We start from the raw sequence: 54,785 nt of genomic DNA, 5'->3' as shown, positions 1-54,785 counted from the left end.
GATGCGACGCGGCCGCCAGTCGCCGACGCGGACGCGGTTCTCGGCACCTTCGTTTGTGGACTCTTCGAAGACCCGGCCGCTGTCGTCGACGATTGGTGTGACCTCGTCGGGTCGGGTGGGCGGGTCGCGTTGATGGACGCGACGGCGACCGGGACCCCCCTCGCCCGGCCGCTGAATCCGTTGTTCAGAGCGTTCGTCGCGGCGGGTGCGCCGGGGTCGACGCCCGGTGACGTACTCCGTGCACCGTTCGGTCAGTTCGACGGGCCGCTGTCGCGTCGCGTCGAGGCCTCCCGGGCGGCGCTTGCCGCACGCACCGACGACCGCCGCTACGAGACGTTCGCGGCCGGGTTCGTCGGACTGCTGTCGGGACGAGTCCGCTAGCGCGTCGAGTCGGCACCGTTTTCCCCCAATCGGGCGACGAGACGGTATGGAACGACGGGTTCTCGTGGGTGGGCTCACGACGCTTTCGCGGTGGTGGGGGTGGTTCTCGGCAGTTTCCTCCTCGGGCGAGACCTCGTCGCGGCGGTGCTGTTCGCGGCGCTGCCGGGCGGAATCGTCGCCGGCCTGTTATCCCGTGAGTCCGGCCACGTCGGGTCGGGTGCCCGGGCGGGCGCCTACGGGGGGATTGTGGCTTTCCTCGGGTTCGTCGCTATCGGAGCGGTCCAGACGGTTCTCGGCGGTGACCTCTCGGTTCTGTTCCTCGGGGTGCAGACGGTGTTGGTCGCGCTGCTCGTGGTGCCGATTCACGCAGCGGTCGGGGGGCCTCGGCGCCGCTGTCGGCGTCAGAATACGGCGCGCGATGGGTCGGGAGACGGCGCTGTAGCGGCTACGGCGCCTCGCCGTCGGGAGTCGGCAGCGCTCGCAACTCCCGTGGCGGGACGAGGAAGTTCCCCCGGCGCTTGACGAAGATGTATCGGAGAATCCCGTTGTTGACGCGCTGGCGGATGGCCGGCGTCTCTTTGGTGATGTCGGCGCCGTTCATCGCCTCCCGAACCGCCTCGAACGTCGAGATACCCCGTTGGAGACTCGGGAAGTGGAGACTTGCCACGCCGTCGTCGGTCGATTCGACGTGGCGTCGCAGCGTCAGGACGTTGCCCTCCTCGTCGCGGTTGGCGCGGGCCATCTTCTGGGCGTGGCCGACGGCACCGTGTTCCCTCGCCTGTTCGACGAGCGCTTCGAGGTCCTCGGCGACGACGCCGCTGTGGTCGCCGACGTTGTTGCCGACGCCCTCGACGTCGCCGACCTGGTGGGTCCCGAACAGTTTCTTCACCATGCTGTCGTGGTCGTTGTCGCCGTACCAGCGGTCGAGTCGCTGGTGGAGCCGGGAGACGTGTTTCGTCGTGCCGCCCTCGAAGGGGCCGTCGTCGATGGTGATGAACGCCTCGGAGGCCTGATTGCCGGCGAAGCCGGCGTTGAACCCCATGAACAGCTTCGACGCCTCTGGCACCTGCGTCCCCTCGGGAATCCCGTCGACTTCGTCCTGTTTCTCGGCGGGCATGCCGGGTTCGATAAAGCCTGTCCGGCGGGAGTCGACCGTGCCGGGGAACGCCACGGCGTCGACGCCGTTGGCTGTCTCGCGGTCGCCGAACAGCGCCTCGTCGGCCTCCATCACCACGTCGGCGCGGTCGGAGGCGAGATGGATGTGGACGTCCTGGGTGTCGAAATCGGGTTGTTCGAAGTCCGACAGCGCCCGCGGTTGGGGGAGGTCGACGCCCTCCGGGGCGGACCCGTAGCGCTGGAAGTACGACGGCGAGTAGCCGACGGAGAAAATCAGCCCTGCGGGCGAGCGCTCGTAGGCGCGGTCGAGCACCGAAAGGGCGTCGGCGACCTGCTGGCGGTCCGAATCGGTCGGTTCACCGTCCACGTCGAGGTTGACATACAGGAAAATGTGGTGTTTCGGCAGGGCGTGGTTGCCGTGTTCGTCGGTCTCCAGAACGTCGTTCCAGGCGTGTTGGCGGCGCGGAAGCGTCGAGGGGTCTTCGACGCCGGCCGGAACCGGCACCTCGCCGGCGAAATCCAGACACGCAGAGAGGCCCGCCGTGCCGCCAACGGCGACGGCGGCCTTCAGGAAGTGCCGGCGTGTCGGCGCGTAGCGCTGGGTCATTGGTCGGTTTAGTGACCCGATGCCAAAGCGGGTTTTGGTTCGAACGACGAACGGCCGAGACCGACGAGTCAGCCGTACTGTTCGGCGTGGCCCTCACAGAAGGCGGACCCGCGCAGTTGGGCGTTGAGGAGGGCAGGCTGGCGGTGGGCGTCGTACAGGCGGCAGTCGGGGTCGGCACAGAACGCCTCGCCGGTTTCGAGGTAGTGGTACGCCGCCAGCACGTACCCTTTCAGCACGTCGGTCGTCCGGGGGTCGTCGGCGACGAGAAACTCGCCGTCGACCTCGTTTTCGAGTACCTCCCGCGGCGGTGTATCCCCGGAAACGAGGGCGTGTTTCTGTTTGGCCTCGTAGTAGGCCTCGGGTTTCGCGGGCGCCTCGTACAGTCCCGGCACCGAGAGCACGGCCGGCTGTCCGAGGACGGCCACGCGCTTGTGCCAGCGGCCGTCGTGGTCGCCCCACGTCCCGAGAACACGGTCGAGAAGGGGGACGTGGAGGTGGTCGAGACCACCTTCCCCGGGCAGTCGCTTCCGGAGGGCGTCCTGTATCGCCAGCCCGTCGTAGATGACGCCGCCGGCGCGCTCGGGGTGTTCGAGGGCGCGCTGTTCGTACCGGACGATGCCGAGCATGTCGGTGCCCGTCTCGCGGTCGTACGGCGAGAGGACTCGCGCGGCCGCGAACTCGCGGGCCAGTTCCTCCCCGGCCGCGTCGCCGAGCAGGCGGTCCTCGACGGTCACGTCGGCGTCGATTCGCTCCTCGAGCCACGCCGCGATTGTGTCGGCGTCGGCTTCCGTCGTCGGGGCGCGATACAGTGTGACCCGGTCGACCATCCCTCAGTCGTCGGCGGGTTCCGGCGACCGACTCGTCAACTCGACCTCGGGGGCGTCGACTTCGAGTTCGTCGAGTGCGACCTGTGCGGCGCGTTTCCCGGAGAGCAACATGGCGCCGAAGGTCGGGCCCATCCGCGGGAGGCCGTACGTCGTCGCCGTCGCCATCCCGGTGACGACGAGGCCGTCGTGGGCGAGACCGGTGTGTTCGACGACGGCGTCCTCGCTCTCGCCGACCCACATCGAGTCGTGGCCGGGCGAATCGTGACCGGGGGCGCCGTAGCTGTCGTCGCCCGTGTCGTCCATGCCGGTGTTGTGTTCTTCGGCGTGTTCGATGCCGGGGGCGTTGAGGACGCCGCGTTCCTGCAGTTTCGAGACGGCGACGGCGTCGTGACCCGTCGCGTCGATGACCAAATCCGCCTCGACGGCGATGGGGTCGACACAGGTGATTTCCCGTGGCAGGGCATGCACTGGCGTCCAGTTCATGACGATGCCACCGACGCGGTGGTCTTCGCGGATGACAATGTCGGTGAACTCCGTCATGTTCTGCATCTTCGCACCCGCATCGCAGGCGGCTTTGATGAGTCCCGAACACGCTTCGGGGCCGTTGGCGACGAACAGCCCTTCGCTGTCCTGGGAGCGCTTGAAGTCCACGTCGAGGTCCTCGAGGACGTTCTGTGCGGGGTCCCGGACCGTGACTTTGTTCATCAGGAAGCCGCCGAGCCAGAAGCCGCCACCGAGGTAGTTGTTCTTCTCGACGACCATCGTCTGGACGCCGCGCTCGGAGAGTTCCTTCGCCGCCATCAACCCGGAGGGGCCGCCCCCGACGATGATGACGTCCGAATCCGAGAAGTCCATGAACTCCTCGGTCCACTCCTGTCCGATTGCTCGTGTCACTTCCGCCTCTCCCACGTCGGAGAATTTGCCGAACTCGCTCATACAACTGAGTAGTATTCTCTGGTTATACTAAGCCGTTGTGGTCGGCGGCGTTCTCGGTAGCAGGGCGCTCACAGGACGAGGAAGGCCTGCGAGAGAAGCGCGACGGCGCTGCCCGCAGACAGCAGCGCCGCGTTCGCTCGGGGGGTTCGCCGCCGGCGTGAGGTCGAAACTGTGGTGCCACCCTGACAGCGGAGCGAACGGGCGGACGCCCATCGGCGTGATGCTGTCGGCCAGCAGGTGCGAACCGAGCGAAACCGCGACCGCAGTTCCGAGGACGACCCCGAACGCGAGCGTTCGACCGAAGCCGCTCCCGACAGCGACGCCGACGGCGACGCCGACTGCCGAACACACGAGGAGGAACCAGACCGTGTGGGTCGGCCCGCGGTGGTCGATGGGAAGCAGTTCGTCCGCGTCGGGCAGCGTCGCGGTGGCGATGGCGACGGCGAAGCCGACGGCGGCGAGTGTGGGGTCGCCGCGTACCGTCAGTACGGCTCCGAGGGGCGCGTACGCCAACAGCGCCGCACCGACGTGACCCCAGCGGTACATGCTCGGACCCCAGCACCGAGCGAATGAATCCCTTCCGGGAACGCTTCGTAAGGATTACGACGGGAACCCGCGAAGACCGGGGTATGAGCGACAACGGCGACGAGGAGGCCGAGGAAGCCGAACCGGCGGTCGAACTCGGCGAGGGTGACAGCGTCGAGGGCGCACCGCTCGCGCGGGTGGCCTCCCGGCTCCACTACGCCATCGAGAAGAGCGAAGTCGACCGACGCGAGGGGGAGACGACCATCCGGACGCCCGACGGTCCCCGCGAGTTGGGCGAGATACTCGCCGAGAGCGACGAGGTGTACTTCGACACCCGACAGTCCTTCGAGACGGCCGTCCGCGATGTCATCGGAACCGGGCCGATTCCGACCGCCGACGGCGGCAGCGACGCGGGGACGGACCCCGACGCCGACGCCGACGCGGACCCCGACGAGGAAGACGGCGGCTTCGAGTTCTCCGAAGAGGAGTAGCCCGACGCGAACCCTTCTGCTCGCAGACGACACAGTAACTTCGTCACCGGCCGCTCCGTCGGAATTGCCCCGGACGACGAGGCGTGGGCGGGCATCGTCGCCGATACCGGCGAACTCGTCGCGGAGTTCTTCGAGCGGTTGTAGCGGTCGCGACGGAAACAACGACGCTTTGTGAACGCGGCCGCAGGGCCGAGTATGCGCGAGTCCCATCCGATAGAGGCCACCGTCGGCATCGCATACTACGTCTCCGAGGCCGACGGCGTCGGCGGCCACCTCCGTGACCGCCCCGAGGACTTCCGCGTACGAGAGCGGGAGGCCTTCGGCGCGGATGTCCACCCGCTCGACGCCGAAACGGGGTCGTACCCACATCTCGTCTTCCGGGCGACGCTTCGGGGCTGGGACACCAACGACTTCGCCTCGGCGCTGTCGAACGAACTCGGAATCAGCCGCGAGCGGGTGTCGTGGGCCGGTACGAAGGACAAACACGCGGTCACGACCCAGCTGTTTTCGGTGAAACGGCCCGAGGGGAACGATTTGCCGACGTTCGACGGCGTCGACATCGAAGTGTTGGGACGGGCCGGCCGACCCGTACTGTTCGGCGACCTCGTGGGCAACGAGTTCGAACTCGTCGTGCGGGACGCCGAGCGACCGAAGAACGCCGAGGCAATCGCCGCGGAACTGCGAGCCTTTGCGGCAGACGGCGAGGACGACGCCGAGTCGGTCGCCGTCCCGAACGTCTTCGGCCAACAGCGCTTCGGGTCGAAACGCCCCATCACCCACCGGGTCGGCCTCGACATCGTCCGCGGCGACTGGGAGTCCGCCGCGGTCCGGTACGTCTGTGAGGCCGGCGACCGCGAACCCGAATCGACACAGGAGGCGCGGGAGTACGTCGGCGAGACACGCGATTGGGAGGCGGCGCTGGACAGACTTCCGAGGCGACTCCGCTTCGAACGCGCCATCGCCGCACGGCTGGCCGAAGGCGCCGACGCGCCAGTGGACTACCGGGAGGCCCTCGAACGCCTGCCGACGAACCTCCAGCGGATGTTCGTCAATGCAGCCCAGTCCTATGCGTTCAACCGCATCTGTTCGGAGCGCCTGCGTCGAGGGCTGCCGTTCGGACGCCCGGTTACCGGCGACGTGGTGTGTTTCTCCGACGACGACGGACTGCCGGACCCCGGACGGACACAACTCGTCGACGAGCGCCGCGTCGAGACGGTGCGGCGACACTGCGAGCGCGGCCGCGCGTTCGTCACCGCGCCGCTTCTCGGCACCGAAACGGAGTTCGGAAGCGGCGAACCGGCGGCAATCGCCCGGTCGGTCTTCGAGGACATCGGCATCGAACCCGCGGACTTCTCGTTGCCCGGGGAGTTCGATTCCTCGGGCACTCGTCGGGCGATTCGCGTCGAGACGACGCTCGACGTCGACACCGACCCGCTGACGCTTCGGTTCTCGCTACCGAAGGGAAGCTACGCGACGGCGGTGGCCCGGGAGTTCCTGAAGACCGACCCCGAGGACCTCGCCTGAGAGGCAGATTCGTGCTTAGCGGCGCCCAAACGAACAGTGGGCCGAGCGAGGGAGTCAAGTGGGAGGGGGATTATGTGAACCGTATGTCGAATCGGCCCATCAACCGACCGAACGTCCCCGTACGTGACATCGAGGGGTCGTGGGTCGTGGTCGCCATCGGGCTGTGTCTGTCGCTCTTCGGGGGGTGGCACGTCCTCGCATCCGGGATGCCGGGAAGCGTCCTCGAGTCCGGCTCGACGCTCTTCATCAACGTCGGCCTGCCGGTGGTGGCGGTCGGCGTCATGCTGTATGCGGTGCGAAAGGCCCCCACCCGAGAGTGGACCGTCGCACGCTGGATGTTCGGTAGCATCCTCGCGCTCGGAGCGCTCGCGGCGTGGGCCAGCGCCGAATCCCTCATCGCTGGAGAGTTCATGGCCGCCCGGGGGACGCTGTTGTTGGGTGCGAACCTCGGCATCCTCTTCGGCGTCGTCACCGGTGTCAACCGCGCTCGGGCGAAACAGAACGCCGAACTCGCCGAACGCGAGCGCGCCCAGCGGGAGGGGATGGCGTTCCTCAATCACCTGTTGCGTCACCACGTCCTCAACGGAATGACCATCATCAACGGTTACACGGACGAACTCCGCGAGGAGGACGTCTCCTCGGAACACATCGAAGTCATCGAGCGACAGAGCGAGCGCATCGTCACGCTCGTCGAGAACGTCCAGACGCTCGTCCAGTCGCTGTCCGGAGAGCCGGAGGCGAAACCGGTCGACATCGCCGACGTGGCCGACCGTGCCGTCGCCGACGCCCGCGAGACGTATCCGAACGCGAGTTTCGAACTCGAGGCCGACTCGGCGACCGTCCGGGCCGACGACTTCCTCCGGTCGGTCCTCGACAACCTCCTCTCGAACGCCGTCGAACACCACGACGGTGAACCGTCGGTCCGCGTCACCGTCGAGACCGGCGACCCGACGGTCCTGCGGGTCGAAGACGACGGCCCCGGAATCCCCGAGGAGATTCGGCAGTCCTTCACCGAGAAAGACGACATGGCGACCGGCGTCGCCGGCGACGGCCTCGGCCTGTATCTCGTCCACACGCTGGTGACGAACTACGGCGGCGAGGTACACATCGCCGACAACGACCCCCGCGGGACCGTCGTCACGGTCGAACTGCCGCGGGCCTGAGGGAGTTCCGAACCGCCCCGCTTATCGGCGTTCGTTGCCTTCCGTCCCACATGGAGTGTCGGTGCTGTGGAACGCCGCTGGAACGCCCCGGCGACTACTGTCTTGTCTGCCGGAGCGAGAACGCCGACACCGTCGTCATCGACTGCGAACGCGAGCGTGCGACCGTCACCGCGCTGTTGGACGACGACATCGTCTCCCAGCGAACCGTCACGACGCGCCCCGAAAACGACCAGCGGTGGGCGCCGACGGAACTCCGCAACTACGCGGGTCGCATCGCCGACGAGATACGGCGCAAGCGCCCCGAGGAGGTGTACGCCACCGGCGACCGCGAAGTCGTCCGGGCGGTTCGCAGCGAAGTTCACTACCCCTTCTATCGCGTCGCCGACGACGACCCAATCGAGGCCGTCCGGCGCAAGCGCGGCGAACCGAGCCTAGAGGTCGTCGAGGCCTCCACCGAGGAGAAACTCGGCGGCAGCCACTCGACGCTCATCGGCGGCCGCGACGGACGGAAGGTAATCGATACCGTCGCGGGTCACCCGCACGTCAAGAAGATTATTCCCGGTCCCATCGATGCAGGCGGGTCGGGCTCGCGGACCGGCGTCCGTGCGAAGGCGACCCGCGCCGACGACACCGGCAACGTCCGACTCCTCATCCGTGACGGCTCCAGCGTCCAGGAGAACCGCGTCGTCACGACCGCGAGCGAGCGCGAGACCGGCGAGTACGTTCGGGCCGACCTCAACGACGCCCTCGTCGAAGCCGAACTGAAGGATTAACTCGGTCCGGCCTCGCTCTGGACGAGCCAGCCGCCCTCGATGTCGCAGGCCTCACGGACTTCGTATTCGATGTCGGTGTCCTCGCCGACCACCGAACCGCCCTCGACGGCCTCGATGCGGAGCGGCACGTCGAGGTTGCTGCCACAGCAGCCGACGCCGACGAACTCCTCGAGAACGTCGCCCACTGCGACGCGGTCGTTGGTCTTCCGTAAGTACGCACGGAACGACGGCTTCTCGACCTGGAATCGGCCCCACTCGCTGAGGTCGGCCGGATACGACACCACGAGGCGGTCGGCCGTCTCGGTTTCTCCCATACTCGATTTCGGGGACGGACGTAAAAACCGCTGTCGCCGGCTACCGCGAAACGTGAGACTTATCCGTTCGCTGGGTGGACAGTATGATACTATGGCCAAGAAGGGTACGACCGGGAGCGCCGGCCGCTTCGGCGCCCGCTACGGGCGCGTCGCACGGCGCCGCGTCGCCGACATCGAAGGCGAGATGGAGAACTCACAGGTCGACGGCGACGACGTCAAACGCGTCGGGACGGGCATCTGGGTGAACGAGGAGACCGGCGAGAAGTTCACTGGCGGCGCCTACAAACCGCAGACCCCCGCCGGCAAGACCGTCCGCCGCTCCATCCGCGCGGCGCTCGGCGAAGACGAGGAGTAGGCTCATGAGCTACAAGTGCTCCCGCTGTAAACGCGACGTCGAACTCGACGAGTACGGCGGCGTCCGCTGTCCGTACTGCGGCCACCGCGTCCTGCTGAAGGAGCGGAGCCGCGACATCAAAGAAGTCGACGTACAGTAAGCGGCCGTGCACGACGCGGAACTGGTTTTCGACTACGACACGCCCGAAGCGGCCGCGCTAATCGCCGACAGCGTCGGCCAGGAAATCGGCGAAATCGAGGGCGACCGCACGACCGCCGCCGTCAGTCGGGACGGCAGCCGACTCCGCATCGACATCGACGCCGACGACCTCGTCGCGCTGCGAGCCGGATTGAACACCTGGGCAACGCTCGTCGAGGTAGCCGAGCGGAGTATGAAGGCCGGTCGTTGAACGCGCGAAAACCGAAAGCGTGGCTTTTTCAGTATTCATCCCGACGGTCGGTGTATGCAGGGTAATCTACCGCCTGAGGCACAGGAGAAAATCGAGGAGCTCCAGGACCTTCAGGAGACCGCACAGCAGGTCGCACAGCAGAAACAGCAGGCCGAAACGCAACTGCAGGAGTCGAAGACGGCGCTGGAGACCCTCGACGACATCGAGGGTGACACGAAGATGTACCGAGAGGTCGGCGAACTGCTCGTCGAGACGGGCTACGACGAGGCCTACGAGGACCTCGAGGAGAAGGTCGACAGCCTCGAAGTCCGCACCCAGACTCTCCAGAAGCAGGAGGACCGCGTCCAAGAGCAGTTCGAGTCCCTCCAAGAGGAACTCCAGCAGATGCTGCAGGGCGGCGCAGGCGGCGGCCCGATGGGCCCCGGTGGCCCGGGCGCCGGCGGCGCGTAACGACGTGACCGACGAATCGAGCGGCGAGCCGAGCGACGAGGAGGTCGTCGAAGCCGCCTCCGACGCCGCCGAGGGGGTCGTCCTCTCGCGGTACAAGCAATCGGCGGTAACCGACCTCGACGTGACCGTGCGGTTCGAGGACGGCGTCCTCGAAGTCGACGTGTACCTCAACGCGCCCGAGGACCCCGACCCCGAAGACGTGGTGCAGGAGGCCATCGAGGCCGCAGAGGCGGCCGTCGACGAACTGTTCGAGGACGCCTAACCTCTCTTCGGGTTTTGCGGTCGCTACGTATTCAGCGGCGGCGCTATCCGTCGCGGCAACAGCGTTTTGTATAACAGTGTAGTACATTGTGTACATGCCCTCGATAAGCGCCCGAGTCCCCGACGACGAAAAAGAGGCGATAGAGGAGGTCGCAGCGCTGTTGGAAGAGGACAGAAGCACCACGATTCGGAAGGCACTCCGTGAGGGGTTGACGGAACTCCGGATTCGCGTGGCGGTCGAGCAGTACCAGTCCGGGGAGGTGTCGGTCAACGAGGCGGCGCGCCTCGCCGGTGTGAGTCTCGCCGAGTGGCTGGAAATCGCCAGAGAGCGAAACCTCACGTCGCAGTTGACGCCGTCCGACCTCGAAGCGGACGCTGACGCGGCGCGGGACCTGTAGATGCACATCTACGTGGACGCGAGCACGCTCATCGCGCTCGGAACGGTCGGGGAACTGGACCGACTCACCGTTTTCGACGGTCGTCTCGTCGTCCCCGAACGGGTTCGGACGGAGGTGACGTCCCAGCCGGCCGCGGAGAACCTCCGACGGTTCATCGAGACGCTCGAAGACGGCGGCCACGATGTCGTCCCCGACGGGATAGACGCCGCTACAGGGAAGCGTGCCCGAACCGTACTCGGTGAACCCGAACACAACGGCGACACCGAAATCGTCGCTGCCGTCCTCTCGAAGACCGACCGGGACGAGCCGATAGCGGTCGTTTCCGACGACAAGCGCGTCCGGACGGTTGCGGACGGATTGGGCGCGACGGTCACCGGAACAATCGGCGTCGTCGTGCGAAACGTGGCCGAGGGCGAACTCACCGCCGACGAAGCGAAGGCGCTCGTGCGCCGGCTCGACGCTCACGGGCTCCACATGACCGGTGAACTCCGGGAGGCGGCCGACGACCTCATCGACGAGACGCGTTAGCCGGCCAGCAGGAACACCAGGAGACTCACCGCCATCGACCCGCCGAGTACCGCAAGCAGCAGCGCCCCGCCCATCTGTATCATCGCGTTGGCCGTTGAAGCGAGTGTCTCGGTGCGGTCGTTGCCGAACACCGTCACCTCGGCGTGTTCGACGGCCATCCCCGCCTCGACGGGTTCGCAGTCGTCGACGGCCTCCGAAACGAGGTCCTCGACGAGGGAAACGAGGTCGTCAGTGTCGATGGCGCCGCCGACCTGATTGTCCGCTTCCATCGTGTTGACGATGTGTGTGTCCGTCGTCATCACCTCCGCAGTGTCGGCCTCGACCGCCGCGAGCAGTTCCTCGCGTAGGCCGGGTTCCATGTTGTTGCCGTCGACGAGGACGTAGGCGGTCCGCGTTCGGTCGTCGCCGTTGCCGACCTCGAAGACAGCCACGCGGACGCCGAGCGGTCCGATGCCGTCTTTCGGCTCCCAGTCGGTTTCGTCCCACGCGACGCCGACGCTGAGGGGTCGGCGCTCGGCGTTCGAGAGACGCTCGCCGAGCCGGCCCGCCGCTTCCATCATGTCGAAGGAGCGCCTCGACCCGGGGACGACGTGGCCGAGGTCATCGCCAGCGAGGCCGTCGTTGCAGTTGTGGGCGTCGACGAGCATGACGTTTCGAATCCCCGAGACGCGGGCCTCGGCGGCCGTCGAGAGGCCGACGGAGAAGTCCACGTCGTCGGCGAACGCCGGGGCGTGAGTACCGACGACGAGGGCGTCCTCGCCGATTGCCTGTCCGAGCAGTTTCGAGTCCCCTTCCTGCTCGCGGAGTCCGGGTGTGGCCTCGCTGGCGTAGTCGATACGGTCGTGGGCCGTCTCGGCGGCCTCGAGGAGGGTGTCGACCTCCCGTTCGGTGACGAGGTTGAAATCGTGGCCGGCGGTGGCGTGCGGCGGGAAGGCGAGGCCGTCGGTCGAGCGGGCGACGCGCTCGGGGAGGTTGCCGCCACCGATTTCGCCCATCGGTCCCGGGTGTATCATCGGCAGAACGAACCGGGCCTTCTCGGTGCCGTCGGCGCGTCGAACTCCGAGGACGGTAACGGGGACGACGGCGTCCTCGCCCAACTGGCCGAAGAACTCCTCCAACTCCCGGGAGCCCTCGGCGATGTGGCCGATGAAGCCGCCGACGAAGTCCAACACGGACACGCCGAGGTTGCGCCGCCACGGCCGGTCGATGGTAATCAAGAAGAGCTGGACTGCGAGGGCGTACACCACACAAATCGCGCCGAGGACGGCGAAGTCGGCCGGTCGAACGACGAGCAGTTCCGGCGGCGCGACCGCCGAGCGGGCGAGGTAGGTGTCCACGAGCGGGCCGCCAACGTCGAGATAGCGCGCGGCGCCGCTGTAGACGAACACGAGGACGGCGGCGACGAGCGTCTGGATGCTCGCGGGAACGGTGGCGACGAGAAGCGACCGTCGGGAGACGGCCATGACGACGAACAACCGGACGCCGAAGACGACGCCGAGCGCCATGATGAGCGCATCGACGATGAACGCCTGTCCGAAGCCGGCGACGACCGCCACGAGCGCCGCGAGGACCACGATGACGACGACGAGCACCTCACAGGCGAGTGCGAGCAGCGCCGAGCGGTTGTAGGTCAACCGCCCGCCGAGTCGGCGGTCGACCCACGGGGTCGTGAAGGCGGCGACGACCGTCGGCACGCCGATGTACACCATCCCCTGATAGGCGTCGTTGAGGGCGAACTGCGAATCGAAGGCGGCCAATCCGGCGACGGCCGCGACGAGCAGGGAGAGAAAGAGGCTGGCCGACCAGTCGGGCGCGCGGAAGACGAACCGCGACAGCGAGGCCAAATCGCCCTGCGTCCGTGTCATTATCCCGACAGGGGGTCGCAGCGCGGTTAAAACGCTCGGAGGTGACTACGCCGACTCACAGACCGCGATGAAGTTCTCGAACACCTCTTCGCCGCGTTCGGTGTGGGCGACTTCGGGGTGCCACTGGACACCGTAGAGGTTCCGGTCGGTGTCGCTCATCGCCTCGACGCCGCAGACATCGCTTTTCGCGGTGCGGACGAATCCCTCGGGCACTTCTTTCACCTCGTCGGCGTGACTGGCCCACACCCGTGTTTCGGGTGCGAGCGACCCGACGAGGGGGTCGTCGTCGTCGGTAATCTCGACGGTCACGTCGGCGTAGCCGCCGTATTCGCCGGATTCGACGCGGCCGCCCAACTCGTCGGCTATCAACTGCATCCCGAGACAGATGCCGAGCACCGGTACGTCGCCGCCGAGGTAGTCGGTGGAGTGGCCGATGCGGTCCATCGAGGGGCCGCCGGAGAGGACGATGCCGTCGGCGTCTACGTCTTCGGGTGGCGTCTCGTTGTCAACGATTTCGGTATCGATGCCAAGGTCGCGGAGCGCGCGGTGTTCGAGGTGGGTGAACTGCCCGTGGTTGTCGACCACGACGATTCGCGTCATTGAGTGTGCGTATCGCGTCGGCGCGTAAAAAGGGTCTGAAAGGCGTGCTATCGTCGCTCGGACATGGTCGGGGCGGTAAAAATCAGTATCCGCGAGGCGCGAAGCGCCGAGCGGTTCGCGGCGATGAGGTGCCCGGAGGGCACCGAATCGCCGTAGCGACGAGCGACTACCGCGCGGCGAAGCCGCGCGACAGGAGCGAGTCGCGCATATTTTCCCCAAGTTTTTGCCGAGTGGGTTGCGGGCCGCTGGCCCGCAACCTTATTACGTGGCGGCGAAGCCGCCACGCAACCGGTGTCGCGCGCCGAACGGCGCGCGACCCGTGTTCTCGTGCAAAAAGTGGGTGTTAGTCGTCAGCCAACACCGGCGTCTCCTCGTCGGCGAGCAGTCGGTCGAGGGCGTCGACCATCGCTCGCACGGAGGCCGTCGTGATGTCGGAATCCGAAGCGGCGACGGTGACCGTCCGGTCGCCACGGGACATTTCCACCTCGACGGTGACGACGGCGTCGGTGCCGCCGGTGATGGCGTCGACGTGGTATGATTCCAGTTGGGCGTTTGCGGCCGCACCCAGCGCCGAGCGGACGGCGGCAATGGCCGCATCGACGGGCCCGGAACCGGTCCCCGAGGCGACCCGTTCCTCACCGTCGACGGTCAGTCGAACCGAAGCGGTCGGCGTTCCACTACCGGAAGCAGCGGTGAGGTCGACCAACTCGACGCGGCGGTCGTACTCCCGGCCCTGGACTTCCTCGGCGATAGTCAGGAGGTCGGCGTCGGTGATGCGCTTGCCGCGGTCGCCGAGCGCCTTCACGCGGGAGACGACCTCCGCGAGTTCGTCGTCGGTGACCTCGATGTCGTGTTCGGAGAGGGCCGCCTCGACGCCGGCGCGGCCGGCGTGTTTCCCGAGGACGAGGCGGCGTTCGCGGCCCACTTTTTCGGGTGGGTACGGTTCGTACATCGCATCGTCTTTCAGCGTGCCGTCGGTGTGGATGCCGGACTCGTGGGTGAAGGCGTTCTCGCCGACGACGGCCTTGTTCGGCGCCAGCGGCACGCCGGTCGACGAGGAGACGAGTTGCCCGAGGTCGTACAGTTTCTCGGTGTCGAGCGTCTCGACGCCGTAGCCGTGGTCTAAGGCGATGGCGACCTCCTCGATGGCGACGTTGCCGGCGCGCTCGCCGATGCCGTTGATGGTGCCGTGGACGAGGTCGGCGCCCGCGGCGACCGCGACGAGGGTGTTCGTCACCGCCAACCCGAGGTCGTCGTGGGTGTGTGTCGACGTGGGGCCGAGTTCCGAAAGCCGGCTGTAAATGTCCAACATCCGGTCGGGCGTGGCGTGGCCGACGGTGTCGGGCGCACAGATGCGGTCGGCGCCGGCGTCCATCGCCGCGCCCATCAACTCCTCGAGGAACTCGATATCGGCGCGAGAGCCGTCCTCGCCGAGGACCTCGACCCACAGGCCGTGGTCCTTGGCGTACTCCACGAGGTCGACGGTCTTCTCGACGACGCTCTCGTGGGTGGTGTCGAGTTTCTCCTCGACGTGGCGGTCGCTGGCGGGCACGACGAGGTTGACGCCGTCGACATCGCAGTCGAGCGCGAGGTCGATGTCGTTTTTGACGCCTCGGGCGAAACTCGTCACGCGGGCGTCGAGCCCGAGGTCGGTGACCCGCGAGATGGTTTCGCGTTCGCCCGCGCCGGTGCAGGCGCTGCCGGCCTCGATGACGGCCACGTTGGCGTCGTCGAGCGCCAGTGCGATGTCTGCCTTCTCGTCGGGCGACAGCGAGATGCCCGGTGCCTGTTCGCCGTCGCGTAGCGTGGTGTCTAGGAACTGTACCTCGCAGTCTTCGAGGGGAGCAGTCGCTGGGTGGTCCCCGAATAACGTTGTCACGGTAGAATCCTCTGTGTTAGATAAGCGGTCGAATTTCTCGACCAGCCGCCGCGTGGCGACTTACTCTATCCTCTGCCGTATCGGTGTTCGGCATGGGTACAGGAGACACATTGGCGTCGGGGTTGATTAAGTTGCGGGTTCGCGCACGATTTCGGGCGACCGACGAAACCCCGCTTACAAGCCCTCAACGCGGATGGTATCGCCCGCTTCGACGCCGTCGGCCGCACCGGCCGGCAACTCGACGACGGTATCGGCTGCGGCCCGACCGCGGCCCGTCCACGCCGAGAGCCGCTTTACTGCCCGTACCTCTTCCTCGACGACCCAGACGGCATCGATGTCGAAGGGGACACACAGCATGTGGAGGCCGCGTTTGGTGGTCCGCCCGAACGGAAACACGAGCGCGTAGTCGTCCGGTATGGACCGCCGGAACATCAACCCGAGTCCCTGCGAGAGGAGGCCGTCGGCTACATCGACATCGGTTGCGAGGACCCGTTTGGTCTTGTCGGTTTCGTGGACGACGCGCACGGCGTCGGCTGCGTCGGCCCCCGATAAAAAGTCACGCCCGGTTTCGCGATTCGACGCCGGGTCAGCGACCGACGACGCGTTCGACGTTCGCCCGGACCTCGAAGTGCTTCCCGCCGCGAGCGATGTCGAATCCCATGAAGACGAACACCGCTGCGCTGACACAGGAGACGGCGAACAGCGCGGTTTCGCTCGTCGTCGCAGTGCCGGCAACGACGTGGGGAAGGTAGGTGGCGGGCAACAGTGCCGCGAACAGCAGATAGGTGGCGGCCGCAAACCCTCGCCACGAGATAGTGATCGGGCCGAGGGATAGCTCTGCGAGACTTCCCGCGAGCAGGGCGGTGACGCCCGCGAGCACCATCAGGGCGATTGGCGTCGACCCGAGCGCGCCGACGCCGAAGGCCGCGAGGAAGGCGGCCACTATCACGAGGTCGAAGGCCCCGAGATAGCGGAAGGAGGACTGTTTCATGTCCGTCAGTTTCGGCAGCGACCGTGTTAGACCTTTGCCGGCCCCCGGCGACGACTGCGACGGCCCTCGCGACTAGACGGTTACACCAGACAGCATATGTCTACAAGTCACGGAGAATCCGGTGTGAAGAGCAATCGATTCGTTGGAATCGGCCTCGGATTGCTGGTGGTCCTCGCTGCCGGGTCGTTCGTCGTCGCCCCTGGCGGGGCGCGACCGCCGCCGGTCGATTTCGACGACACCGTCAAAGTGGGATTGTCGTTGGAGGAGCGACAATCGATTGGGGAGCGGGTCATTCCACGGGTCCAAGTGAGTTACTCTCAGTATCCCTACGTCGTCGGCTACCGGGGACTCGGTCAAGCGGCGGAAGCGGTCGACGACCCACTGATTCACCAGCAGTTCGGCTATCCGCGTGTCGTCTACGTGGAAGTGGCACCCGCCGATGTCGAAGTCGACGACGCGGGACTGCTCGTCGGCGACCGGACGAACACGTGGCTCCCCGCCGAGGATGTCGCATACGTCGTCGGGTCGAACGCGACCATCGCCGACACCACGGTGACGGTCCCGTTCGAACGGGAAGCGGATGCATCGGCGTTCGCCGACGAATACGGCGGCCAAGTCGTCGAGTGGAGCGACCGGACCCGCTTCGAGGCGCCGGCCGGAAACGGAACGACCGCTCGAAGCCGCATCGACGCCCACCACGACCGAGCGGACACGACGGTCGCCGAACGGCACCGCCTTCTCGAACGCGAGACGTCCGTCGTGGTCGGTGCCAACGAACCCACGGTAGAGGCGGCCATCGAGGCCGCGCCGCCGAACACGACCGTTCTGCTCCCGCCGGGCACCTACGAGGGGCCAATCGTCGTCGACAAGTCGGTGACGCTCCGTGGCGACAACGCGACGATTGCTGGCACCGGCAACGGCTCGGTCCTCACCGTCCGGGCCTCCGATGCCGCAATTACGGGGCTCTCCATCACCGGTGTTGGCGGCGAACAGGAGAAAGAGAACGTCTCCGTCGAGGGGTGGGATTCCCACACCGTCGAGGCGTACGGCTACGCCGACTCGGGCATCGTCGTCGACGATGCCGACCGCGTCCTCGTCTTCCGGACCGACATCGCGACGCGAACCGCGGGAATCACCGTCCGGAACAGCGAGGAAACGGTGGTCGACACCGTCTCCGTCAGTGGTGCGGAGACGTGGGAAGACGGATTCATGGGCGTGACGACGATTCGGTCGCCAATCGTCCTCCAGAATTCGACGTTCGTCGACGGCCGTGACGGCGTGTACATGCACCGCTCGCCGGGCATCACGGTGCGAGAGAACCGCTTCGTCGGCGGTCGCTACGGGGGACATTTCATGTACACCTCCGACGGGTTGTTCGCCGACAACTGTGCTACGGGCCAACAGTACGCCGGCGTCGTCGTCATGACCAGTCCAACCGGCACCGCAATCAGCGGCAACACGGTCATCGAGTCGGGGCAGGGCATCGTCCCCAGCGGGTCCGACAGTTACGTGGGCGAGAACACCGTGGTCGGAACCCGACAGGGAATCTCGACGAACGCACGCAATTCGCTGTACACGAGAAACACCGTCGTCGGAAACGATGTCGGCTTCCGTTCGGCCTCGATTATCCCGACGAGTCGGGTGGTCGGAAACGATATCGTCGACAACCACCGGCCCGTCAACGTGGGGACGGGGCCGCTTCGAATCTGGAGCCACGACGGCGCCGGGAACTACTGGGGTGCCGAAGTGGACACCGACAGGGAGTTCGTCCCGAGCGACTCCGTCGACGGTCGACTCCACCGAGACCCGGCCGCGCGGACGCTCGCCGCCTCGCCGGTCGTTCGCGGCATCCGCGAGTTACGCACCACCGCGCCAGGGATGCGACCAGCCACCGTCGTCGATGCCCATCCGCGTTCTACCCCCGTAAACGAAACGCGCCTCGAACGTGGCCGAGCGCTCGCGAACGGAACCGCACCGACCGACGAACTGGGGTGTCCGGCGTGACCGACCGGCCGATTCTCGAAGTCGACGACGTCTCGGTTTCCTTCGGGCCCGTCGAGGTCCTATCCGAGTTGTCCCTGTCGATTCCGGAGGGGAAGGTCATCGCCGTCGTCGGCCCCAACGGCTCCGGCAAGACGACGCTCATCCGGACGGTCGTCGGCGACGTCCGGCCCGACGTCGGTGTCGGGTCGGTCACGTACCAGGGTCCCTCGGTTCCCCGCCCCATCGGCTACCTGCCACAGGACGCGACGTTCCGGTCCGGCTTCACCGCCGAGGAGACGCTCGCGTTCTACGGGTCGTTCGTCGACGGCGCCGAACCGACCGAGTTGCTCGAACGCGTCGGCCTCGAAGACGCGGCCGACCGACGAGTCGAAGCACTCTCCGGCGGGATGCGCCAGCTACTCGCCGTCGCACAGGCGACCGTCGGAGACCCACCGCTCGTCGTCCTCGACGAACCGGCGAGTGGTCTGGACCCGATGATGAGTACGCACGTCTTCGAAACGGTCGCGGCGATGGCCGAACGCGGTGCGACCGTCCTCGTCAGCTCACACGAAATCGACCTCGTCGAGGAGTACGCCGACGACGTGGCCGTAATCGCCTCCGGCGAAATCGTCGAGCGGGGGTCACCGAGGGCGCTTCGTCAGCAAGCCGACGCACCGACGCTGCGGGAGGCGCTGATGACACTCTCCGATAGCTCACGTCGGGTGACGGTCGTGGGGGAGACATGAGCCGAGCAGCGGCGTTCGTCGCCATCGCGCGGCGTGAACTCGACACCATCGTCCGGACGCGGTCGTATCTCGCGCTCACGGTCGGTCTCGCGGTCATCCTCTCGGGAATCGTCACCGGGAGCGATGCCCTGCAGGGCGGATACGTGCCGACCGCCGTCGACCTCCTGTTACCGCTGGAACTGCTCGTTCCGACCGTCTCGGTCGTCCTCGGCTACCGGGCGTTCACCGGCGAAAACGACGACCTGTCGATACTCCGGACCTACCCGGTGTCGACGGTGCTGCTCACCGTCGGCGTGTTCGTCGGGCGGGCCATCGCGTTGGTCGTGATTCTCGGCGTCCCGCTCGCGACGGTCGCTGTCCTCGTAGCGGTTACACCGGGCGTCGAATCCGCCGTGTTCGTGACCCACAGCGGGGTCGATTCGCCAGCCCTCTTCGTCCGATTCGCAACGCTGACGGTCGTCTTCGGCGTCGTCGTGCTGTCGCTCGCACTCGCTGTCGCAGCCCTCGCACGACGGAGTCGGACCGCACTCGCTCTCGCACTGTTGGTCTTCCTCGGCGTCGTCGCCGGGGGTGACCTGTTGGTCCTGTCCCGCCTCGGCGGTCCGGGGACGACGGTCGACCTCGCCTCGCTGATGGCGGTCAGTCCGAACAGCGCCTACCGTGGACTGGTGTTCGAGACGGTCATCGGCGTGGCGACGGCAGATTCGGGATTCGCCAATCCCGCGTTGAACGTCGTCGGACTCGCCGGCTGGTTGGCTGTCGGACTCCTCACGACGGGCATCGCGTTGGCTGCCCGGTCGTGGAACCCGCAGTTCGTCGCGACCTGGAAGGCGTGGCTACGGAACCGACTGCCGACGACCGAGAACTGAGGTCGCCTCCGCGTCGCCGACGCTTACCGGCCGATACCGGCGAGGGTCTCGTCCGTGACATCGGTGGCGGCCATCCGCTGGCCGCCGTACTCGTCGGCGAAGGCTTCGGCGTCGTCCGTCTCCGAGAAGGGAATCAGTGACGACCCCATCGCCCCCTCGACGTCGCTGTCGACGACGACTTCGAGTGCATCCGTCGCCGCGAACGCCGCGGCCTCGAAGTGCGCCGAGATGAGCTTCGCCTCCGACCCGGACACCTCGTAGTCGACCGACGAGTAATCCGTGAGGAACATCGCGACGGTACTCCAGCCCTCGTTTTCGCGGTCGATGGTGTATCGATACGCACAGGAGGCACTACAGAACTGCGCCGGTTCGTCGCCGTCCGCCGGCGAGTTCTCCTCGAAATACGTCTCCCCGACCGGGCCGGGATGGTCGGTGATCACCATTCCGCACTCGTCGCATTCGTCGCCCGACTCGATGTCCACGGGGTCGGGCGTCTCCTCGCCCGTGCAGCCGGCCAGCGCAGCGACCGTAACGGCAGCGGCACTCTTCGTGACTTCGCGACGGGTTACTGTGGGTCCAACGTCCATTGTATCTCGATAGCGCTTCGAGCAAGTAAGCCGGTCTGGTACGTTTCACGAACGTCGACGGTATTCAACGACGGCGCGCCGACGACCGGCCGGCGGTCGAGGCGTGTCGCCCGGTGCGGACCACTCGGGCGCGGGCGGAGGATTCAACCCCGAAGACGCCCCACGACCGATATGGAGAAGACGCCGAAGGGCACCTCGGTCGGCGTCGACGACCCCTACGCCGTCGTCGAGCGCTGTGACTTCCTCACCGACGACGGCCGCTGTCGATACGCCGCCGAACACGGCCACAACGACCCCGAGTTCGCCCGCGAGCGTCACGAAGACGACCTTCGGTGTCCGGCGGCAGACCCGGACGGTGATTGGGGGTGGGGCGACTGCCCACATTTCCGGGCCCGCCAGCGCTCGCGGGAGTGTCTCCGGTGTGGGCTCGAAGAGCGCCGACTCGCCCACGACGACGAGCGGCCGTTACTGGAGGAACACCACCTCGAGTACCGTGAGGACGACCGCAAGGACGCTGCACACGAAATCACGGTGTTTCTCTGTCGGTGGTGTCACGCGAAGATTCACGACTCGTGGGCGCGCATCGACGACGACGCCTCGCCGGACCCCGAAGCCATCGCGGAAGCCGAGGGTCGACGCTCGAAGGAGCAGGCGGAGTTCGGCTTCGAATCCGCCGCCGAGCGCTACGGCGAGGAGCAGGACGGAGAGTAGCGCGTCGGGCTTATTTCCGGCTGTCCCGAACGTACGGTATGACCCATCTCGGTCACGTCCACCTGAAGGTCCGCGACGTCGAGCGAGCAGTCGGCTTCTACAGCGACTGTTTCGACCTCGCTGTCGAGGAACGTGTCGGCCGGTACGCCTTTCTCACGTTCGGCGAGCACCACCACGACCTCGCGCTACAGGGGGTCGGCGAGGACGCTCCCAACCCGTCCTCGGGCGTCGGACTATATCATACCGCCTTCGAACTCGACGACGGGACGGCGCTGCGGGCGCTCTACGAGTCCCTCCAAGAGCGCGGCATCGCGGTGTCCCCGGTCGACCACGGCATCTCCAAGGCGCTGTACTTCGAGGACCCCTCCGGAAACGGCGTCGAGGCCTACATCGACACGCGCGCCGACCACGAGGGCGCGTGGGAGGGCGTCAACGAGCGCTTCGACCCGACCGCCCTGTAATCACTCGACTTCGAACTCCTCCGGGGGCCGCCCCGCCTTATCGAGGACGTCCTCGGAGACGAAGACAGGGCAGTCGACGCGCAGCGCGATGGCGATGGCGTCGCTCGGGCGGGCGTCGAAGGTCACGTCGGTTCGTTCGCCGTTGACGTAGCGTTCGGCGTCGATCTTCGCGAGGAAGGTGTGTTCGGCGAGGCCGTCGATGCGGACGCGGTCGATGGCGCCGCCGAACTCCGTGAGCATCTCGACGAAGAGGTCGTGGGTGAGCGGTCGCTCGAACGGCCGGCCTTCGAGGGCGTGAGAGATGGATTTGGCCTGGTCGGCACTGATGAATATCGGTAGCGTCTCCCCGCGAGCGCGCAGGAGAACCACCGGTGCACCCTCCTCGCCGCCGTCGTCGACGCTGATGCCGAGGCCGTCGACGGTCGCCTCGTGTGTCATCGTATAACAGTCTCGTAAGCAGGACCAAAACTTTTCGCGTCCCAACGTGGAGGGGTGGTATGAGCGACCCCTACGTCGTCGCGCTGAAGCCCTCCGCACGCCGGGTGAGTTCGGCGGTGGGCCAGTGGGTCGCCGAGGAGGGCCGCTTTCGCACCTTCGACTCGAAGGCGCTGGCCCGCGAGTGGGCCCGCGAGGTGAGTCCCCAGGGGCGGACGCTGTGGGTACAGGACGCCCACCCTCGCGATTTGGGTCCCGCGGATGGTTACCTGCTGGCCCGCGCTAGCCACTTGCGGGGCAACGAGACGGAACTGCCGGGCGAACAGCGGGCGCTCTCGGAGTTGTGAAATAGCGCCAACCGTTCAGATCGTTTATTCCGACGAAAATCGGCTGTCTGGGGCCTGAACGGACTAAACGGCTCGAAACGGTCGTGACGGTACAAGTACCGACGGCAGGTACGAAAGCATGCAATGAGAGCCAAATCGATACTGCTTGCGGTGCTGGCGACGAGTGCGCTGCTCGCCGGTGCCGTGGGTGGCGTGGCTGCACAGCCCGACGACAACGCCAGCGACGCGGGCGAGCGTGGCCCGCCGAGCGACCTACCCGGACCGGTCCCCGACTTCGTCGGTGACATCCTCGGGTCGGTGAACGACTTCCTGAGCGGCGGTATCTCGGACCTCGGTGAGGCGGTGTCGGGTATCGCATCGGGCGAGTGACGCACTCCTTTAGCGTTCCCCCTCAGTTTTAACCCCGTTCCCGCGGTGTCGCGGGTATGGAATCCATCGGCACCGGATTGGCGACGCTCGACGTGGAGGGCCACCGCGCGGATATCCGTCTCGCGCGACCGGAGAAACGAAACGCGATGAACGAGGCTCTGATGGGTGATTTGACGAGTGCCTTCGAGCAGGCCAGCGCCCGCGAGGGCGTACGTGCCATCACGCTGCTCGGCGAGGGGCCGGTGTTCTGTGCGGGGATGGACCTCCACATGATGCGGGACCGCGTCGAGGAGGACTCGAACATCAACCGTGAGGTGTTCCCCGAACTGCTCGACGCCATCGAGACGGCGCGACAACCGGTCGTCGCGGGCATCAAACGGGCCGCCCCCGCCGGCGCCTTCGAGTTGACACTCCCCTGTGATTTCCGAATCCTCGGCTCTGACGCCACCTACGGCGTCATCGAGGTGAAACTGGGGACGTTCCCCCACGGCGGTGCGACCCAGCGCCTCCCTCGGCTCGTGGGACTCTCGAAGGCGAAGGAACTCGTCCTCACTGGCGAGTTCATCGACCCCGAGGAGGCGCTGGACTGTGGATTGGTCCACGAGGTGTGTGACGACGAATCCGTCGACGAACGCGCGAAAGCCTTCGCGGACGACCTCTGTGAGAACGCACCGTTGGGGCTTCGGAACGCCAAGGAGGCGCTCAACGCGGCCCTCGAAACCCCGCTGCAGCAGGGGCTGGAACTGGAGCGCGCGCTCGGCCGTGAACTCGACGACACCCGCGACTACCGCGAGGGGTTCGAAGCCCGAATCGAGGAACGGGAACCGGAGTTCCGCGGCGAGTGAGCGGTCGAATCGCCCAAATCGAGCAACATAACGGCCAGAAAACACTTACATCGGACACCGTTTCTAGCGGGTATGCGAATCGCACCGAAAGCGGTCGTACTCTCGGTCGTCCTGCTTTTCGGATTGGTCGCGGCACCCGCGGCGGTCGCCGCCCAATCCGCCGAGGGTGACGCCCAGTCGGTCGCTCAGGCGTACAACGACAACATCGGCGACGCACCCGATGTCATCGCGGACCGCTTCGCCGACGAGCGGGTCGCGATGACCGTCGAAGGAGACAACGGCACGGTGACCTACACCGCGGTCACCAACGAGAACGCCGAAGTCGTCTCCTTCGAAGAGGGCGAAGACGACCCGACGATTCGGGTCACGACCGACGAGGCGACTATCCGTGACATCGCCGAGGCCGAGGACACGGGCGCGGCTGCCGTCGACGCCTACGAGTCCGACGACGTGACCGTCGAGGGCGTCGGCATCACGAACACCGTCACTGTCGAGACGGCGAAACTCGGCTACGAGGTCGGGTCGGCGCTCGGCCTCCTGTAAAGGGATACGGCGGCAGGGCGGTGCCGGTGGGGGGTGGGTGGGGGGAGTCGACGGTGCCCGGCACCGTTCATTTATTGGTTCTACCCATTAATTACACTTTCCCTGTAAGAGATAATATCTGGTTGGTCGACAGAGCGAGGTGCTTTTCTCGGCGGAGACCTAACGGCGAATATGGACGACGAGGGGACCGACGGCGGCGGGTTCAAGAAGGGTCGGAAAGTCGCCGCACTCATCACCATCCCGTTCGTCGCGTTGGGGGTCGGTAATCTGGTGCTCCTCCTCCAGTGGGGACTGGACCCCCTGTGGGGATTTCTGCTCATGCCGCCGATTCTGTTCGTCTCCGTCATCGGCTGGATAGCCATTCGCGGCGGGTTCGCCGAGGACCGCACCGGCGAGAGTGACTACGGCGGCGGCGTCTAACGGACCGGAGCGGGCGCGTACGACTGGTCGCGGGCGACGACGGTTTTCGGTTCGATGCGCACCAACAGGGCTGTCTCCGTCGGGTCGGCGACGTACCCCGAAAACCGGGGGTCCCAATCCGTCGAATCCGGGCCGAGATAGCGGGCGAGCAGTCGCTCGGCCAACTCCCGGTCGAACGGTTCGACGGTTCCCTGCCCCCGCATCCCAACGTGCTGGACGAGGCCGCGTTCGGCGTCGAAGTCGACGACGCCGAGCGAACACGCGGGTGTCTCCTCGATGCGGGCCGGGAAGGTGTCGGTCGCGGCGTCGCCCAGAATCCACGCCGCGTCGTCCTCCCAGAGGTACCAGACGGGCGATTCGCGGGGGCCTTCGGGGGCTTGCGTCGCGAGGTGGCCGAACAGCGGTCGCGCGAGGAAGGCCCCGATGTCGACACCGAGGCTGTTCTCGATGATTTCCATATCGGAAGGCCGTGTGAACCGAGCATGAACGTGGCGATATTTGCCACGTGTGCGTCGGTGTGTCAGCCGAGCCAGACGCTCCCGAAGGAATCGAAGTAGTCCGCGCCGGTGTCGACGAGGACGTGGTCGGCGCCGAGTGCGGTCACGCGGTTCGAGACGCTGTCGACGTGTGCGTCGAGTCGGCTCCGGTAGGCGTCGGCGAGCGAGCCGCTGAAGTACGACCGCCGGGTCTCCTCGCCCTCCGGGTCGGCGAACAGTGCGTCCCCGACGACGCCGGGGTCGCGCTCTTCGGGGGCGACGACGCGAACGAGCAACACGTCGATGTCGTTGCGGACGAGCGAGGCGACGCCGGCTTCGATGGGTTCCGGGTCGGCGAGACAGTCGCTGAGGACGACGACGAGCGACCGCGACCGGATTCGCTCGGCGTACTCCAGGAGGGCGGCCTCGAAATCCACCTCGCCCGACGGGGTGATGCCGTTCAACTGCTCGATGAGCGCGAGCACCTCCCCTCGGTTCGACCGGCCGGTGTCGAGTCGGTCGGCCGACTCCCGAAACGTCGAGAACTGGAACTCGTTGTTCTCCTCGGCGGTGAGATACGCGAATCCCAACCCGAGTTTGGCGGCGTAGTCGAACTTGTGGGCGTCGCCGTCGCCGTAGTCCATCGACCCGCTGGCGTCGACGAGCAGGTGGACCGTGAGACTGCGCTCCTCTTCGAACTGTTTGATGAAGTACTCGTCAGTTCGAGCGTACAGTTTCCAGTCGATGAGTCGCGTGTCGTCGCCCGGCGAGTAGCGCCGGTAGTCGCTGAAGGTCAACCCCTCTCCGACCCGTGGGGACTGTTGGTCTCCCTGCCGGAGTTCGGTCGTCTGGCGGTTCAGCGCCGCCCGGAACCGACCGAGGCCGTCGAGAAACGACGGGTCGATGGTCACGGCCGGTCACCCCCAGCGGACGTGTTCTCGGACATCGTCACTCTATGAGCGATTCGATGACATCGTCGGCCGTCCGGCCCTCGCGCTCGGTGCGGAAATCGAGGATGATTCGGTGCCGGAGGACCGCCGGCGCCAGCGCCTCGATGTCCTCGCTTGCGACGTGTGTCCGGCCCTGGAGGAACGCCCGCGCCTTCGCGGTCAACACCAGCGCCATACTCGCCCGTGGGCTGGCGCCGAACTCGATTTCCTCGGCCTCACGGGTCCGACGGACCAACTGAATCGCCCGGTCCCGGAGGTCGTCGGCGATGGGCACCTCCCTGACGAGTTGCTGAATCTCCTGAATCTCCGCCCGCGTGAGCGCCTGGTCGACCGGCACCTGCGGGCGGTCGCCGGTGAACATGTCGACGATTTCCTGCTCCTCGTCGTACTCGGGGTAATCGAGCAACAGTTTCAGCATGAAGCGGTCGGTCTGGGCCTCCGGAAGCGGATAGGTCCCGGACTGGTCGATGGGGTTCTGCGTCGCGAGGACGAAGAACGGTTTCGGGAGTTGGTAGGTCTCCCCCGCCGCAGTCACCTGTTTCTCCTGCATCGCTTCGAGCAGTGCGGCTTGGGTCTTCGGCGTCGCGCGGTTGATTTCGTCGGCCAACACCACGTTGGCGAAGATTGGGCCCTTCTCGAAGACGAACTCCCGGCCCGTCTCCGTCTCGCGGATGATTTCCGTCCCCGTGATGTCGGAGGGCATCAAGTCGGGCGTGTTCTGCACCCGTGAGAACTGGAGGTCGGTCACCTCGGCAATGGTCCGCACCATCGTCGTCTTCCCGAGTCCGGGGTTCGATTCGAGCAAGGCGTTGCCGTCGGCGAGGATGCAGACGAGTAACCCCTCGAGCACCTCGTGTTGGCCGACGATTCGCTTGCCGATTTCCTCGCGGGCGGTCGCTAGCTTCTCCTGTAGTCGGTCGATGTCGTGGTCCGTACTCATGTGTTCTCCTCGTCGCGGATGCGGAGGTTGTACTCGCGGATGAGCTCCGCGTCCTCCAGTTGCTCCGGCTCGGCGTAGCCGGCCTGTTGTCCGTCGGCGCTGTTCGACCCGCCAGACCCGCGGTCGACGCTGTCGGACGGGAACTGCTGGGTGTCGTCTACGTCCTCACTGCCGCCGCTGGAGTCGATTTGGGCGTCCAACTCGTCGTCGCCCGCGTCGACGTCTTCGGGGTCGCCCAAGACGGCGTCGCCGTCCTTCAGCCCGGTGTAGGGGTTCGGGGTATCCTCGCCTGCGTCGGTGCCGTCGTCCGGGCCCACGCCTTCCCCTCCACCGAGGTCGACGGCGGCCAACTGGACGGTCGCGAGACTCAGCGCCACGACGACGATAACTGTAACGGCGATTCGTCGCACGTCGAGCAACGCGACGCTCGATGTGTCTCGCAGCCGTTCGAGGACGTCTTCGTACAACCGGGCGGCCATCCGCGAGTCGCTGTCGCGGGCGACCGTGTCGCGGGCGGTTCGCAGCGCCTCGGCGACCGATGGGTTCGCAGCCTCGAATCGCTCGACGAGCGGGCGGCGACTCCGAAGCCACAACTCCGCGCCGAAAACGACCACCGCGAGGGCCGTCGCGATGAGCGCCGACACCGGAACGTCGACCGTCCCGAGCGATTGGCCGACGAGGCCCCCGACGGCGTCGGTCACCGACGACGGGACGGTGACCGCGTCAGGTATCGCTGCTGGCTCGACGACGATTACGAGCAGATTCACCGCGAGGAAGACGAGCGTCGCGTCGACGGCCGCGTAGATGGTTGCGGCTTTCAGCCCCTCGCGGCGTATCTCGTTGAGTGCCGCGGCCATTCGCTCGCGGGGCCGGTCGTCGGCCACTTCTGCGCCGGTTTCCGTTTCGCTTTCTTCGTCCGTCATCAGTACCCCTCACAGACGGTTTCGTTGGCGTTTTTCTCCTTATTACAGAGTTCTTGAATGTCACTCTCGAGCTCTTGGTTTCTGGTTTCGAGGTCGTCGTTTCTGTCTTCTAGGTCTTGGATATCGTTTTCCAGATTTTGGACATCGTCCTCAAGCTCCTGGTTTCTGGTTTCTAGCTCGTCGTTTCTGTCTTCCAGGTCCGCGACGGTATCCCGAACGTCTTCCAACTCCGCTCGAACGTCGCCCAACTCGGTCCGCAACTCTACGACTTGGTCTTGGGACTCCCGGAGGGACTGTCTGGTCCGGGCGAGTTCGTCTTCGGTCGCGTTCAGTTGCTGTTGGGTCTCCTCGAGTTGGGTGGCCACTTGGTCGACGTCTTGATTCCGAGTGTTCAGTTGCGATTCGAGTTCGTCGACGCGTGCCTGTGTCTGTCGATACTCGGTTTCCGTCTCGTTCAGTTCGGTTCGGAGTTCTTCGTTATCCTCCTGGAGGTTCTCGTTTCGGTCCTGTAGCTCGCCGGTGGCGTTCTGGTACAGCACCGTCGCTCCGGCGGTGCCGGCCAGCGCCAACACGATGAGGAGGACCAATCCGAGGTTGATGCTACGGCCCAGCGAACTCACGGGAGACCACTCTCCAGTGAACTGCGGCCGCGATACACTTGAACACGTCGGGCGACGACCTCCGTGACGAAGACGAGCAGCGCCGCGAGCACCGCAAGCCAGTCCCACGTCTCCTCGACGGTCCGAACCCGGGTCGACTGCTGTTTGGCCTGAGCGGCGATTCGGCTCCCATCGTCGAGGTCGTACGTCCGTCCGCCGGTTGTTTCGACTGCGGCGGGGAGTTCGGGACTCCGACCGAAACTGCCGTACTCGACGGGGTAGTTGGCGGCGTACTCGGCGTCGAGCAGTTCGCCGAACCCCGGCTCTTGGGGCGTGAACTCGCCACGGTACTGCTCCTCGCTCACCTGCCGGAGGGTGACGCCCTCGGCGTCGGGTCGGGAATCCCCGCGGTAGGTGAACTCGGTCGGTCGGCCAACCCGGGCGTCGGCGACGGCCGTGACGCCGGTCCGCGTCCGCGCCGGGTCGCCGATGGCGTAGTTGACCGACTTCGTCACGACGAGGGAGTCGGGCGGTTCCAGCAGGCCGCCGAGCGTGCCGTCCTCGTCGTAGGCCGTGAGCGAGACGACGCGCCCGAGTCCGAACCGCCAGGAGGCGATTGCGGGCGTTCCGTCGGCGGTCGCGACCTGGTAATCGGCGCCGGGCTTGACCGCGACCGCGTTCGCGCGCTCGGGGTTCGCCGTCAATTTCACGCCCGAGGTGATGAACGTGTTCTGGGTGACGATGGTGAGGTTCTCGCCCTCGAACCGCCGTGAGGTGCCGCCGAACAGCAGTCGCAGGCGGTTCGTCTCGTCGGCCGCGAAGTACGACCCCCCGGAGGCCTCCGCGATGCGGCGCATCGTCTGCTCGTTGACCCGTTCACCTGCTCCCACGGAGATGACCCGCGTCCCCTCCCGGCCGAGTTGGGTTGCGACTGCGGTCGGGGGACCGAACTCCGTCTGGCCGTCGCTCAGGAGGATGATGGTCCCCTCGCGATTGCCGAGCAGTTCGTCCGCCCCCCCGAAGCCCGTTCGCGATGTCGGTTCCGCCGACGCTCTGCAGGCGGCGGATGCGGTCGGCGGTTCGCTCTCGGGAGGTACTCAGCGGTTGGAGGTCGGCGATGCGGTAGACGACGTGGCTGAACGCGACGACGCCGACGCGGTTGTCGTCGTTGAGTTGGTCGAGGACGTCCAGAGCGACCGCCTTCTGGATGGACTGGCCCTCGCGGGCGCTGCCGGAGATATCCACCAACAGGACGATGTCGGCGGTGCCGCCCGTGGCGTTCCCGACGCGGACCGGAAGCGTCGAGGCGATGGGTGATTGGTCGTAGCCGCCGTTCTCGTAGGCGTTCTCGCCGCCGACGACGGCGAGTCCGCCACCGTTGATGACGAACTCCTGGAGCGAACTGACGTTGCCGAGGCGGTTCGCCGGGGTGTCCTGGACGACGACCGCCGCGTAGTCGTCGAGGTCGTCCGGCACGGAGGAGGCGTTGGTCACGTCGTACAGCGAGTTCAGATACCCCTCTAAGGGGTAGCCGCCACCGGAGACGTACAGCACGTCCGGCTTCTCGACGACCCGAACGCTCCGATAGAAGACGTCGTTTTCGCCGTAGACGTCGTCGCCGGAGATGGTCGCCGTCACGCGATGGGAACCGATTTCCTCGAAGGTGTGCGAAACCGACAGCGACTCGCCCGGTGCGACCGTCCGCGTCTCGACGACTTCGCCGTCGATTCGCATCTCGACCTCCACGGGTGATTCGGCACCGACGCCGTCGACGGTGGCGGTGAACTCGGCGGGGATGCCGACGCTGGTCGTCGAGGGGCCGGTCATCGAAACCGCCCGCTCGGTGCGACGCGGCGGCAGTTCGACGGCGTTAATCGTCGCGTTCAACCGCCGGGCTTCCTCGGCGGCGACCGACAGCGGCCGCCCCTCGGTCACCTGCCCATCGGAGAGGACGACCACCGTACCGTTCTCCCTGAGGTTCGCCGCGATGCCGTCGCCGATGCGGGAGTCGGTCCCGCTTCCGACCGTCGCTCGCGTCACCGGGACGCCGGCCGCTTCGATGTCGGCGACGAGGTCGTCGGTCACGTTGCCGTACACCGCCATGCTGTCGGAGTCGTCGGTCAGCAGCGTCACGCTCGGTTCGCCGGGTGTCTCCTGTGTCTGGACGGTAAACGGCCCCATCGCCGCGCCGACGAGCAACACGACGACGAGGACGCGACTGGCAAAGAGGAGTCTGCGGCTCCGGGCCGAGGCCGACCGCGAATCCGGCGCCCGCCGGAAGACGAGATACGCCAACACGGCGACGGCTATCGGCAGCGCCACGAGCGGCCACAGCTGTTGGAGGCCGACCGTCAGCTCCTCGCCGATGGTGTAGGACACCGACATCAGAGGTCACCCCGCCGGTAGAGATAGCCGACTTCGAGCAACAGCACGGCGAGGGCGCCCAGCGCCACGAACTCGGTGAGCGGACGCGGAACGGTTCGCTGCTCTTCGCGCGTGAGCTCGCCGACGGGGCCAGAGCGGTCTTCGAGCGGTTCGACGGCGATGTCGGACTCGGCTTCGTCGAGCAGCGACGCGCTGACCTGTCGGCTGGCGGTGCCGTAGAAGCCAGCACGCTGCAGACTGACGGCCGGACCGGACACCTGACCGTCCGGCCCCGAGACGGTGTCGACCTGGAAGCGCGCCGTCTCGCCGGTCGCGTAGTTCAGCGCCGGCAGCGGCTCCCGGCCCGCGAGGTGAAAGGCGGCGCGCTTCCAGAACACCGGGTACTGGTAGTTGAACTTGAAGCTCGATGCGTCCTTAATGTAGCCGTAGTACAGCAGCCGCCCGGGACCGCGCTCGGCGGTGGCGACGAGCGGCGACCCGTCGCGGAGTTCGACCAGCGACTCACCCTCCCGGAGGTCGCCGGCGAGGTACTCCTCGGGCGGCTGGAAGTCGATACCGCGGGTCAACTCCGAGTCGGCAGTTCGCCGAACCGTCGTCCCCGCCTGCAGTCCCGAGGCCTCGACCAACTGGAGGTCGCCGTACCGTTCGGGCATCTCCCGCTGTGCCTGCACCGCGACGCCGCCGCCGTCGGCGAGAAGTTCCCGGCCGCTCTCGACGTTCCCCGGCAACAGCGACTCCCGGTTGACGTTACTGTAGACGATGACGTCGTAGCCGTCGTCGATGGTCGTCGGCGGACGGTCGACGGTCACGTCCACCGAGTCGACGACCGACAGCGCCGTCGTCAGGTACCGGTTCTCGTCGTTCGTCAGCACCAACACGTCGACGGTCGGGTCCTCGGGAGCGGCCAGCGAGACGCTGTCGTCGACCGCGAAGTCGTCGCCGGGGGACAACTCGGCGCGAGTCCGGCCGGCCGGGACGGGGAAGGTCACGGTTTCGGTGTCGCCGCCGCCGAGGCGGAGTTCCGCCCGGCGGTCTCCGAGCGTCACGGTCCTGCTGACTGCGTCGTCGCCGAAGTTCCGGACGGAGAGCGTCACCTCCGAGCCCGAAAACCGGCGGTTGACGAAGCCGACGTTGTCCTCGCCGCCCCGGTCGAACTGCCTGAGGTCGACCGAGATGTCACGAGCGCGGGCGGTCGTCACCGCATCGCCCCAGGAGTCGCCGGCGAAGTCGCTCACGACGACGATGCGGGCGTTCTCGCCGGCCAGCGACGACGCCTGCGAGATGGCGCCCCGGAGGTCACCCGGGGCGTCCGTCGGCGAGAGGTCCCCGAGGAGTCCACGGGCATCGCTCGGCGTCCCGCGCTGGATGCGGACGCGGCCGCCGCCCTCGGTCGTTATTACCGACGTGGCGCTCGTGGCCTCCTCACGAGCGGCGGCGACCGCACGGTCGAAGCGAGTCGACCCGCCGTCGGCCGTCTTCATGCTCGCGCTCGTGTCGACGACGAGTACTGTCTCCTCGACGGTTTCACGCTCGGAGACGGGTACGTACGGCGTCGCCAGCGCCGTCGCCAACAGTAGTATCGCAAGCAACTGTATCAGAAGCAGGACGCTTCGGGAGAGCCGTTCGAACAGCGGAGTGGTCGCCTGTTGGCGCTCCTCGGCGACCAGAAACCGGAACGTCGGCAACTCCACCCGTTCGGGGTCCGGGCGGATGAGGTACAACACCACGATGGGGATGGCGACGAGAAGGGCGGCTAATCCCAGTGGGGAAAGGAGGACATCGGAGAGGGCCATTGCCGAGTACACACCGCGCAGTCGTATTTTTCTTGTGTTGGTCGATGTCGAGGACGGAGTAATCACTGTCGGGCGGTGGGAAACGAGAAACGCCGAGGGTGAGATTTGAACTCACGTGTCCTGACGGACAGTTGCTCTCGAAGCAACCGCCTTGGCCGGGCTAGGCTACCTCGGCTCGATTGGACGTGGGCGTGTGTCGGTTTTATCGGTTTCGGTCCGGGACGGCGGGGCGCTTCGCCGTCGCCGTGTGTCGCCCGCTCAATCGCTGACGACGACGACCGGCACCGGCGCCTCCGAGAGCAGTCGCTCGGTCGTACTCCCCAACACGAGTCGCTTGAACGCCGACCGTCCCGTCGCCCCGAGAACGACCACGTCGGCGCCGGTTCGGGCGATGGCCTCCAGGATGCGCTCCGGCGGCGGCCCCTCCTCGATGGTCGTCTCACAGTCGATGCCCGCTTCCTCGGCGGCCCGTTCGACCGCCTCGAGCGCCTCGCGGGCATCAGTTCGGAGGTTCTCCCTGACCTCGTCGGGGTCGACGATGGCGTTGTCGTAAGCGGTTCGGGTCTCGACGACCGAGACGGCGTGGACCGTCGCGCCCGTCCCGGACGCCAACGTCAGTGCGTGTTCGGTCGCCGCTTGTGAGTCCTCGCTGCCGTCGGCGGCGAGTAGAATGTCCTCGTACATACGCGAGGATACGGCGACCCGGGTGATAAATCCGCGAGTGGCCTACCCCTCGACGCGCTCGCCTTTCGGCGTCGCCCTGTGTTCGGCCCGACCGCCGAGCGTCTCGAAGTCGAAGTCGGTGAACGCCTCGGGGACGGTTCCCTCTCGGGCGTAGAGATACAGCGCCGTCTTGGCGATGCCGCGGATGGTCTGGCCGACGAGATACGCCACGAGCAGTCCGAAGACGACGACGAAGGCGCCCGTGAGCAAGCCGGCACCGGGAGAGACGGTGGCGATGACACCACCGAAGACGACGGCGACGAGGACGGCGACGATGGCCAACAGCAGTTGGATGAGTCCCAACCCGAGTCCGGCACCGAGGGTCTCACCCCACGTGTCGGCGAAGGTCTCGGCGCTGCGGGAGAACATCGACTTCACGTCGACGTCCTCGAAGACGATGACCGGGATGATGAAGAACGTCGTAATCGTCCACCCGAGCGAGAACAGCGCCGCGGCGATGCCGGAGAGGGGGTTGTTCGACTCCTCTAGCTGTCGGATGAGGAGGCTCACGACGGCGGCGATGGCCGACCACACGGCGATGGTTCCCTTCATTCGCCAGGCGGCGCCGACCGACCGACGGACCGAGGGCTCGCGCTCGTGGAACGCGTCGTTGACGGCGTGGACGAGTGCGGCGGTGAAAAGCGAGGCGGTGAACGTCGTCACGAAGTACAGTACGAACAGCGCGACGTACTCGGCGATGCCGCCGCCGAGGAAGCCGGCGACGAACACGCCGAAATACAGGAACACGAAGAAGACGGTCGTCGCGACGCCGCTTATCGCCGGAAACGCGAGCAGTTTCGGGTGCTCGCGGAGGACAGTGAGGCTGTCGAGCGACAGCGTCAGGCCGGTTTTGAGATTGGCGAAGATTCCCATGCCCCGACATGAGTCGGTTCAGTATATAAACGCTCAGACGATGCCAGTGTGCGCTCGACCGATGACGTAGGCGTAGACGATGAGGTAATCGCCGAGCGGTTCGGGAATCACTCGCGGTCGCGGACAACGGTGACGGGGACGGGCGACCGACGGATGACCGTCTCGGCGACGCTCCCCAACAGAACCCGTGTGATGCCGTCCCGACCGTGGCTGCCGATGACTATCTGGTCGAGGTCGTGTTCCTCGGCGTAGTCGATAATCGCCCGCGAGGGTCGGCCGACGACGGAGTCGGTTTCGATTTCGACGCCCATCTCCTCTCCGCGTTCGACGGCCTCCCCGAGGACGGTTTCGGCGCGCTTCTCGGCGGAGCCGAGCCAGTCTTCGCCCGTCGCCGGTCCCCACGCGGTGGCGCCCTCCACGGGGTCCATGACGTACAACGCGGTGATGTCGTCGTCGGCGAACCGCTCGAAGGCGTGGTCGAGTGCCGCCTCCGCCGGGTCGGAACCGTCCGTGGGAACGAGCACGTGCATGTGCTGTGCTATCAGGCCGATACACATAAACCCGGGAGGCCTTTCAACGGCGCCCCCGAGTCACACGCCATGTACGACGCCGTACCTTCGCTGGTCGAGTCCACCGTCCGTGTGGCGGCGTTCCCCGACGGGAGCGTCGACACCTTCCAGCGAGTTCGTGCGAAAGACGGCCAGTGGCTCTCGAAGGCGGCGTTCCGCGAGGCTATCGTCGCGGGTCGCCCACAGGGGTTTCACATCGACACACACGCCATCGAGGCCGGTGGGCAAGCCGTCAACGCCGCCCAACAGGCCAACGCCCTCGGCGACGACGTGCGACTCGACGGCTGTCTCGACGACGACCGATTCGCCTTCCCCTTCGAAACACACTCGTTCGGTGACCCATCGACCGTCTCCATCCACGAGTTCTCCGACGGCGACCTCACCTACGCCGAGGTTAGCGACGACGTGGCCGACTGGAGCCACGAGGACTTCGAGACGGTCCCCGACGCCGACGCCTACGTCTGTGGGAACTGGGCCTCCGTCGACGGGATGACGGACTCGCTGACCGCACTCGCCGACCGTCTCGAGGGCGGCGTGTTCGTCTTCGACCCCGGCGATTTGACGACCGCACCGGCCGCCGAGATACGCGATTGTTTCGCGGCGCTCGGGACGCTCGACGACGCCGTCGACGTGGCCGTCAGCGTCAACGGTCGGGAACTGACGGCGATTGCCGACGCCCTGGCCGTCGCGGACGACGTTCGGGCGGTTCGAGACGAAACGGGGGCGTTCGCGGTGGTCAGACACGAAGCCGACGCCGCCGCGGCCGCGACCCGAACCGACGACGCGGTCGTCGAGAACTTCGACCCGAACGGCCCCGTCCGCCGAACCGGTGGCGGCGACCGCTTCAGCGCCGGCCTCGCCCACGGTCTGGCCGCCGGCGGAGATATCGGACCAGCGATGGCGCTCGGGAACTGCTGTGCGAGTTACTACGTTGCAACCGGAACGACGGCGACGGCTGATGACATCGCGTCGCTGGCGACCGAACAGCCTGAGCAGTGGCTGGCGGCGTAAAACCAAGGTGGGAAGACGAGGGGGGCCGGGCAGGCCGTCCCCGTCTTGGGTGGGTGGGGGCACCCGTTGGGGGCACGCTGGCTTTCCAGCCAGTAGCGGAGTAAAGACGCGTGTGGTACTTGATGGCACCTTTCGACTCAGTTGCCGATACGCCCGGTGCTGTCCGGGTGCGTCGACCGACCCGTCTACGAGAGATGTCGGTCGAGGAAGCCCCCCTGCGTCTCGACGGCGCGCTTGAAGGGGCGGCCGTCGTAGGGGCCGAAGTGCCCACAGTCGAGGCGCAGCACCTCGACGTGGTCGAGACGGTCGGCCAACCGCTCGGCGGCCGCCGGTGGGACGATGTTGTCCTCCCGTGCGATGGTGAGGAGGACGGGACAGTCGACCTCGCTGGCTCGCGAAATCGGCCGGTACATCGGCACTTGAAGCGCGATTCGCGCTGGACAGGCGTTCTTCCAGTCGGTGTCTTCCGGGACGATGTCGAGGTACCCCGATTTCGCACCGGGGGTGTTCAGCATCGCGAACTCGTCGGTGTCGCCGACGATGGGGACGCTGTGGGGACTCCGGCGGAACAGTCCACGAACGGCGTCTTTGAGGCCGTGTTTCGTCGCTTCGAGCGGGTAGCCGATTCCCGAGTTCCGCGCGAGATGGAGGAGGGTCGCGAGGCCGTCGACGAACGGCACCTGTGCGGCGACGGCGTCGACCTCGCGACGGGCGGCTGTCTCGATGACGTGGCCGCCGCTGAACGACGACCCCCACAGCGCAACGCGGTCGCCGTCGACCGACTCGAGGTCGCGGACGTGGTCGACCGCGGCGAGCCAGTCGGCGCGATGCCGGAACGGGTCGACCAGTTGCTCGGTCCCCTCCGAGTCGCCGAACCCGCGGTAATCGAAGAGGAAGGTGGCGAGACCGTCTTCGGCGAACCGTTCGGCGAAGGCGGGCAGTCGGAACGACCGTTCGGCACCGAAGCCGTGGGCCATCACGACGACCGGCGGGTTCTCGGCATCGGGCAGGTACAACTCGGCACTACAGCGCTTGCCGGCGCTTTCGAACCCCGTCTGTTGTCGGTCCATATCGGCTACTCGGTCGCCAGGCGTATCGGTGTACCGCCGACGAGGCTTACTGCTCCGGCGGCGGTCGCGAGCCGATAGGAACGCGAATATCGACTCGCTCCCCGTCGCGGATGACGGTCGCGTCGACGCGGTCGCCCGGCGACAACTCCAGCGCCAGCGTCGTCCCGAGGTCGGCGTTGGAGTCGATTGCGTTGCCGGCGAGTTCGATTAGCGTGTCCCCACCGGTCGGAACGGTTCGGCCGTCGACGGTCGTCTCGCCGTCGGCGCCGCGAAGCGTCTGGTCTGTGGGTCCGGAGTCGAGTACCTCGACGACGTAGATGCCGCGGGTTTCGGGGAGGTCGTTCGCCTCGGCGATGATGGGTGTGACGGGCAACAGCGAGATTCCGAGGAACGGGTGGCTGTACGTCCCCGTTTCTATCAACTCCGGCAGAACGCGGCGGGCGAGCAGCGGCGACACCGCGAAGCCGACGCTCGTGCCCGCGCCGGCGACGGCGATGCCGGTCACCTCGTTGTCCATCGTGACGAGGGGGCCACCGCTGTTGCCGGGGTCGAGGCCGGCGTCGGTCTGGACGGTGTTCGGAATCGAGAAGCCCGACGGACTCGCGAGCGCGCGGTTCTTGCCGCTGATGATGCCCGTCGAGACGGAGGATTCGAGGCCGAAGGGGCTGCCCAACGCGAGCACCTCGGTGCCGACCGGCGGCACGCTGTCGACAAAGGAGAGGGGCCGGGCGTAGTCGGGGATGTCCGTCGACAGAACGGCGAGGTCGGCGTAGACGTCCGTCGCGGTGACGCCGGCCTCACGCCAGTCGCCGCGTTCGAAGCGAACGTCGACTTGGTCTGCGTCGCCGACGACGTGTTGGTTCGTGACGACGTAGTCGTCGTAGACGAAGCCCGAACCGCCGCCACCGCCGGCGGTCCCGACGAAGGCGACGGATTCGATGGTGGCGTCGTAGACGGCGGTGTACGGCGAGTCGCGGTCCGGTTCGGCTCCCGAAGGTGTGACCGGGTCGGGCGGCGCTCGCCGGCCGCTCGAACAACCCGCCAGCCCCGCGGCCACGCCGGCGGCTCCGGCGAGGAAACGGCGACGCGTCTGATTGGTCATACGAAGCGTTCGGGTCCGACTCGAAAAGTGCCTTCGGCTCCGGTAGTGCGGCGGAGCGGAGCGTGCTATTCGACGGACTGTTGGCGCCACGTCGTCCGGTCGTACATCCGCTCGACTTCGCCTTCCTGCTGGCGAATGGTGACCGCGGTGTCGAAGAGGAACGCCGCGACGAGGACGGTGCCGACGAGCCACAGCGCGTCGACGGCACCCGCATCCAGCGGCGCGACGCTCGCGAGGAGGTCAGTCATCACGATAGCGACGACACAGACGATGCTCGGAAGCAGATGTCGGGTCAGCGCCGACAGCGTCGTGCCCTCGTATCGGCGGACGGTCTGGACGGCGTACAGAACCGCCCAGACCGACGCGCCGACCCAGCCGACGGCGACGACCGGGCGCGTCCACTCGCCTTCGAGAAGGAAGCCGGCCCACCACGCGACGACGAAGACGCCGACGACGAGGAGGTCGACCCACGTCGGGAGCAGTCGCGACGCGCCGTCGGCCGTCCGCTCGGCGAGGTACATCGCGCGGATGCCCAACGCGACGAAGAGGATGAAAAACAGCACCGCGCCCTCGGTGAAGGCATCGAGCCACGGGAGGTCGGTCAGTTCGGCGGCGATACCGGAGACGCCGTAGACGACGGCAGCGCCGATGCCGACCGCGAGATACCCCCATTCGTAGTCGAACCCCTCGGCGAGCACGTCTTTAACGTACGTGACGAGGTACCCGAGTAGTATCGCGGCCGCGATTCCGATGGCGCCGTAGGCCAACAGTCGAGCGACGAAGACGGTCGTCGCCGGGTCACCGCCACCGACGAAGGTGTACACTGCGTCCATACGCGTCGGTCCGACCCCCGAATGCATAGGTGTTGGTCCTCTCGACCGCAAGGCACTTCGAGCCGACCCCACGACATCGGGCATGGCACCGACGGCACCGACCCGCCGAGGGCTCCTCGAAGCGGCGGCACTCGGAACAGCAGTCGGCGTCGCGGGCTGTCTGGACGCCCCCGGCCGGAGCTGTTCGGGGGCGACGGTCCGGCTGACGCTGTCGCCGACCGATACCGTCGCGGAGCCACTCGTCCTCGACTCCGAGCGGCTGTCGACGGCCGCGAACGCGGTACTCGACGCCGCCATCGACGGCGAGTACGTCGAACGCTGCGTCGCGTGGACGCCGGAAGCCGACGAGACGGGGCCCTCGTCGGGGCTCCGTGCGGTCGGCGAACGCCTCGAATCCCACGCCGGCGTCGACCTCGATGCGCGGACCGAACCGGTCGCAGTCGACGCCCGCCGCGACGGCGAGACCTACCGCCTGCGACTCGAAATCGAGCCGAGTTAGAACGGGTGCGAGGGTCGAAGTAGTCGATAGCTTCTTTTCCATATAGCCGAAAGGAGATGGCAATGGGAGGACTGCGGCGCCGACTACAGCAGTACGTACAGCGCGTCCGTGAGGAACTCCACGACGCGCTCACGGAGGAACACACCCCCAATCAGGTCGCCTACAGTTTCGCAATCGGCGTGTTCATCACCGCCCTGCCGACGCTCGGAACCGGCGTCCTCATGTTCTTCATCATCGCGTATCTCTTCGCCAACGTCTCCCGCATCGCGCTGTTCGCCTCCGTCCTCGTTCTCAACCCCGTCGCGAAGTGGGGCGTCTACGGGTCGAGTTTCTGGCTCGGCTCGAAACTGCTCGGCCCAGTCGAATCCATGACCGTCCAAGAGGTGTCGCTGTCGGCGGCCCCCGAGGTGGTCGTCCGACTGGTGACGGGGAACGTCATTCTCGCCGTCATCTTCACCGTCATCGCCTACGTCGCTGCCTACCGCCTGACGATGGAGTACCGCCGTCGTCGCGGTGAAATCAGCGCCGTCGAGGAACGACTCTCGGGGCTGACCGACCGCTTTTCGGACCGGTAGGTCGCCAGGTCGGTTCGTCTCACGACGCGAGGGACCCGACTCGATTCCGAAGACATTTGGCTGACTGACCAGTCAGTACAAACACGTTGTCCCGCGTTCCGAACCCGTTCCGACTGGCGATACTGGCCGTCGGGTTGCTGTTGGCCCGCTTCGGCCTCATCGGCGAGGAGCGTGCACGCCGGACGGCCGATTTGGCGTGGCCGCGCATCGTCACGGGGCTGGCGCGGATGTCGAAGAACGCCGTCGACGTGGCGATGGTCGGCGTCGCCGTCGGCGGCGGGGCCATCGCCGGCGTCGGTATCGCCGGGCCGTTCTGGGGGCTGGCGTTCTCCATCGGCGGGGGCGTCGCCGGCGGGACCATCGCCCTCGTGAGCCAGCGGTTCGGCGCCGACGCCTACGAGGAACTCGGACTCGCGGTTCGCTCCAGCGTCTTCCTCGTCGTCGCCGTCTCCCTTCCGGTCGTCGCCGTCTTCTGGACGTACTCGGCGGAACTCATCGGCCTGCTCAGCAGCGACGCCGAAACCGTCCGCCTCGGCGGCGAGTACCTCCGTGTCGTCGCGTTGGGCGTCCCCTTCGCCGGCCTCAATCTGGTCGGCAGTCGCGTCCTCGTCGGCTCCGACGACGCCTACACCGCGATGGTGCTCCGCGGTGGCGGCGCCGTCGCCAACATCGTCATCAACGCCGCCCTCATCTTCGGCCTCGGGTGGGGCGTCGTCGGCGCCGCAGTCGGGACCGTCCTCTCGAACGTCGGCGTCACCGCCGCCTTCGCCATCGGGCTGACGGCAGGGCGCTTTCCCGGTGCCGGTGCGTTCCCGGTCACCATCGACCCGCTCGGAACGTACGTCGACCCCGCGACGGTCGCGGATTTGGTCTCTATCGGTCTGCCAGTGATGGGACGGAACCTCGTCTGGACCGTCGCCGAATTCCCGATGTTCGCCATCCTCGACATCTTCGGCCAGGACGTGGTGTCGGCGTTCGTTATCGCCCGACGCATCTGGGGACTGATGAACACGCCCGGGTGGGGTTTCGGGCTCGCATCCTCCAGTCTCGTCGGCCAGGAACTCGGTACCGGCGCCGAAGAGACCGCCGAGGCCTACGGCCGTGAAATCATCCGCTACTCGGTGGCCGTCTACATCGTCTTCGCGGCGGTCGTCTTCGTCGCCACCGAACCTATCGTCACGCTGTTCGTCGCCGACCCGACGGTCCCCGCCGTCCCCATCGCCGTCGACCTCGTCCGCGTGGCCTGTGTCGCCGTCGTCATGCAGGGGGTCTCGGGGGGCGCCGCCGGCCCGCTCGATGCCGCAGGCGACACCCGCTGGGCCTTCTTCAGTCAGGCGCTGGGGATGTTCGGCTGTTCGATTCCGCTCGTCTACCTCGGCGCGACCACGTCGCTGGGCATCTACGGGCTGTATCTCGCCTTCATCGCCGAGACGACTGTGCCGGCGGCGCTGAACTACTACCGCTTTGCGACGGGCAAATGGAAGGCCGTCAGCCGGGAGTACCGGCCCGAAACTCCTGCCGACTGATTACGCGACGGCCTCGCGAAGACGCGGTGTGACCCGTGTCTCGACGGCGTGCCAGACGACGATGGTCGACGGCAACACCAGAAGCGACGCCAGATACGCGTAGAACACGCCCAGCGCCAACAGCAGGCCGAACTCGGCGATGAGCGGGATGAGCGCGAGGTACAGCACGCCGAGGCCACACACCGTCGTCAGCATGCTCCCGGTGAGCGCGCCGCCCGTTCCCTGTGCGGTGGTGCGGAGTGCGGCGTGGATGTCCCGGCCGTTCTCGAACTCGTCGACGAAGCGGTGCATGAAGTGGACGGTGTAGTCGACGCCCAACCCGATGGACACCGAGAGGATGGGGGCGTTGAACGGCGTCAACGGCACGTCGAAGTACCGCATCGACCCCGCGAGCAACCCGACGGTCACCAACACCGGAACGAGGTTGATGAGACCGTAGACGGCCCGCCCCTCCAGCCACCGGTAGAACACCATCAGAAAGACGGCGGTGAGCAGGAAGGCGACGACGAGACTCCGGAGTGCGGACTCGGTGATGCGGTCGATGACGACCTGATTGACGACCAACTGTCCGGTCGGGACGGCGTCCATCCGCATCTCCTCGGCGACCTGCTGGGCGGCCATCGTCGCCTCGGTCTGGTCGGCGTCGACGTCGACCTGATAGACGATGCGGGTGGCGCTTCGGTCCTCGGTGATGGAGTTCCGCGCTCGGTCGCCGGCCGGCGAATCGAGTAACTCCGCGTACACGCGGTCGACGTCGCGGTCCGGAACCCCGTCACCGTCGGCGTCGTGCTGTCTGACCAAGGCGGCGAACTCGGGGTCGGCCTCGGCGCGGGAGTCGATGACCCCGAGGATGCTCGTCGCGTCGGCCCGTCGGTTCGACTGGACGAAGGCGTCCGGCGGGTCGGTCACCGCCCGGTCGATGTCCTCCAGTGCAACGTCCGAGCGGACGGCCCTGTCTTCGACGTATATCGTGACGCTGCCGATGAACCCCTGCTCGAAGTCCTCCTCGAGGTACTCGAGGACGGTCATGAACGTGTACTGCGACGGCGCGAACGGTTCGGGGAGGGCTTGATACTGCTCGATTCGGTCCTCGTCGGGAAAGAACGCCTCCTGTGAGAACTCGGTGTCGACGCCGGTGCCGTAGGCACCGCCGACCCCACCGAGGACGAGTGCGGCGACGAGGACGACCGCCGGAGCGATTCGTGCGGCGGTCACACCCACCGGGAGGATGGCTCCGAGTATCGACCCCTCCCGTCCGAGTGGGCGACTGCCGAACTCCGGGAACCGCGTCCCCTCACGAAGGCCGTCGAGGCCGACCTTCGCCGCGGGGAGGAACACGCCGAAGATGGCGAAAGTGAACACCATCCCGACGGAGGCGACGATGCCGAAGTCCCGCAGTTGACTCAGCGAACTGGTGAGGTTCGCCGCGAAGCCGATGACCGTCGTCCCGGTGACGATGATGAACGCCGCCGACAACTGCGTCGTCGTGATACCCATCGACTCCCGGATGCCGGTGCCGCGCCCGCGCTCCTCGCGATACCGGTTGATGATGTGGATGCCGAAGTCGATGCCGACCGCCAACAACAGCGGGAAGACGGTGACCAGCGAGTCCGAGAACGGGATGCCGGCGTAGCCCATGAAGCCGAACGTCCAGACGAGCGTCATCACGAGCGCGACGAGCCCGAGAACCAGGTCGACCGGGTCCCGGTAGGCGACGACGAGGAAGAACGTGATGAGCAGTATCGCCGCCGGGAAGACGACGATGGCCGTGTCGTTCAGCAGCTGGGTGACTTCCTCGTTGATGATGGCGTTGCCGAAGACGATGGCGTTCTCGCCGTGGTCGTACCCCTCGACGCCGTCGACGACGTCGATGGTTCGCTGCTGGAGGCGCGCGTTGTCGCCGTCGTCGGCCATCGGCGGCGTGTCATAGGTGACGAGAATCTGTGCGACTGACGCCGACGCCGACCCCGAAGAGAAGTCCGTACTCACGGGTCCAAGCGAGTTCGCGTCGGCGGCCGACCGGATGGCACCGTCTAGCTGTCGTTGTGAGGCCCGCTCGACCGCACGGTGCCACTCCTCGGGCGTCGACGCCTCGGGGTCGAGCTGTCGGGCGATGTTCGAGGCCGGACTCATCGTCGAGGTGACCCGAAGTCTGTCGTGGTTCTCGAGCCGCTGTTGGGTCTTCAACATCCGAAGCAGGCTCGGCTTCGAGAGGACGTTCCGGTCGTCTTCGATGAACACGTTGGCGTTGCTGCCGCCGGAGGCCCGCGCTCCGCCGTCGAAGTTCTCCTGCATGTCCTCGAGGGCTTCAGCCTCTTCGAGGTTCTCGGTGAACTGGTCGGTGCCGGCCTGCTGTTCACCGCCGCCGCCCAATCCGGCGGCGAAGACGCCCGTCAGGACGACGAAGGCGAGAACGACCCGAAGCGGTCGCTCGGAGACGATGGTGGTGATGCGACTGCTCAGCGGGTCGATGCGGTCCGTGTCGTGGGGCTCCGGGCCGTCGACCATCGGTCAGTTCCGGCGCCGCCACCAGAGTCCCGCACCGACGACGGCGACGACGGCCACGACGCCGATGGCGATGGGGACGACGGGCGGTCCCTCGTCGGTCGTTTCGGGTTCCTCGACGGTGACCGCCTGCTGGTAGGTGTCGGAGAGCGTGCTCTCGCCGCGGCGGTCGTCGTACTGGAAGTCGAGTTCGACGGGGTAGGTCTTCGCCATCGCGCCGCCGGTCGCCGCAAGCGAGAACCGCAACTCGCCGGACTCGCCGGGCTCCAACTCGGAGATGAACGCCTCGTCGCTCGACGTCGACAGCGGGCTGTCGGCGTACAGTCGGGCGTCGATGTTCGAGAGCGTCTCCGGGCGCTCGTTCGTTATCGTGACGACGAGGTCACTCGACCCGCCTGCCTCGACGGTGGCGTTCTCGGCCGTGACCGAGAACTCTCCGCGGCGTTCGTCGACGACGACCCGCTCGGAGATGGGCCCGGCGGTAACCGTCGACTCGCCCTCGTTTGCGTACTCGACGCTGAACCGGACCTGTCTCGGGCCGGCCAACGCCTGCCCGCTCACCTCGGTTGGGAAGGCGAACTCGGCTGCCTCGCCGCTGTCGAGTTCGGGCAGGGCGTATCGGCCCTCCTCGACGAACAGCGAATCGCTCGCCGGTTCGATGACCAACACGCCGTCGGAGACCGGCCGCGGACCCTCGTTGCGGAGCGTCCCGGTGATGTTGCCGGCGTAGCCGACCGACAGCGTCTCTTCGAGCCCCTCGATGTCGAAGGACTGCTCGGAGAGCGGGTCGAGGTGGCCGACGACCGGGTCAGATTGGGCCTCGGCGCCGTCGGTGTTGGTGTACTCGACGGTCGCCTCGATTGGCTTGGCGCCGGTCGCGACGCCCTCGGCGACGGCCGCCTCGACGGTCACGGTGGCGGAGTCGTCGGGTGCGAGGTCGCCGACGAACGAGCGGGCTTCGCCGGTGCCGAGCGTCACGCCGCCGCTTCCGCGGAGCGTCACCCGCGTCGCGTTGGCTCGCTCGGAGCCGACGTTTTCGATGGTGACGTCCGCGTCGCCGGCGGTGCCGGGCTGGACGTCGGTGTCGACGTCCGTGATGGCGAACCGCGGTTCGGAGACGACCCGTACGTCGACGGTCTGACGCTCCGTCTCGGTTTCCCGCTGCGGGTCGGACATCGAGGAGGTTTGTTCAACGTAGGAGTACCGCACCTTCACGTCCAACTCGTAGGTGCCGGGGTCGGTCCCTTCGGGAACGACGACTCGAAACGGCGTCGTCGTGAGGGAGCCATCCGGGATAGAGCCGACTGCGGTTCGCCCGGTCCGAACGTCGAGGGGCCCCTCGCCGTCGGCCGCGACGGACACCGCCCGCGCGGTGAGCACTTCCTCGCTACGTGGCCCAGTGTCGAGGTCGCCGCTGTTCTGGAGTTGGATGTCGATTCGCGTGTCGCTCCCCGGCGTGACCTCGGCGTCGGGGGCGTACACGGAGATATCCGGTTCGCCGCGCGTGAAATCGCGCTGGGTCTGTTGGCCGACGACGGCACCGGCCGAAACGGTCAGACAGACGAACAGGGCGGCGACGGCGACCGCCACCAGGGACCTACGAACCACGGTTCGGACCTCTGTCGGCGGTCGATTCGTCGGCAGCGCGACACGTGGAGGGGCGTCGGCGGGGGCGGACGGCACTCGCTGGCATTACCGGCACGGTTATGCGCCGGGCCAATAGCCGTTTTGATTGAATGTTCAATCAATTCGACTCGCCTCGCCCGTCGGCGACGACCGTCGGCCGCTCCCCCGACGGCCACTCGATACTTGTCGCGGCGGCCGCTACGGGGTTGCACTGATGGAGTTCTTCGAGGACGCCTCGTCGACGCGCGAGGAGATTCTGGCTGCGGCCTACGAGGCGCTGTGTCGACACGGCTACAGCGACCTGACCATCGAGAAAATCGGCGACCACTTCGAGAAGAGCACGTCGCTGGTGTATCACCACTACGACGGGAAGGACGAACTGCTGTTGGCGTGTCTGGAGTACGTCTTGGAGCGCTACGACGAGACGTTCGTCGAGGCGGAATCCGAGGACCCGCGGGTCAGACTCGAAGAGCCGCTTTCGGTGTTCCTCGTAAGCGAACTGCCCGACGAACAGTTCCGATTCATGCGTGCGCTCGTCGAACTCCGGGCGCAGGCGGCCCACGACGACCGGTATCGGGAGTACTTCACCCGGAGCGACCGCCTGTTTCAGGCCCGTCTCACCGAACTCGTCGAGGCCGGCATCGAAGCCGGGGAGTTCCGCGATATCGACCCGGAGGCCGTCGCCGCGACGCTACAGACCGTCTTGGCCGGCGCACTCGTCCGAACCACGACGTCCGACGACGACGAGTGGCTCGAAGCCGTTCGCGAGGAGGTCATCGCGTGTCTCGAAGCGCGCCTGTATCGGCCGGACGGGGACTGAACCTTACTCGAAGTCCTCCAACTCGAACTTCTGGACCTTTCCGGTCGTCGTCCGCGGGAGTTCGTCGACGAAGTTGACCTCCCGTGGGTGTTTGTACGCCGCGAGGTTCTCGAGGGCGTACTCCTTGATTTCCTCCGCGGTCACCTCGGCGTCGGGTCGCTTGACGACGAAGGCGGTGACCGTCTCACCACGGCGCTCGTCGGGGACGCCGACGACGGCCGCGTCTGCGATATCGGGGTGTTCGAACAGCAACTCCTCGACTTCGCGGGGGTAGACGTTGTACCCGCCCGTGACTATCATGTGCTTCTCGCGGTCGACGATGAAGAAGAAGCCGTCCTCGTCGTAGTAGCCGAGGTCGCCGGTGTGGAACCAGCGGGTGCCGTTTTCATGGGTGAACGCCTCCTCGTTGGCCCCGGGTCGGTTGTAGTACTCCTTCATCACGTTCGGGCCGGAGACGACGATTTCGCCGACCACGTCGTCGAGTGCCGTCTCGTCGTCGACGGGGCCGCGCTCGACGGGGTCGACCTCCTCGAAGTCGTGGTCGACGACCTTCGATTCGACGCCCGGCAGCGGCTTGCCGATGGAGCCGGGGCGGCGGTCGTCGGGTCGGTTGGCGTGGGTGACCGGCGCCGTCTCGGTGAGGCCGTACCCCTCCATGAGGTCGGGTTCGAACGTCTCCTCGAACTGTCGCATGACCTCCAGCGGGAGACTGGAACCGCCGGCGTTGGCGAACCGGACCGACGCGAGGTCGTGCTCCTCGGCCGCGGGGTGGTTCACGAGGTCGTTGAACATCGCGGGGACGCCGTGGAACAGCGTGATGCCCTCCGACTCGACGAGTTCCAGCGCCGCCTCGGCGTCCCACTCGGCCATCGGCCAGTAGCTGCCGCCCTCGTACAGCGTCGCCAGCATCGTCACCGTCATCCCGTAGATGTGGAACAGCGGGAGGACGCCGAGCATCTTGTCGTCGTCGTAGATGCCGTCGTGAATCTTCGGGGAGGCACGCGCCTCGAAGGCGAGGTTCCGGTGAGTCAGAAGGACGCCCTTCGGGGTGCCGGTCGTCCCGGAGGTGTACGGCTGACACGCCACGTCGTCGTCGTCGCGGTCGACGACGTCGAGTTCCTCGTCGGCGAGGAAGTCCTCGAACTCGATTGCACCGTCGGCGTCGCCGCCGACGCTGACGATGGTGTGAACATCGGTGTCGTCCTGTACCTCCTGAACCTGCGGGACGAGGTCAGCGAGCGCGACGACGGCCGTCGCGCCGCTGTCGCCCAGCAGGTGGCTGATTTCGCGGGACTTGTACTGTGGATTCATCGGGACGACGATGCCGCCGGCCCGGAGAATCCCGTGGAAGGCGATTACGTACTGCGGGAGGTTCGGTAGATAGACGCCGACGCGGTCGCCGGGTTCGACGCCCGAGTCCGCGAGGGCTTTGGCGAATCGGCCGGTCTGTGTCCAGAACTCGCCGTAGCTGAACTCCTGTCCACGGAAGCCGATGGCCGTGGCGTCGGGCATCTCCGCGGCGCGCTGTTCGATATCTGCAAGCAGATTCGTCATCACTCCCCCGTATCGGTCACCGCGGGGTAAATCTTGCTTCACGGAACGGGAGTTTACCCTACACGGTAGCGGGACGCTCGGCCGGCGGAAGCCGGATGACGACGGTCGCCCCGCCTTCGGGACGGTCGCGGATGTCGAGTCGGCCGCCCGCGTTTATGACGGCCCACCGAACGAGCCAGAGTGTGACACCCTGAAGGTGCTCCAGTGGGCGTTCCGCGCCGCTGGTCAGCGCCCGCCGCTCGCGCTCGGAGAACCCGGGGCCGTGGTCGCTGACGCGGAGGTCGACCCACTCGTCGGTGTCCTCGACCTCGATTTCCACTCGGGGGTCGGGGGCAGTCGTATGCTCGATTGCGTTTTCGACGACGTGTTTCAGACAGAGTCGAATCGTCGCTGGGCAGACGGCCGGGGCGGCCTCGGGAACCGAGATGTCGATGTCGGTGTCGGAGTGACTCTCGCGGAGTTCCGCACCCACTTCGCGGACGAACGCCGAGAGGTCGAGTTCCTGCGTCCGCGGTTCGGCGGGGTCGATACTCCGGTTGAAGGCGCGGGCGGAGTCGGCAATCCCCAACAGGTCCGACGCCGCCGTATCGATGTCCTCCGCTATCGCCGCCACCTCCTCGTCGCCGCTATTTTCGAGGAGTTCCGCCAGTCCCGTGACGACGTTCAGTTTGTTGCGGATGTTGTGTCGGAGGACTCTGTCGAGCACCGACAGGCGGTTCTGGTACTTCCGGATTCGCGTGATATCGCGGCTGACGGCGATGATTCGCTCGCTGTAGTCTTCCGTCGCCTCCAGTCGCTGGAAACGGAACTGAAACACCGTCTCATCGCCCTCGGGGTCGGTCGTTACTTCGACCGTCCGGGAGTTGCCGGTCCAGCGAACCGCCAACGCCGTCGCCCGGAACTGCGCGGCCTGTTCGCCCTCGAAGAGGTGTTCGGCTTGCGTACCCTCGGGAATCGATGTCCCGGTGCCGAAGGCGTCGTCGGCCGCCGGGTTCGTCTCGACGATGCGATTCCGCTCGTCCAAAATCAGAATCGGGTCCTCGACGGCCTCGAATATCCGCCCGTACTGTTCGAGCAGTCGCTCCCGACGCTTTCGTTCGGTGATGTCCCGCTGGAACCCGAGGAAGTGCGTCACCTCGCCGTCGTCGTCACGTACCGGCATGATGTCGAGGGCGTTCCAGAACGGCCGCCCCGACTTCCGATAGTTGCGTATCTCGACGGACACCGGCCGCTCGTCGGCCAGCGCCGACCGTATCTCGTCGACAGTCGCCTCGTCCGTGTCCTCGCCCTGCAGGAACCGACAGTTCCGACCGATGACCTCCTCTCGGTCGTACCCCGTCATATCGAGAAACCCGTCGTTGACGTAGACGAGCGGCAAATCGTCTCTGTCGGCATCGGCGATGCTGATGCCGACGCCGGCGCTGTCTATCGCTCGCTTGTACAGTTCGAGTTCCCGCTGGCGCTGCCGCGACATCAACGAGTGTCGGCGCGTCGCCAACAGTCCGTCGACGCGGGAGCGAATCGCCCGTCTCGGCGCCGGAATCGGCTGGATGCCATCGAGTAACTCGCCGACGGACTCCTCGTGGCGACGCCACGCGTCCTCGGCCGAGTCGGTCGTCAGCAGCAACACCGGTGCCGTGGCCGGCCGCTCCCGTGTTTTCCACTCCCGTAGCGCCCCGCGGAACGCAGCCAGAGCATCAGTACCGACGATACACAGGTCGGTCCGCTCTGGAACGGGGTCGGCGAGGTCGGTCACCTCGAACGTCGAGAGGAGCGACTCCAACAACTCCCTGTCCCGTTGCTGGGTGACTCCGAGAGCGATTTGTGGTGTACTATTGGAAATCCCGTCGCCACTGTCGTCGCTATCGGGCCTCGGATACAACTTCGGCGAGGGGCCATCCAGCGGGTCCATCAGCCGGACTCGTCAGCTGGCTCGGGAATGCCGGTCAGAATACCCCGCATCCCAGTCAGTTTCGGCCCGACCTCGACGCCGGAGTCGGTTATCTCGAACTCCCGCAGCGACTGCTCGAAGTCGCCGAAGCGCTTTTTCAACACGCCGACCGTCTTCCGAATCTCGCCGTTGGTTTCCAGATACCGGAGAAACAGGATGTTGTCGGCGAGATAGCTGATTTGCTCGTCGGTCGCCGAGAGGTCACCGGTGATGTTCTCGACTTCCTCGACGAGGATGACGGTGACACCCATTCGCTTGAGGTAGCGACACAGGGCGTGGAGTTCGCGGGTGAGTTCGGCCTGTGAGTCCTCGCCACGGAGACCGAGTCGGTAGCCGGTGATGCCGTCTATCATGACGACTTCGACGCCCTCCTCTTCGACGGCCGTCCGGATGTGGTGTGCGAACTCGTCGGGGCTTTGGGTCAGCGACTCGATTTCCTCGATTCTGACGACACCGTCGTCGACGAGCGGTTCGACGCCGATGTCGATTTCTCCGGACCGATACAGGTAGTCCGATTTCAACTCCTCGAAGAGATAGCCGACGCTGTCCTCGCCGCGCTCGCCGGCGGCCTCAAGAAACAGCGACCCCAGCGTGGTCTTGCCGGCACCCGAGGGGCCGGAGACGACGGTGACCGAACCCTGTTCGATGCCGCCGCCGAGGAGGTCGTCGAGTTCCCCGATGCCGGCCGACAGTTGGTCGCGCGACCGCTCGCGTTGGTGGTCCCCGGGGATGAGCTTCGGATACACGCGGGCGCCCGCTCCCGACCGGATGCAATAGGTGTGACGGCCGTCTGCGGACCCCGAGCCACGGAACTTCGTCACCTCCAGCGTGCGGTGGTCGACCGTCCGTTGGATTTCGATGGTCAAATCGCCGAGGAACTTGAGGTCTTGTTCGGCGCTCCCCTCCATCGGTTGGGTCGTACACAGCGTCGTCGTCTCCCGCTCTTTGAGTTCGTTGATGAGCGAGGAGATGTTGCGCCGGAACTGGTACTCGTCGGGCAGCAGCGACCGCAACTCCGACAGCGGGTCGACGACGAGTCGCTCCGGCTCCTCCTCGTCGATGGCCGCCGCGATGCGCTCCAGTAGGTCCTCGCCTTCGACCTCCTCGGCCGGGAACACGCTGTAGGAGTCCTCGGAGAAGAACCGCTCGCCACCGGCGCTGAGGTCGAGTATCGTCACTCCCGAGAGGTCGATGCCGAGCTGTTCGGCGTTCCGTCTGATGTCGGCCTCCCGCTCCTCGAAGCCGATGTAGAGGCTCGGCCCGTCGGCCGCGGTGAGAAACTGCAACGCGAGAATCGTCTTCCCGGTGCCCGGCCCGCCGTTGATGATGCCGGTCTGTCCGTGGATAAACCCGCCTCTAAGCACCTCGTCCAGGCCCGGTGTGCCGGACGCGATACGCCGGCGGTCGCTGTTCATAACTAGTGAACAACTGTTAGCAAATGTTAACGCTTTCGGCTATTTATCTAAACCATTCATCGTAGAACGGGGATGGCCAAACGCGTTTATAATTTAACCCGGAAAATCACAGGCGGCGTATCGGCCGATTCGAGGCCTGCCGGCACACCAATAGTTAGGGCGCCCTCGGTACTGGTGACGGTATGCCTACCGTTCAACTCGTCCGCCACGCCACGTTGCTCGTCACGTTGGGGGAGACGACGTTCCTCGTCGACCCGATGCTCGGCGAACCGGGCGACATCCCGCCGATTCCGAACACGCCCAACGACCGCGAGAACCCGCTCGTCGAACGCCCGGACGTCGACCTCACACACGACGCGGTCGTCGTCACCCACCGTCACCGCGACCACTTCGACGACGCCGCCCGGGAGTTCCTCGACCGCGAGATACCGCTGTTCTGCCATCCCGAGGAGGCCGACGAGTTCCGCGAGGAGGGCTTCGAGGACGTCCGACCGCTCGATATCCACCACTCGTTCGGCGACGTGATACTCGAACCGACGCCGGCCCGCCACGGCCACGGCGAGTTGGCAGAGAAGATGGCGCCCGTCCTCGGCGTCGTCTTCGAGGGCGCGGAGTCGCTGTATCTCGCCGGCGACACCGTCTGGTACGACGCCGTCGCCGAAACCATCGATGCCTACGACTTCGACGCCGTCGTCGTCAACGCCGGCGGGGCCCGGTTCGTCGAGGGCGAACCCATCACGATGGACGAAGACGACGTTGCGTCGGTCCGGGCGGCCGTCGACGACGACGTGCCCGTTATCGCCGACCACATGGACGCTATCAACCACTGCTTGGTCACGCGGGCCGACCTGCGAGCGGCCGTCGAGGGCGTGACGATACCCGAAGACGGAGAGATAGTCGAATTCTGAACGTCCTCACTCGACCTCTTCGATGTAGAGCGTCGCCGACTGCTTGCCGTCACTCCAGACGAGCCGGACGGCATCGCCCGTTCGGAGTTCGACCACGCTGTTCTCGTTGGTGAGTCGGCGTTCGCCACCGACGGATTCGATGGCGAAGCCACCCAACGTCTCGTTTTCGTCAACGGTTGCTCCGCCGACCACCGAAACGGCGTCCCCTTTCGTCACCGCCTCGCTATCGAAGCGGGCGACGCTGGCGCCTGGGCCGATTCCGGCTTCCGGCTCGGTATCGTTCCGATAGACGTAGAGTCGCAGTCTATCGGCATCGACGGTGTCGCCGCCCATGTGGCGGAACGTCACTCGTTTCACTTCGATTCGCTCGCCGTCAACGGTGAGATTCGTCGTCGCCTGTTCGGGTTCCCAGTTCACGTTCGGCACGCTGTCGCCCGGCTGGGTGCCGGTACCGAGACTCCACAGCCCGCCAACGATAGCCACCGAGACGAAAAGCGTCGTCACCAACAGTACGGCGGCGGCCACATCCGGCGAAACTCCGGCGGAGGGTGACGTGTCGCTCACAGCGAATCACCCAGTCCGATTACGAAAATCGACCAGTACAACACCTGTGAGATGAAGACGAACACCGACGGAAACACGACTATCATACAGGCGCGAGCCAGCGTTCGCTTGGGGACTGGCCTACCGGCCCGTTGCCATTGTAGTGCGGTGCCGACTGCGTATCCGAGGACGCACCACGAGAGTGCGAACGCGCCCGCGAAAAGGGCGGCAAACGGGAGCAGGTCAACAAATAATTCTGCCGACAGCCGTGACCAAGTGATAGACGCGAGCCGTCCAGCCATAGCGACCGCCGACGGGACGGCGAACAGCGCGACGAGTCGCGGCTGACGCTCAGCGTACGTGAACTGAAACGCTGGGAGGAACACGGGGAACGAAAGCGCTTGGACGGCGACGAACCGTGCCCAGTCCGGCCACTCGCCGAACAACGGACCGAAGGTGATGCCGGAGACGAAGACACTCCAGCCGAGGAGGGCGACGAACCAGACGGTCGCCATTGTCCGCACACTCCGATTGCCGCTGGCAACTGTCACATCTCTCCAAATTGTTGCCTGACATAAATTTGGTCTCCTCGCCTCATGGATTGAACCTCTGTCGCGGACGGATTCAGCAGGGACTATCGGGGTGCTGTTCGAACCCCCGACAATGACACGGCCACCGACTCGCGTCGAGAACGCCGCGCTGTTGGTACTCGGTGGCCTCGGCTACGGGGCGCTGCTGTTCGTCTGGTTTTCGCTGCCCGCCTACCTCCAGCCCGTCATCGACGACCTCGGATTGACCGGGACGCAGGCGGGCGTGCTGGCGGGGGCGGTGCCGCTGACCTACATCCCGCTCGGTCTCGCGAGCGGTCTGCTCGTCGACCGACTCGGCGCGCGGGTGGGCGTCGGCTTGGGCATCGCACTCGCCGGCCTCGGGCAGTTGACTCGGTCCTTTGCCCCCGAATTCCCGTCGATGCTGGCGCTGACGCTGCTGCTCGGCGTCGGCGCGACGGGACTCACCTTCGGGTTGCCCAAACTCGCCTCGGAGTTGTATCCCGCCGACCGCGTGGGGCGGGCGGCGTCGGTGTATCTCGTCGGCTCCTACGTCGGGAGTGCGACCGTCTTCGCGTTCGGCCGCCCCGTCATCGGCCCGGCGCTGGGCGGTTGGCGGCCGCTGTTCCTGTACAGCGGCATCGCCACACTCGCCGTCGCTGCGGTGTGGGCTATCGCGGCGTGGTACGTTCCCGCTGGGGTCCACGAAACCGAGGTCGACGGCGACCTCACGCTCGCCTCGCTGGTCGACGACGTTCGGGCCGTCCTCAGCCACCGCGACCTCCGGTTGCTCGTCCTCTTGGGGACGATGTACCTGTTCGTCCTCCACGGGATACAGGGGTGGCTGGTGACGATACTCGAAACGCGGGGAGTCTCGGCGGACCTCGCGGGCACCATCGCCAGCACGCTCGTCGTCGGACAGGTCGTCGGCGTGTTGACGATTCCGGCGCTCGCAGAGCGCTTCGGTCGCAGGCGGGCGACGTTGGTCGCCTGTGCCGTCCTCGCCTGTTTCGGGGTCGTCGGCCTGCTCGCCGAACCCGCGGCCGTCCTGTTGCTCGTCGCGCCGGTCGTCGCCATCGGACTCGGGATGGGCGGGCTCTCGCCGCTCATCCGTGCGGTGCCGGTCGAGTTGGAAGGTATCGGCGCGAAACTGACCGGCACCGCGGTCGGCGTCGTCTTCGCCGTCGGCGAAATCGGTGGCTTTCTCGGCCCGGTCGTCATCGGCGCGCTGCCCGAAGAAACAGCGGGACTTCAGCGTCGGCGACATCGACCGACTCGTCGACGAGTTCGACCGCTTCGAGCGCGGTCTACTACGGCGCCACCGACGACGCAGACGACGACGAACAGGAACGCGCCGACCGTGCCTACCCGATGGTCGTC

60 protein-coding genes, 1 tRNA gene and 2 pseudogenes (1 of these 63 running past the window's edge) are annotated in these 54,785 nt (G+C 66.6%); 30 read left to right on the top strand and 33 right to left on the bottom strand.

All coding sequences use genetic code 11. The features are described 5' to 3' along the window. Both GJ631_RS07800 and GJ631_RS07795 read left to right on the top strand, forming a co-directional pair. Positions 1–381 carry the 3' portion of a class I SAM-dependent methyltransferase gene (locus GJ631_RS07800; RefSeq protein ID WP_370518594.1) on the top strand. It extends 150 nt beyond the left edge of the window, so the window shows 381 of its 531 coding nt (coding positions 151–531); the start codon falls outside the window, past its left edge; it ends in the stop codon at positions 379–381. A gap of 93 nt (positions 382–474) precedes the next feature. Next, positions 475–903: a hypothetical protein gene (locus GJ631_RS07795; RefSeq protein ID WP_156708607.1), complete on the top strand. Its 429-nt coding sequence runs from the start codon at positions 475–477 to the stop codon at positions 901–903. Here GJ631_RS07795 and GJ631_RS07790 read toward each other — a convergent pair. The 4 genes from GJ631_RS07790 to GJ631_RS07775 all read right to left on the bottom strand — a co-directional run bounded on the left by GJ631_RS07790 (position 827) and on the right by GJ631_RS07775 (position 4,413). Continuing rightward, a complete protein-coding gene (locus tag GJ631_RS07790; protein ID WP_156708606.1) occupies positions 827–2,104 on the bottom strand; it encodes a twin-arginine translocation signal domain-containing protein in 1,278 nt (425 codons plus the stop codon). The genes GJ631_RS07795 and GJ631_RS07790 overlap by 77 nt on opposite strands. A gap of 68 nt (positions 2,105–2,172) precedes the next feature. Then, a complete protein-coding gene (locus GJ631_RS07785) occupies positions 2,173–2,931 on the bottom strand; it encodes a DUF7001 family protein (RefSeq protein ID WP_156708605.1) in 759 nt (252 codons plus the stop codon). A gap of 3 nt (positions 2,932–2,934) precedes the next feature. After that, a complete protein-coding gene (locus tag GJ631_RS07780; protein WP_156708604.1) occupies positions 2,935–3,867 on the bottom strand; it encodes a sulfide-dependent adenosine diphosphate thiazole synthase in 933 nt (310 codons plus the stop codon). A gap of 27 nt (positions 3,868–3,894) precedes the next feature. Then, a complete protein-coding gene (locus tag GJ631_RS07775) occupies positions 3,895–4,413 on the bottom strand; it encodes a metal-dependent hydrolase (protein WP_156708603.1) in 519 nt (172 codons plus the stop codon). Between the two features lie 83 nt (positions 4,414–4,496). Between GJ631_RS07775 and GJ631_RS07770 the strand changes: the two genes are divergently transcribed. The 4 genes from GJ631_RS07770 to GJ631_RS07755 all read left to right on the top strand — a co-directional run bounded on the left by GJ631_RS07770 (position 4,497) and on the right by GJ631_RS07755 (position 8,343). Then, positions 4,497–4,883, top strand: a complete 387-nt coding sequence (locus tag GJ631_RS07770; protein WP_231753924.1) for a DUF5789 family protein — start codon at positions 4,497–4,499, stop codon at positions 4,881–4,883. A 195-nt stretch (positions 4,884–5,078) separates the two neighbouring features. After that, complete coding sequence (truD, locus tag GJ631_RS07765; RefSeq protein WP_156708602.1) at positions 5,079–6,407, top strand: tRNA pseudouridine(13) synthase TruD; 1,329 nt, start codon at positions 5,079–5,081, stop codon at positions 6,405–6,407. A gap of 83 nt (positions 6,408–6,490) precedes the next feature. After that, positions 6,491–7,570: a sensor histidine kinase KdpD gene (locus tag GJ631_RS07760; protein ID WP_156708601.1), complete on the top strand. Its 1,080-nt coding sequence runs from the start codon at positions 6,491–6,493 to the stop codon at positions 7,568–7,570. Between the two features lie 50 nt (positions 7,571–7,620). Beyond that, complete coding sequence (locus tag GJ631_RS07755) at positions 7,621–8,343, top strand: DUF2103 domain-containing protein (protein WP_156708600.1); 723 nt, start codon at positions 7,621–7,623, stop codon at positions 8,341–8,343. Here the strand turns inward: GJ631_RS07755 and GJ631_RS07750 are convergent. Continuing rightward, positions 8,340–8,657, bottom strand: a complete 318-nt coding sequence (locus GJ631_RS07750) for a hypothetical protein (RefSeq protein WP_156708599.1) — start codon at positions 8,655–8,657, stop codon at positions 8,340–8,342. The genes GJ631_RS07755 and GJ631_RS07750 overlap by 4 nt on opposite strands. A 91-nt stretch (positions 8,658–8,748) precedes the next feature. On the opposite strand from GJ631_RS07750, the gene GJ631_RS07745 reads away from it, so the two are divergent. The 7 genes from GJ631_RS07745 (at position 8,749) to GJ631_RS07715 (ending at position 11,037) form a co-directional block, all read left to right on the top strand. Further along, positions 8,749–9,012 carry a 50S ribosomal protein L37ae gene (locus tag GJ631_RS07745; RefSeq protein ID WP_156708598.1) on the top strand — a complete coding sequence of 88 codons (264 nt, stop codon included), beginning with the start codon at positions 8,749–8,751 and terminating at the stop codon, positions 9,010–9,012. Between the two features lie 4 nt (positions 9,013–9,016). Then, the gene (locus GJ631_RS07740) at positions 9,017–9,151 is read left to right on the top strand and encodes a DNA-directed RNA polymerase subunit P (RefSeq protein WP_015408900.1); all 135 of its coding nucleotides are present in this window, start codon (positions 9,017–9,019) and stop codon (positions 9,149–9,151) included. A 6-nt stretch (positions 9,152–9,157) separates the two neighbouring features. Beyond that, the gene (locus tag GJ631_RS07735) at positions 9,158–9,400 is read left to right on the top strand and encodes a KEOPS complex subunit Pcc1 (protein WP_370518593.1); all 243 of its coding nucleotides are present in this window, start codon (positions 9,158–9,160) and stop codon (positions 9,398–9,400) included. A gap of 54 nt (positions 9,401–9,454) precedes the next feature. After that, a complete protein-coding gene (locus GJ631_RS07730; RefSeq protein WP_156708597.1) occupies positions 9,455–9,850 on the top strand; it encodes a prefoldin subunit beta in 396 nt (131 codons plus the stop codon). A 4-nt stretch (positions 9,851–9,854) separates the two neighbouring features. Next, on the top strand, positions 9,855–10,112 hold the full coding sequence (locus GJ631_RS07725; protein WP_370518592.1) for a DUF3194 domain-containing protein: 258 nt from the start codon (positions 9,855–9,857) through the stop codon (positions 10,110–10,112). A 94-nt stretch (positions 10,113–10,206) separates the two neighbouring features. Then, complete coding sequence (locus GJ631_RS07720; protein WP_156708596.1) at positions 10,207–10,509, top strand: UPF0175 family protein; 303 nt, start codon at positions 10,207–10,209, stop codon at positions 10,507–10,509. Beyond that, positions 10,510–11,037, top strand: a complete 528-nt coding sequence (locus GJ631_RS07715; protein ID WP_156708595.1) for a hypothetical protein — start codon at positions 10,510–10,512, stop codon at positions 11,035–11,037. It abuts the gene before it with no gap. Here GJ631_RS07715 and GJ631_RS07710 read toward each other — a convergent pair. The 5 genes from GJ631_RS07710 to GJ631_RS18980 form a co-directional block, all read right to left on the bottom strand. Beyond that, positions 11,034–12,902: a DUF2070 family protein gene (locus GJ631_RS07710; RefSeq protein ID WP_156708594.1), complete on the bottom strand. Its 1,869-nt coding sequence runs from the start codon at positions 12,900–12,902 to the stop codon at positions 11,034–11,036. The two genes, GJ631_RS07715 and GJ631_RS07710, sit on opposite strands and share 4 nt — an antisense overlap. Before the next feature lie 45 nt (positions 12,903–12,947). Further along, the gene (locus GJ631_RS07705) at positions 12,948–13,502 is read right to left on the bottom strand and encodes a GMP synthase subunit A (protein WP_156708593.1); all 555 of its coding nucleotides are present in this window, start codon (positions 13,500–13,502) and stop codon (positions 12,948–12,950) included. Positions 13,503–13,845: 343 nt separating this feature from the next. Continuing rightward, positions 13,846–15,381 (bottom strand): (R)-citramalate synthase, encoded by a 1,536-nt coding sequence (locus tag GJ631_RS07700; protein ID WP_370518591.1) that lies wholly within the window; start codon positions 15,379–15,381, stop codon positions 13,846–13,848. 174 nt (positions 15,382–15,555) lie between these two features. Then, positions 15,556–15,906, bottom strand: a complete 351-nt coding sequence (locus tag GJ631_RS18985; RefSeq protein ID WP_370518590.1) for a DUF192 domain-containing protein — start codon at positions 15,904–15,906, stop codon at positions 15,556–15,558. A 61-nt stretch (positions 15,907–15,967) separates the two neighbouring features. Continuing rightward, on the bottom strand, positions 15,968–16,372 hold the full coding sequence (locus tag GJ631_RS18980) for a hypothetical protein (RefSeq protein WP_231753923.1): 405 nt from the start codon (positions 16,370–16,372) through the stop codon (positions 15,968–15,970). A 123-nt stretch (positions 16,373–16,495) separates the two neighbouring features. Between GJ631_RS18980 and GJ631_RS07690 the strand changes: the two genes are divergently transcribed. The 3 genes from GJ631_RS07690 to GJ631_RS07680 are packed head-to-tail and all read left to right on the top strand — an operon-like array spanning position 16,496 to position 19,970. Continuing rightward, the gene (locus GJ631_RS07690) at positions 16,496–18,376 is read left to right on the top strand and encodes a NosD domain-containing protein (RefSeq protein ID WP_197424910.1); all 1,881 of its coding nucleotides are present in this window, start codon (positions 16,496–16,498) and stop codon (positions 18,374–18,376) included. Next, the gene (locus tag GJ631_RS07685) at positions 18,364–19,101 is read left to right on the top strand and encodes an ABC transporter ATP-binding protein (RefSeq protein ID WP_370518589.1); all 738 of its coding nucleotides are present in this window, start codon (positions 18,364–18,366) and stop codon (positions 19,099–19,101) included. Before GJ631_RS07690 ends, GJ631_RS07685 begins: the two co-directional genes overlap by 13 nt. Then, a complete protein-coding gene (locus GJ631_RS07680; RefSeq protein ID WP_156708590.1) occupies positions 19,098–19,970 on the top strand; it encodes an ABC transporter permease subunit in 873 nt (290 codons plus the stop codon). The genes GJ631_RS07685 and GJ631_RS07680 overlap by 4 nt, the downstream gene beginning before the upstream one ends. A 23-nt stretch (positions 19,971–19,993) precedes the next feature. Here the strand turns inward: GJ631_RS07680 and GJ631_RS07675 are convergent, their stop codons facing one another. Continuing rightward, on the bottom strand, positions 19,994–20,557 hold the full coding sequence (locus GJ631_RS07675; RefSeq protein WP_156708589.1) for a nitrous oxide reductase accessory protein NosL: 564 nt from the start codon (positions 20,555–20,557) through the stop codon (positions 19,994–19,996). Between the two features lie 171 nt (positions 20,558–20,728). On the opposite strand from GJ631_RS07675, the gene GJ631_RS07670 reads away from it, so the two are divergent. Together GJ631_RS07670 and GJ631_RS07665 are read left to right on the top strand one after the other, a co-directional pair. Continuing rightward, positions 20,729–21,268 carry a hypothetical protein gene (locus tag GJ631_RS07670; RefSeq protein WP_156708588.1) on the top strand — a complete coding sequence of 180 codons (540 nt, stop codon included), beginning with the start codon at positions 20,729–20,731 and terminating at the stop codon, positions 21,266–21,268. A gap of 38 nt (positions 21,269–21,306) precedes the next feature. Continuing rightward, positions 21,307–21,729, top strand: coding sequence for a VOC family protein (locus tag GJ631_RS07665; protein ID WP_231753922.1), 423 nt, complete (start codon positions 21,307–21,309; stop codon positions 21,727–21,729). Here GJ631_RS07665 and GJ631_RS07660 read toward each other — a convergent pair whose 3' ends face one another. Then, positions 21,730–22,167: a bifunctional nuclease family protein gene (locus tag GJ631_RS07660; RefSeq protein ID WP_156708587.1), complete on the bottom strand. Its 438-nt coding sequence runs from the start codon at positions 22,165–22,167 to the stop codon at positions 21,730–21,732. 59 nt (positions 22,168–22,226) lie between these two features. Between GJ631_RS07660 and GJ631_RS07655 the strand changes: the two genes are divergently transcribed. The 5 genes from GJ631_RS07655 to GJ631_RS07635 all read left to right on the top strand — a co-directional run bounded on the left by GJ631_RS07655 (position 22,227) and on the right by GJ631_RS07635 (position 24,688). Further along, a complete protein-coding gene (locus GJ631_RS07655) occupies positions 22,227–22,511 on the top strand; it encodes a hypothetical protein (RefSeq protein ID WP_156708586.1) in 285 nt (94 codons plus the stop codon). Positions 22,512–22,634: 123 nt separating this feature from the next. Next, complete coding sequence (locus tag GJ631_RS07650) at positions 22,635–22,880, top strand: hypothetical protein (RefSeq protein ID WP_156708585.1); 246 nt, start codon at positions 22,635–22,637, stop codon at positions 22,878–22,880. A gap of 56 nt (positions 22,881–22,936) precedes the next feature. After that, the gene (locus tag GJ631_RS07645) at positions 22,937–23,725 is read left to right on the top strand and encodes an enoyl-CoA hydratase/isomerase family protein (RefSeq protein ID WP_156708584.1); all 789 of its coding nucleotides are present in this window, start codon (positions 22,937–22,939) and stop codon (positions 23,723–23,725) included. Between the two features lie 72 nt (positions 23,726–23,797). Continuing rightward, positions 23,798–24,268 carry a hypothetical protein gene (locus GJ631_RS07640; protein WP_156708583.1) on the top strand — a complete coding sequence of 157 codons (471 nt, stop codon included), beginning with the start codon at positions 23,798–23,800 and terminating at the stop codon, positions 24,266–24,268. Between the two features lie 171 nt (positions 24,269–24,439). Next, on the top strand, positions 24,440–24,688 hold the full coding sequence (locus tag GJ631_RS07635) for a hypothetical protein (RefSeq protein ID WP_156708582.1): 249 nt from the start codon (positions 24,440–24,442) through the stop codon (positions 24,686–24,688). On the opposite strand, the gene GJ631_RS07630 is transcribed toward GJ631_RS07635, so the two are convergent. The 11 genes and pseudogenes from GJ631_RS07630 to GJ631_RS07580 form a co-directional block, all read right to left on the bottom strand. Beyond that, the gene (locus GJ631_RS07630) at positions 24,685–25,146 is read right to left on the bottom strand and encodes a pyridoxamine 5'-phosphate oxidase family protein (RefSeq protein WP_156708581.1); all 462 of its coding nucleotides are present in this window, start codon (positions 25,144–25,146) and stop codon (positions 24,685–24,687) included. The genes GJ631_RS07635 and GJ631_RS07630 overlap by 4 nt on opposite strands. A 62-nt stretch (positions 25,147–25,208) precedes the next feature. Further along, positions 25,209–26,075 carry a DUF58 domain-containing protein gene (locus tag GJ631_RS07625; protein ID WP_370518588.1) on the bottom strand — a complete coding sequence of 289 codons (867 nt, stop codon included), beginning with the start codon at positions 26,073–26,075 and terminating at the stop codon, positions 25,209–25,211. Between the two features lie 37 nt (positions 26,076–26,112). Then, on the bottom strand, positions 26,113–27,054 hold the full coding sequence (locus GJ631_RS07620) for a MoxR family ATPase (protein ID WP_156708580.1): 942 nt from the start codon (positions 27,052–27,054) through the stop codon (positions 26,113–26,115). Beyond that, positions 27,051–27,977, bottom strand: coding sequence for a hypothetical protein (locus GJ631_RS07615; RefSeq protein WP_156708579.1), 927 nt, complete (start codon positions 27,975–27,977; stop codon positions 27,051–27,053). The genes GJ631_RS07620 and GJ631_RS07615 overlap by 4 nt, the downstream gene beginning before the upstream one ends. Further along, on the bottom strand, positions 27,977–28,597 hold the full coding sequence (locus GJ631_RS07610) for a chromosome partitioning protein (protein WP_370518587.1): 621 nt from the start codon (positions 28,595–28,597) through the stop codon (positions 27,977–27,979). Before GJ631_RS07610 ends, GJ631_RS07615 begins: the two co-directional genes overlap by 1 nt. Further along, positions 28,594–30,961: pseudogene (locus GJ631_RS19465) on the bottom strand (VWA domain-containing protein). Before GJ631_RS19465 ends, GJ631_RS07610 begins: the two are co-directional and overlap by 4 nt. Next, positions 30,961–32,754 (bottom strand): BatA and WFA domain-containing protein, encoded by a 1,794-nt coding sequence (locus GJ631_RS07600; RefSeq protein WP_156708578.1) that lies wholly within the window; start codon positions 32,752–32,754, stop codon positions 30,961–30,963. Before GJ631_RS07600 ends, GJ631_RS19465 begins: the two are co-directional and overlap by 1 nt. 90 nt (positions 32,755–32,844) lie before the next feature. After that, a tRNA-Ser gene (locus tag GJ631_RS07595) sits at positions 32,845–32,929 on the bottom strand. An 83-nt stretch (positions 32,930–33,012) separates the two neighbouring features. Next, positions 33,013–33,438: a universal stress protein gene (locus GJ631_RS07590; RefSeq protein ID WP_156708577.1), complete on the bottom strand. Its 426-nt coding sequence runs from the start codon at positions 33,436–33,438 to the stop codon at positions 33,013–33,015. A gap of 42 nt (positions 33,439–33,480) precedes the next feature. Continuing rightward, positions 33,481–34,350 (bottom strand): DUF6159 family protein, encoded by an 870-nt coding sequence (locus GJ631_RS07585; RefSeq protein ID WP_156708576.1) that lies wholly within the window; start codon positions 34,348–34,350, stop codon positions 33,481–33,483. A gap of 107 nt (positions 34,351–34,457) precedes the next feature. Continuing rightward, positions 34,458–34,880 carry a universal stress protein gene (locus GJ631_RS07580; RefSeq protein ID WP_156708575.1) on the bottom strand — a complete coding sequence of 141 codons (423 nt, stop codon included), beginning with the start codon at positions 34,878–34,880 and terminating at the stop codon, positions 34,458–34,460. 69 nt (positions 34,881–34,949) lie between these two features. Here GJ631_RS07580 and GJ631_RS07575 point away from each other — a divergent pair, with 69 nt between their 5' ends. Then, positions 34,950–35,930 (top strand): PfkB family carbohydrate kinase, encoded by a 981-nt coding sequence (locus GJ631_RS07575; RefSeq protein ID WP_156708574.1) that lies wholly within the window; start codon positions 34,950–34,952, stop codon positions 35,928–35,930. A gap of 185 nt (positions 35,931–36,115) precedes the next feature. On the opposite strand, the gene GJ631_RS07570 is transcribed toward GJ631_RS07575, so the two are convergent. The 3 genes from GJ631_RS07570 to GJ631_RS07560 all read right to left on the bottom strand — a co-directional run bounded on the left by GJ631_RS07570 (position 36,116) and on the right by GJ631_RS07560 (position 38,935). Next, entirely contained in the window at positions 36,116–37,000 is an 885-nt protein-coding gene (locus GJ631_RS07570; protein ID WP_156708573.1) for an alpha/beta hydrolase, read from the bottom strand. Between the two features lie 46 nt (positions 37,001–37,046). Next, positions 37,047–38,102, bottom strand: a complete 1,056-nt coding sequence (locus GJ631_RS07565) for a S1C family serine protease (protein ID WP_156708572.1) — start codon at positions 38,100–38,102, stop codon at positions 37,047–37,049. Positions 38,103–38,167: 65 nt separating this feature from the next. After that, entirely contained in the window at positions 38,168–38,935 is a 768-nt protein-coding gene (locus GJ631_RS07560) for a hypothetical protein (RefSeq protein WP_156708571.1), read from the bottom strand. An 82-nt stretch (positions 38,936–39,017) separates the two neighbouring features. Between GJ631_RS07560 and GJ631_RS07555 the strand changes: the two genes are divergently transcribed. From GJ631_RS07555 to GJ631_RS07545, 3 genes are all read left to right on the top strand, one after another. Next, positions 39,018–39,434, top strand: coding sequence for a hypothetical protein (locus tag GJ631_RS07555; protein ID WP_156708570.1), 417 nt, complete (start codon positions 39,018–39,020; stop codon positions 39,432–39,434). A gap of 62 nt (positions 39,435–39,496) precedes the next feature. Beyond that, the gene (locus tag GJ631_RS07550) at positions 39,497–40,009 is read left to right on the top strand and encodes a DUF2062 domain-containing protein (RefSeq protein WP_156708569.1); all 513 of its coding nucleotides are present in this window, start codon (positions 39,497–39,499) and stop codon (positions 40,007–40,009) included. Positions 40,010–40,095: 86 nt separating this feature from the next. Beyond that, positions 40,096–41,535 carry an MATE family efflux transporter gene (locus GJ631_RS07545; protein ID WP_156708568.1) on the top strand — a complete coding sequence of 480 codons (1,440 nt, stop codon included), beginning with the start codon at positions 40,096–40,098 and terminating at the stop codon, positions 41,533–41,535. Here GJ631_RS07545 and GJ631_RS07540 read toward each other — a convergent pair whose 3' ends face one another. Continuing rightward, positions 41,536–44,043 (bottom strand): RND family transporter, encoded by a 2,508-nt coding sequence (locus tag GJ631_RS07540; protein WP_156708567.1) that lies wholly within the window; start codon positions 44,041–44,043, stop codon positions 41,536–41,538. A 3-nt stretch (positions 44,044–44,046) separates the two neighbouring features. After that, on the bottom strand, positions 44,047–45,630 hold the full coding sequence (locus GJ631_RS07535; protein ID WP_197424907.1) for a COG1361 S-layer family protein: 1,584 nt from the start codon (positions 45,628–45,630) through the stop codon (positions 44,047–44,049). Between the two features lie 142 nt (positions 45,631–45,772). On the opposite strand from GJ631_RS07535, the gene GJ631_RS07530 reads away from it, so the two are divergent. Then, positions 45,773–46,486 carry a TetR/AcrR family transcriptional regulator gene (locus GJ631_RS07530; protein WP_197424905.1) on the top strand — a complete coding sequence of 238 codons (714 nt, stop codon included), beginning with the start codon at positions 45,773–45,775 and terminating at the stop codon, positions 46,484–46,486. A 3-nt stretch (positions 46,487–46,489) separates the two neighbouring features. On the opposite strand, the gene GJ631_RS07525 is transcribed toward GJ631_RS07530, so the two are convergent. The 3 genes from GJ631_RS07525 to GJ631_RS07515 are packed head-to-tail and all read right to left on the bottom strand — an operon-like array spanning position 46,490 to position 51,406. Then, a complete protein-coding gene (locus GJ631_RS07525; protein ID WP_156708566.1) occupies positions 46,490–48,040 on the bottom strand; it encodes a long-chain fatty acid--CoA ligase in 1,551 nt (516 codons plus the stop codon). Between the two features lie 58 nt (positions 48,041–48,098). Further along, a complete protein-coding gene (locus GJ631_RS07520) occupies positions 48,099–49,952 on the bottom strand; it encodes a PAS domain S-box protein (protein ID WP_156708565.1) in 1,854 nt (617 codons plus the stop codon). Then, complete coding sequence (locus GJ631_RS07515; RefSeq protein ID WP_156708564.1) at positions 49,952–51,406, bottom strand: ATPase domain-containing protein; 1,455 nt, start codon at positions 51,404–51,406, stop codon at positions 49,952–49,954. Before GJ631_RS07515 ends, GJ631_RS07520 begins: the two co-directional genes overlap by 1 nt. A 182-nt stretch (positions 51,407–51,588) precedes the next feature. On the opposite strand from GJ631_RS07515, the gene GJ631_RS07510 reads away from it, so the two are divergent. Continuing rightward, positions 51,589–52,314, top strand: coding sequence for an MBL fold metallo-hydrolase (locus GJ631_RS07510; protein ID WP_156708563.1), 726 nt, complete (start codon positions 51,589–51,591; stop codon positions 52,312–52,314). Between the two features lie 6 nt (positions 52,315–52,320). Here the strand turns inward: GJ631_RS07510 and GJ631_RS07505 are convergent, their stop codons facing one another. Continuing rightward, positions 52,321–52,878, bottom strand: a complete 558-nt coding sequence (locus tag GJ631_RS07505) for a type IV pilin (RefSeq protein ID WP_370518586.1) — start codon at positions 52,876–52,878, stop codon at positions 52,321–52,323. After that, positions 52,875–53,372, bottom strand: coding sequence for a hypothetical protein (locus GJ631_RS07500; RefSeq protein WP_156708561.1), 498 nt, complete (start codon positions 53,370–53,372; stop codon positions 52,875–52,877). Before GJ631_RS07500 ends, GJ631_RS07505 begins: the two co-directional genes overlap by 4 nt. Before the next feature lie 148 nt (positions 53,373–53,520). On the opposite strand from GJ631_RS07500, the pseudogene GJ631_RS07495 reads away from it, so the two are divergent. Next, positions 53,521–54,570 (top strand): annotated as a pseudogene (locus GJ631_RS07495) (CynX/NimT family MFS transporter); the annotation flags it as partial. Positions 54,571–54,785: the final 215 nt, after the last annotated feature.

The organism is Natronomonas sp. CBA1123 (assembly GCF_009741925.1).
Lineage (GTDB): Archaea > Halobacteriota > Halobacteria > Halobacteriales > Haloarculaceae > Natronomonas.
The sequence above is the reverse complement of the archived record's forward strand: the minus strand, read 5'-3'. Positions and strand labels throughout refer to the sequence as shown.

Coding starts and splice junctions, on each gene's coding strand:
- GJ631_RS07645 (WP_156708584.1), top strand. CDS start 22,937: ATGGAATCCATCGGCACCGGATTGGCGACGCTCGACGTGGAGGGCCAC.
- GJ631_RS07740 (WP_015408900.1), top strand. CDS start 9,017: ATGAGCTACAAGTGCTCCCGCTGTAAACGCGACGTCGAACTCGACGAG.
- GJ631_RS07750 (WP_156708599.1), bottom strand. CDS start 8,657: ATGGGAGAAACCGAGACGGCCGACCGCCTCGTGGTGTCGTATCCGGCC.
- GJ631_RS07650 (WP_156708585.1), top strand. CDS start 22,635: ATGAGAGCCAAATCGATACTGCTTGCGGTGCTGGCGACGAGTGCGCTG.
- GJ631_RS07675 (WP_156708589.1), bottom strand. CDS start 20,557: ATGGACGTTGGACCCACAGTAACCCGTCGCGAAGTCACGAAGAGTGCC.
- GJ631_RS07575 (WP_156708574.1), top strand. CDS start 34,950: ATGTACGACGCCGTACCTTCGCTGGTCGAGTCCACCGTCCGTGTGGCG.
- GJ631_RS07520 (WP_156708565.1), bottom strand. CDS start 49,952: ATGGACCCGCTGGATGGCCCCTCGCCGAAGTTGTATCCGAGGCCCGAT.
- GJ631_RS07710 (WP_156708594.1), bottom strand. CDS start 12,902: ATGACACGGACGCAGGGCGATTTGGCCTCGCTGTCGCGGTTCGTCTTC.
- GJ631_RS07620 (WP_156708580.1), bottom strand. CDS start 27,054: ATGAGTACGGACCACGACATCGACCGACTACAGGAGAAGCTAGCGACC.
- GJ631_RS07670 (WP_156708588.1), top strand. CDS start 20,729: ATGGAGAAGACGCCGAAGGGCACCTCGGTCGGCGTCGACGACCCCTAC.
- GJ631_RS07510 (WP_156708563.1), top strand. CDS start 51,589: ATGCCTACCGTTCAACTCGTCCGCCACGCCACGTTGCTCGTCACGTTG.
- GJ631_RS07580 (WP_156708575.1), bottom strand. CDS start 34,880: ATGCACGTGCTCGTTCCCACGGACGGTTCCGACCCGGCGGAGGCGGCA.
- GJ631_RS07565 (WP_156708572.1), bottom strand. CDS start 38,102: ATGACCAATCAGACGCGTCGCCGTTTCCTCGCCGGAGCCGCCGGCGTG.
- GJ631_RS07760 (WP_156708601.1), top strand. CDS start 6,491: ATGTCGAATCGGCCCATCAACCGACCGAACGTCCCCGTACGTGACATC.
- GJ631_RS07655 (WP_156708586.1), top strand. CDS start 22,227: ATGAGCGACCCCTACGTCGTCGCGCTGAAGCCCTCCGCACGCCGGGTG.
- GJ631_RS07635 (WP_156708582.1), top strand. CDS start 24,440: ATGGACGACGAGGGGACCGACGGCGGCGGGTTCAAGAAGGGTCGGAAA.
- GJ631_RS07590 (WP_156708577.1), bottom strand. CDS start 33,438: ATGTACGAGGACATTCTACTCGCCGCCGACGGCAGCGAGGACTCACAA.
- GJ631_RS07730 (WP_156708597.1), top strand. CDS start 9,455: ATGCAGGGTAATCTACCGCCTGAGGCACAGGAGAAAATCGAGGAGCTC.
- GJ631_RS07780 (WP_156708604.1), bottom strand. CDS start 3,867: ATGAGCGAGTTCGGCAAATTCTCCGACGTGGGAGAGGCGGAAGTGACA.
- GJ631_RS07560 (WP_156708571.1), bottom strand. CDS start 38,935: ATGGACGCAGTGTACACCTTCGTCGGTGGCGGTGACCCGGCGACGACC.
- GJ631_RS07720 (WP_156708596.1), top strand. CDS start 10,207: ATGCCCTCGATAAGCGCCCGAGTCCCCGACGACGAAAAAGAGGCGATA.
- GJ631_RS07640 (WP_156708583.1), top strand. CDS start 23,798: ATGCGAATCGCACCGAAAGCGGTCGTACTCTCGGTCGTCCTGCTTTTC.
- GJ631_RS07555 (WP_156708570.1), top strand. CDS start 39,018: ATGGCACCGACGGCACCGACCCGCCGAGGGCTCCTCGAAGCGGCGGCA.
- GJ631_RS07680 (WP_156708590.1), top strand. CDS start 19,098: ATGAGCCGAGCAGCGGCGTTCGTCGCCATCGCGCGGCGTGAACTCGAC.
- GJ631_RS07615 (WP_156708579.1), bottom strand. CDS start 27,977: ATGACGGACGAAGAAAGCGAAACGGAAACCGGCGCAGAAGTGGCCGAC.
- GJ631_RS18980 (WP_231753923.1), bottom strand. CDS start 16,372: ATGAAACAGTCCTCCTTCCGCTATCTCGGGGCCTTCGACCTCGTGATA.
- truD (WP_156708602.1), top strand. CDS start 5,079: ATGCGCGAGTCCCATCCGATAGAGGCCACCGTCGGCATCGCATACTAC.
- GJ631_RS07660 (WP_156708587.1), bottom strand. CDS start 22,167: ATGACACACGAGGCGACCGTCGACGGCCTCGGCATCAGCGTCGACGAC.
- GJ631_RS07550 (WP_156708569.1), top strand. CDS start 39,497: ATGGGAGGACTGCGGCGCCGACTACAGCAGTACGTACAGCGCGTCCGT.
- GJ631_RS07775 (WP_156708603.1), bottom strand. CDS start 4,413: ATGTACCGCTGGGGTCACGTCGGTGCGGCGCTGTTGGCGTACGCGCCC.
- GJ631_RS07500 (WP_156708561.1), bottom strand. CDS start 53,372: ATGGCGACCGTCTGGTTCGTCGCCCTCCTCGGCTGGAGTGTCTTCGTC.
- GJ631_RS07525 (WP_156708566.1), bottom strand. CDS start 48,040: ATGACGAATCTGCTTGCAGATATCGAACAGCGCGCCGCGGAGATGCCC.
- GJ631_RS07755 (WP_156708600.1), top strand. CDS start 7,621: ATGGAGTGTCGGTGCTGTGGAACGCCGCTGGAACGCCCCGGCGACTAC.
- GJ631_RS07570 (WP_156708573.1), bottom strand. CDS start 37,000: ATGGACCGACAACAGACGGGGTTCGAAAGCGCCGGCAAGCGCTGTAGT.
- GJ631_RS07770 (WP_231753924.1), top strand. CDS start 4,497: ATGAGCGACAACGGCGACGAGGAGGCCGAGGAAGCCGAACCGGCGGTC.
- GJ631_RS07715 (WP_156708595.1), top strand. CDS start 10,510: ATGCACATCTACGTGGACGCGAGCACGCTCATCGCGCTCGGAACGGTC.
- GJ631_RS07540 (WP_156708567.1), bottom strand. CDS start 44,043: ATGGTCGACGGCCCGGAGCCCCACGACACGGACCGCATCGACCCGCTG.
- GJ631_RS07600 (WP_156708578.1), bottom strand. CDS start 32,754: ATGGCCCTCTCCGATGTCCTCCTTTCCCCACTGGGATTAGCCGCCCTT.
- GJ631_RS07745 (WP_156708598.1), top strand. CDS start 8,749: ATGGCCAAGAAGGGTACGACCGGGAGCGCCGGCCGCTTCGGCGCCCGC.
- GJ631_RS07515 (WP_156708564.1), bottom strand. CDS start 51,406: ATGAACAGCGACCGCCGGCGTATCGCGTCCGGCACACCGGGCCTGGAC.
- GJ631_RS07630 (WP_156708581.1), bottom strand. CDS start 25,146: ATGGAAATCATCGAGAACAGCCTCGGTGTCGACATCGGGGCCTTCCTC.
- GJ631_RS07665 (WP_231753922.1), top strand. CDS start 21,307: ATGACCCATCTCGGTCACGTCCACCTGAAGGTCCGCGACGTCGAGCGA.
- GJ631_RS07785 (WP_156708605.1), bottom strand. CDS start 2,931: ATGGTCGACCGGGTCACACTGTATCGCGCCCCGACGACGGAAGCCGAC.
- GJ631_RS07790 (WP_156708606.1), bottom strand. CDS start 2,104: ATGACCCAGCGCTACGCGCCGACACGCCGGCACTTCCTGAAGGCCGCC.
- GJ631_RS07585 (WP_156708576.1), bottom strand. CDS start 34,350: ATGGGAATCTTCGCCAATCTCAAAACCGGCCTGACGCTGTCGCTCGAC.
- GJ631_RS07705 (WP_156708593.1), bottom strand. CDS start 13,502: ATGACGCGAATCGTCGTGGTCGACAACCACGGGCAGTTCACCCACCTC.